Origin of the sequence: Citrobacter sp. CK202, from assembly GCF_030333225.1 — a bacterium.
Classification (GTDB): Bacteria; Pseudomonadota; Gammaproteobacteria; order Enterobacterales; family Enterobacteriaceae; genus Citrobacter_B; species Citrobacter_B koseri.
Genome location: NZ_JAOWGI010000019.1, coordinates 1 through 56,709, shown reverse-complemented (window position 1 = coordinate 56,709; position 56,709 = coordinate 1). Strand labels below are relative to the sequence as shown.

Genomic DNA, 56,709 nt, shown 5'->3' with positions numbered 1-56,709 from the left:
GGCGGAAATGATCGCGCAACGTCTGATACTGAATATGCGATGAGCTTGCACGCTCGTGAATATCCTGCGCGACAAAATAGTAGTGCAGCGTGCGGCGGGTTCCTCGTTGCCCCCGGTCGCCGCGTAAGCGGGTAAGAAGAGAGACTTTCGTCTGATTCAGCGTCGCCATCAGTTGTCCGTTGGCCAGCGCTAAATCATACAGCGGCGCCTGGCTTTCATCCTCGATATCCGGGTCAAACAAGCGCGACTTTAACTCCAGGTAGCGTGCCAGCTGTTCGTAGCTGCGCGCCAGATTATCCTGCAAGGGGCGAATCGGGAAGAGCAGATGCCCGGTCAGCGTCAGCAGGTTGTACCATACGGCGCCAGCAAGGAGCAGAATGGGCTGTTGATACCACTGGTCGTAAAGCGAGGTGCCCAGCATCGTGTAAATAGCGATAAGCAGCGCCCCGAAAGCAATGGTGGCGTAACGCTGCCCTAAACCGCCGAGCAGAATAAATCCGCTGGTAGAGAGCGTTAATCCAATTGCAAACAGCCACGGCCAGGGAAAGAGCAGTTCCACGGAAGCGGAGGCGATAAAAAAACAGATTAATGTGATGATTAAATTGCGCAGACGCCCGGTGAGACGGTCATCCAGATCGGTCAGGGCGGCGGCGACCATACCGAGCGTTAACGGTATGGTGAGTTTGACATCGCCCAACCACCAGGGCAGGGCCGTTGTGCCGCATAGCGCGATAAAAATGCGAACGTAATACAGCCAGGTGCTGTTCCAGGTATAGCGTTTGAGCAAGGGACTTAACATAAAGGCCATCAGTCCTGATTACTCAAAGCGGCGACGCGCACTGGCTTCACGCGCCGCGCGAGCTGTCTCTACGGAAACCACGCGACGCCCTACCGGCCAGAGCGCAATGGCGGCGATTTTAAAATTCGCGATGCCGACGGGAATGCCGATGATCGTAATGCATTGCGCAATGCCGGAGGCAATGTGCATCAGGCAGAGCCACCAGCCAAAGACGATCAGCCAGAAAACATTGAGTACCGTACCGCCGGTATTCAACAGCGTGCTTTTCCCTGCCGGGTTCAGCTCGTCAACATGAACGGCCTCATTGCCGTAGGGAAGCAGCGAAAGTTTTGTAATCTCCCAGCATGAGCGGGTTAACGGTAATGTGAAAATGAGCACGATGCTGACGAGCGTCGCCAGCAGCCAGGCCAGAGTGGTGGCAAAACCACCCAATACAAAATTTAAAATATTCAGAACAGTACGCATAAACCCTCGGCTAACTCTGGTTTTCTGTGATTGCAGGCAATTGTAACGTTTTTTTGGGCTGGAGCACGTTTTCTCTGGCGGTTACACTGACAAGAAATACTCTTCGTCTGGATTCGCTGAGTCATGGAACTGAAAGCAACTTCTCTTGGAAAACGTCTGGCGCAACACCCGTACGATCGGGCCGTTATTCTCAATGCCGGTATTAAAGTCTCGGGCGATCGCCACGAGTATCTTATTCCATTCAATCAGTTACTGGCTATTCATTGTAAACGGGGGCTGGTGTGGGGGGAGCTTGAGTTTGTCCTCCCGGATGACAAAGTGGTGCGTCTGCACGGTACTGAATGGGCAGAGACGCAGCGTTTTCATCACTACCTGGATGCGCACTGGCAGCGCTGGAGCCAGGAGATGAGCGAGGTGGCGGCCCGGGTTTTACAGGAACAACGGGATCTTATTGCCGAGCGAACCGGAGAAAAACGGTGGTTAACTCGCGAGCAAACGTCAGGATTACAGCAACACATTCGCCGCGCTTTTGCTGCGTTACCGCTGCCGGTTAATCGCCTGGAGGAGTTCGAGAACTGCCGCGATGCCTGGCGTAGCTGTCTGGCATGGTTGAACGATATCGAGGGATGCCGCCAGCAGCATAACCAGGCCTATACCGAGGTGATGCTGACGGAATATGCTGACTTCTTCCAGAACATTGAGTCCTCGCCGCTGAATCCGGCGCAGGCCAGAGCAGTGGTCAATGGTGAACATGCTTTGCTGGTGCTTGCGGGAGCCGGGAGCGGTAAGACGTCTGTGCTGGTCGCGCGCGCAGGCTGGCTGTTAGCCAGGGGGGAAGCGGCGGCTGAGCAAATTCTGCTGCTGGCCTTTGGCCGCAAGGCCGCAGAAGAGATGGACGAACGCATTCGTGAAAGATTGCATACGGACGCGATCACCGCCCGTACGTTCCACGCCCTGGCGCTGCATATCATTCAGCAGGGGAGTAAGAAAGTCCCGACCATCAGCAAACTGGAAAACGACGCTGCCGCGCGACATAAACTGTTCATCAAAACCTGGCGTCAGCAGTGCAGCGAGAAAAAAGCGCAGGCGAAAGGGTGGCGGCAGTGGCTGGAAGAGGAAATGCAATGGCCGCTGCCTGAGGGCAATTTCTGGGATGATGAAAAGCTACAGCGCCGTCTGGCCTCCCGGCTGGACCGTTGGGTGAGCCTGATGCGAATGCATGGCGGCGCTCAGGCTGAGATGATCGCCAGTGCGCCTGAGGAGATTCGCGATCTGTTCAGTAAGCGCATCAAATTGATGGCGCCGTTGCTGAAAGCGTGGAAAGGCGCGCTGAAAGAGGAAAACGCCGTCGATTTCTCCGGGCTTATCCACCAGGCGATCGTTATCCTGGAAAAGGGGCGTTTTATCAGTCCCTGGAAACATATTCTGGTGGACGAATTTCAGGATATCTCCCCGCAGCGTGCGGCGTTGCTGGCGGCGCTGCGCAAACAAAATTCGCATACCACGCTGTTTGCCGTTGGCGATGACTGGCAGGCGATTTACCGTTTCAGCGGGGCGCAGCTCTCTTTAACGACCGCGTTTCATCACTCTTTTGGCGAGGGCGATCGCTGTGACCTCGATACAACCTACCGTTTTAACGGGCGCATTGGCGAAATCGCCAATCGTTTTATCCAACAAAATCCGCATCAGCTCAAAAAGCCGCTTAACAGTCTGACGGCGGGCGATAAGAAAGCGGTAACGTTACTGGATGAAAACCAGCTGGATGCCTTGCTGGATAAGCTTTCAGGATATGCGAAAGAGGATGAGCGCATTCTGGTGCTGGCGCGCTACCACCATCTGAAGCCAGCCAGTCTTGAAAAAGCGGCGACCCGTTGGCCTAAGCTGCAACTGGATTTTATGACCATCCATGCCAGTAAGGGCCAGCAGGCTGACTATGTGATTATTGTCGGGCTACAGGAAGGCAGTGATGGTTTCCCGGCGCCTGCGCGCGAGTCGATTATGGAAGAAGCATTATTGCCGCAGGTGGAGGATTTCCCGGATGCGGAAGAGCGGCGACTGTTGTATGTGGCGCTGACGCGCGCCCGGCATCGGGTCTGGCTGTTATTTAACAAAGAGAATCCGTCGCGCTTTGTGGACGATCTTAAGCATCTGGACGTGCCGGTGGCGAGGAAGCCTTAAGAGCAGGCGGCTTGTGCCGCCTGTGGGAGCGTTATTTCAGGCGTTCAGCCAGGTAACGTTGATAATCCGGGATCAGGATATCCACGGCATCGTTAAAATGGGGAGACTGGACAATAAAGTCAGCCGTAGACGCGTTGGTGGCGACCGGAATGTTCCACACCGTAGCCAGACGCAGGAGCGCCTTCACATCTGGATCGTGCGGAACGGCATTGAGCGGGTCCCAGAAGAAAATCAGCACATCAATCTTCCCTTCAGAGATCAGGGCGCCGACCTGCTGATCGCCGCCCATCGGGCCGCTCAGCATCGCGTTAACGTTCATACCCGTGGCGCGTTGAATTAAGTTTCCGGTTGTGCCTGTGGCATAAAGCTCGTGCTTTTCCAGCAGCGGCTGGTGGCGTTCCACCCAGCTCATTAACATCTGTTTGCAGTGGTCGTGCGCCACCAGAGCAATGTGTTTGCGCGCAGGCAAGGTGCGAGTCGTCAGTTCCATAGTTCAATTCCGTAGTTAACCTTGCTACAGAGTACTGGAAGCGCTTGACGCTGCAAGAGAAAGACGAAAAAAATGCGCGCCGACTCGTCATACTCGCCAGCGTCGACATAAAATGTCAGGAGGGCGGTTGTTTTTCCGCCCATTGCAGGAAGTTATTACGCGTTTGCGGATCGGCTTGTTTGAACCAGTATTTGAGTCGTTGCTCCGTGAGTGCCTGAGACTGCGGCGGAACGGCGTCCAGCTCAGAGATCCCGGAAAGCAGCGTGCTGTCATCGGCCATCATCGTGGCGAACTGCGGCAAGGAGGCGCGTTTATCGGCTTTGTTGTAGCGCTCGGTTTCGGTTTCGTAATCAATGATTTTGGCGGTCGAGGTGATTGCCAGAATATCCAGTTTGACCGGAATCGGCATCGCGTCGCCGTCCAGCAGTTCCAGACGCGGCGTGGTGGAAAAATGCGCGGCTTCTCGTTCGGTTTCCAGATGCGGAAGATGAAAATTGACCTGGCTGATGAGTTGCGTGTTAAAGCTGATCACCAGCGGGGGAGAAATGTAGAGTCGTTCCTCGTGGCTGGACAGGCGAATGGTTTTCTCAACGCGAAACACAAGCTGATGCGGGCCGTTGTCCAGTTCGATGCTGTCCGCGCCGCGCAGCAATGAACTGGAGACTTTTTTGCCGTCTAACACTAAAAGGTCAATGTCATTTGAAAGACGAAGGGTCGTGGCAAAGGCGGTTACCGGCAAATACAGAACGAATAACATGGTTATAATGCCGGTTTTCATAGGGTTCTCCTGTCCAAAAACCGCCCGGTTAATAATGTATCAAAATTTTTCGCTAATCATGTTTACTAACATATAGACATATTTTTAGCTTTTGCTCTCATACGTCCGTATGGGATGAATGGTTGCAATGTCAGGTTTGTCGTACACTTTGCAAAACAGCCTGGAGAAAGATGATGAAAGAGACCGATATCGCTGGCATTTTGACGTCCACACGTACCATCGCGCTGGTGGGGGCAAGTGATAAGCCCGAGCGCCCAAGTTACCGTGTGATGAAATATTTACTCGACCAGGGCTACCACGTTATTCCTGTCTCGCCGAAGGTGGCCGGAACCACGTTGTTGGGGCAGAAAGGCTATGCGAAGCTGACGGACATACCGGAAAGGGTCGATATGGTTGATGTCTTCCGTAATTCAGAAGCCGCATGGGGCGTCGCGCAGGAAGCTATCGCCATTGGCGCGAGGACCTTATGGATGCAACTGGGCGTAATTAATGAGCAGGCCGCCGTGCTGGCGCGAAATGCGGGATTGAAAGTCGTGATGGATCGCTGTCCGGCAATAGAGATTCCGCGTTTAGGGCTGGCGAAATAAGGGCTCAGACATAGCGTGTAAGCCCGATAAGCGTCGCGCTATCGGGCATTTTACGTTGAATCAGTTGCGCAGACGCGGCGCTTGCAGCTGTTTGCGAATAGTGCGCGCCAGTTCATCCATCGAGGGTTGCTCGGGATGCTCATCTTGCGTTTCACTGCTTAACTGGGCTTCAGCCAGATAGGTATGTACAGGCTGGCCTTCATCATCTTCCATCACCACGTGATACCAGGGAGCGGCGCGAAGTTCGTCGTTAACCGCCAGCTCATCAGGTGACGGTTCATCAAGCGAATATTCCGGGTCGATATCCACGACCACTCCGAGGTAACCTAACAGGGAATGGCGGACCTGCTGGCCGATACCGAATTTGCTGGCAATCATAGTCACCTCCCGGGAAATAGATACTCTCAATATGAGGGTAACATTCCACTTTTCAAGTTACATGACGCGACAGGCAAACCCTTTCAGATACAGCCCTTCCGGGTAGGTAGCGATCACCGGATGATCGGCAGCCTGACGGAACTGCTCTATAAATTGTACATCACGACCGGCATCTATTGCGGCATCTGCAATGATTTTCTGAAATAAATCTGTGGTCATCAGGCCGGAACAGGAGAACGTCAACAGCACGCCGCCCGGATTCAACAACTGGATAGCCAGCATGTTGATATCTTTATAGCCGCGACAGGCCCCCATCAGCTGGCTTTTATTTTCGACGAACTTCGGTGGGTCCATCACGATGACGTCGAATTTCTCTCCACGATCGCGACAGGTGCGCAGCAGTTTGAACACATCGTCACGCACAAACTCGGCTTTGCTCAGATCCAGTTTGTTCAGCTCAACGTTTTGCTTCGCGATATCCAGCGCTTCCTGCGATGTATCAACGCTCACCACCTGACGGCAACCGCCCATCAGTGCCGACACGGCAAAACCGCCGGTATAGGAGAAGCAGTTCAGCACGCGCTGGTTTTCCACATAGCGACGCGTCGCCAGGCGGCTGTCACGCTGATCGAGGTAATAGCCTGTCTTATGACCCCCCTGAATATCTACCAGCAGCTTCATGCCATGCTCTTCAATGGGCAGCAGGGCCGGCGGCAGTTCGCCAGTGACAGGCCCTTGGGTGAGTTCCATTCCCTCTTTTTTACGCACGGCGACGTCGCTGCGGTCGTAGATCGCACATTCGGGATACTGCGTTTGCAATGCGCTGATCAGCGCGGCGCGTTGATATTCCGCACCTGCGCTCAATAGTTGCAGAACCAGGAAGTTACCGAAGCGGTCGATAGTGATGCCCGGCAAACCATCGGATTCACCGGCGATCAGACGGTAGCTGTCCAGCCCGTCTTTTTTCGCCAGCCAGTCGCGCCACTGTTGCGCCTGGTGCAGACGACGAGTGAAGAACGCAATGTCGATGGATTCCGCCTGATCGAATGTCCAGACGCGTGCACGAATTTGCGAGGCGGGAGAATAGGCGCCGCGCGCTAACCATTTACCCTGATGGTCAACAATATCGATGGTTTCACCGAGGCTGGCTTTACCTTCCATTCGGGCTACGGCACCGGAAAAGACCCACGGATGGCGACGAAGTAAAGATTTTTCGCGCCCTTTGGCTAACACTAAACGTACACTCATAATTTGCTATTCTGTCGAATCAAAGAAATGGGCGCCATTGTCCTGAGTTTTGCGAGGATTTGCAACGCGCCCCGCGATGATAAGGAGCACAACAATGTCGAAAGTTTGCATAATCGCCTGGGTACACGGTCGGGTTCAGGGCGTTGGTTTTCGCTATACCACGCAGCATGAAGCGCAGCGCCTGGGGCTGACGGGCTATGCGCGCAATCTGGATGATGGAAGCGTGGAGGTGGTGGCCTGTGGCGAAAGTGAACAGGTGGATAAACTGATGAAGTGGCTGAAGGATGGCGGGCCGCGTAGCGCCAGGGTAGACAGGGTTCTGAGTGAGCCACATCGCCCTGGCGAGGAGTTAACAGGTTTCAGTATCCGCTATTAAATACATTTCACCGGTTTAGGCAGGCCAGCAATCTTCGTTGCCTGCTTTGCCGGGCCTTTCGGAAACAGGCGATACAGGTAGCGGCTGTTGCCTTTTTCTTCGCCAAACTTATTCGCCATTGCTTTCACCAGCATGCGGATGGCCGGAGACGTATTAAACTCCAGGTAGAAATCACGCACAAAACGCACCACTTCCCAGTGTTCAGGAGAGAGGGTAATACCTTCCTTTTCAGCAATAGTGACTGCCAGAGGCTCGCTCCATTCCGCCGTCTCTTTTAAATAGCCTTCGCTATCCGTACTGATTTCTTTGCCTTCAAAGATCAACATAAATTCTTCACAGCGTTAGTCAAACTGGCGCCAGTTTACCAAAAAAACAAAGCCCCGCATAAGCGGGGCCTGGTTAATGCGTTCTTATATCTTAATCGCGGCTGGCGAAGCCCAGAATGCTCAGCAGGCTGACGAAGATATTGTACAGCGAGACATACAGGCTGACCGTTGCGCGAATGTAGTTCGTCTCACCGCCACGGATGATGTTGCTGGTCTCGAACAGGATTGCCCCGGAAGAGATCAGGATAAACACCGCGCTGATGGCCAGATGCAGCGCAGGCAGTTGCAGGAAGATATTCGCAACCATGCCAATCAGCACCACAACGATACCCGCCATCAGCATACCGCCCAGGAAGGACATATCTTTACGCGTTGTCAGGACATAAGCGGAGCAGCAGAAGAAGACCAGTGCCGTACCGCCCAGCGCCATGCCGATAACATCGCCCATACCCGCTGAGAGGTAGGCGTTGAGAATCGGGCCAAGAATGTAGCCCAGGAAGCCGGTAAAGGCGAACGCCGACAGGATACCGGTGGGTTTATTCGCCGTTTTATAGGTCAGGAACATCAGACCGTACATGCCTACCAGCGTCAGAATGAGACCCGGAGACGGCAGCATCAGTACCGTACTGGCGGTGGCGGTGATCGCAGAGAACGCCAGCGTCAGGCTCAGCAGGAAATAGGTATTGCGCAGCACTTTATGGGTGCTGAGTAGCGATGTGCGGTCGCGTGAAGAAGTAATAATACGATCCATGAGTCACTCTCTTATGACAGATGTAGTTAGCGAAAGAGGATAATAAAACCGCTGATAATCACACAGCGGTTTTACCCATCTTTACGCATTTGATCTCTAACAGGTTAAGCATGTTATTTCAGGCGTTGTCGCGAAACTCACCCGACATAAAACGTGACGGGAGAGAAGAGGCGGCAGTAAAGGTTGATGATGAGCGCATAATAAAAGAGGCGCAACGGAACATTTGCCGCCGGGCCTCTTTTTATGCTGAATAAATGGTCAATTTGTTGTTATTTCAGGCTATTAACAGCTTTTTGCCTGTTTTTCAGGCAAACGAACACATTCGGGCTTTACACGGCGCATTGGGATGTTTATAGTGCGCCTCATTCAGGAAGTGTGGCCGAGCGGTTGAAGGCACCGGTCTTGAAAACCGGCGACCCGAAAGGGTTCCAGAGTTCGAATCTCTGCGCTTCCGCCAGATTAAACAAGGGGTTACCGAAAGGTAGCCCCTTTGTTTTTGTGTCAAAGAATATCGTATCCCGCTTCTTTCAGATCATGCCGAACCCCGGATAACAAAAGCTATCCGGGGTTTTCTTTTCCCTGGTGTGGGCGATTATTGTGCGTCGGCCAGTGTTAAAGAGGCGTCTTCCTGCTGAGTGTTCTTACGCTGTTGCTCAAGTTCCAGCGCGCCGCGATGAGAGAGATAGCAGAACAGAATGCAGCAGACGATCCCGCCCATCAGCAGATAGAAACCGCCGTGCCAGCCCATTTTATCCACCATCACGCCAAACAGGCTGGTGCCTAACGAGGCGCCAAAGATGTAGCTCATAAATCCGCGTAAGCCAACGGCTGAACCTACGGCAAAGCTGGGAACAATTTCCATCGTCTGGACGGAGGCCAGAAACTGCGGGACGTAAATCAGGCAGCCAACAATCGCCGCGAAAACCGTCACCATCAGCAGAGATTCACTTTTCCAGTAACCGATCAGGCAGACGAAGATCAGCGCCATACAGATCATGGCTAACGGCATCCGACGTCCTTTGAACAGTTTGTCGGAGAGCCAGCCGGCCAGCAGGGTAGAAGGAATGGCCGCCCATTCAAAAAACAGGAAGGCGACGCTCATCTGTTCCTTGGAAAAGTGTTTCACCGTCAGCAGGTAGATAGGCAACCAGCTGATCATGCCGAAGCGCACCATATAGACGAACACGTCCACAAGGGAGACATACCAGGCGTTTTTGTTACGCAGCACGTACGTGCAGAAGATCTGGAATGCGCTCATGTTCTCCGGCGCTTTTACGGCGTGTCTGGTCTTTAGCACCACTTTCTCTTCCGGCATCATCTCTTCCAGCGCAGGCAGGCCCTCCTCACGCGGCGAGCCTTTACCAAGCAGCAGTACAATCAGGGCGAAAACCACCGCCACGCAGGCCGGAACAATGTAGCTGGCGCTCTGCCAGTGTTCACTGCCGAGGATTGCAAACGCGGCACCTACGATCGGGGCGACAATCCCGCCGCCAACGTTATGCGAAATGTTCCAGAACGCCCCCACTCGTCCACGCTCCCGACGCGGGAACCAGTTAGCGATAGTGATAAAAGAGGGGCCGACGCCCATCCCCTGAAACAGGCCGTTCAGGACAACCAGCGCAGCGAAGATCCAGAATGCGGTACTGAACCCCAATCCGACGTTTACGATAGCGCACAGCACCAGGCCGCAGGCCATAAAGACTTTCGGGCTGGCTTTATCTGCGAGGCTGCTCATGACGCCTTTGCTGATTCCGTACGCAATGAGCATACAGCTACTGAGCAAACCGATCTGCGTGGCGCTCAGGTCTAACTGTTCTTTCAGGTAAGGCGTGGATAATGTGAAGTTATTGCGCACAATATAGTACGCCAGATAGCCCAGAAATACGCTAAGCAGCGCCTGCATACGGTATCGACCATAAGTTGCCTGAATTTTCTCAGCAGGAACTTTATTCGCCGATGGCCCTGTTTTAAATATTGATAACATGTCGTCACCTGTATTTTATATTGGTATGAACATCAGGAGTATTCGGCATGAAGAGTGAAATAAGCGGCCATGAAACTCAAGTCGATGAAATGTGTCAAAATTGACTCAAAATGATGAATTGAAAGGTTATTTTTGACACGTTTTGAATGAGTGAAATGCGGCGTAATTAATCAGACGCTGGTTTTATGTCTGGCTTGTGCGGATATTAACAAATTCCACATTCATTATCTGGTAATCTTTGCTGGTATTTTCGGATGCCAGCACGAATATTTTTACGATAGTGGTTATTCATCCGCTAATTGTCACAAACGGGTAAGTTTTGTCTCAACGCTATTTTTTCGATATCTCAATATTTATGAACGGGATCACAAACATGTTTCTTCGTCGGGGCGGGATGGTTAGCAAAACGTTCGCGTTGCTGCTGCTGACCGCGTTGTTCAGACCCTGTGCGGCGCAAAGCAATGAACTGGTGATGGCGACAACATTTTCCCCCAGCGCCACCGCGTGGATTATCCAGCGCTGGCAGACGGAGCCGGGGTCGGTGATGATCCGCACGCTCAATCGCACCAGCGCCTCGCTGGAACAGTTGCTTGATACGGCAAATGCGGAAAACGTTGATCTGATTCTGACCTCGTCGCCGATGTTGCTTCAGCATCTTCAGGAACATCAAAAACTGGCGCCGTTCAACGGTGCGCCGTCAGTCAGTCAACATCTGGTGCCGGAATCCATCCGTTCAACCTCCGTTGCCGTGGCTATCTCGGGATTCGGTTTGCTGATTAATCGCTCGGCGCTGACTGCACGGCATCTGCCTTCGCCAACGGACTGGGACGACCTGACCGATCCCAGATATCAGGGGGCGCTGCTGATGAGCAGCCCATCGCGCTCGGATACCAACCACCTGATGGTGGAGGCGCTGTTGCAACAAAAAGGCTGGGCGCAGGGATGGGAAACGTTGTTGGCGAGTGCGGGAAACCTCGTGACGATTTCATCACGCAGCTTTGGCGTGGCGGATAAAATAAAAAGCGGGCTGGGCGTGGCCGGCCCGGTGATTGATAACTATGCCAATCTGTTGCTGAACGATCCTCATCTGGCCTTTACCTACTTTCCGCAGTCGGCCGTTTCGCCTACCTATGTTGCGGTACTCAAAAACAGCCAGCATGCCAGCGAAGCGCGGCGTTTTATTCGCTATCTGTTAAGCCCGGAAGGGCAGCGGATCCTCGCTGACGCCAATACGGGGAAATATCCGGTTACGCCGCTGGCGGCAGGAAACCCACGGGCAGCGCAACAGGCGGTACTGATGAATCAACCGCCGTTAAATTATCGGCTGATCCTGAAACGTCAGCGTCTGGTTCAGCGTATGTTTGATACGGCAATCAGCTTTCGTCTCGCCCAGTTGAAAGATGCCTGGCGAGCGCTGCACAGCGCGGAAGCCCGTCTTAAGCGTCCGTTGCCTGAAATACGCGCGCTGTTAACCCGTGTGCCGGTCGATCCGGCAAGCAGCGAAGATGAAGCCTGGCTGGCGCAGTTCGACAATAAGAGCTTTGCGGAGCAGCAAATGATGGAGTGGCAGATCTGGTTTCTCAACAACCAGCGTCAGGCGATCAATAAACTGGAAGAACTGAAATGAAGGGCGGGTCAATGCTGCAACGTCTGCGGCAAATCAGCATCAGCAGCAGTTTACGGGGTGCTTTCCTGATGGGGGCGCTGCTGACGCTGATAGTCAGCAGCGTCAGCCTCTATTCATGGCATGAGCAAAGCTCGCAAATACGCTATTCGCTGGATGAGTATTTTCCCCGCATCCATTCTGCTTTTCTGATTGAAGGGAATCTCAATCTGGTGGTGGATCAGTTGAATGAGTTTTTGCTGGCGCCGAACACTACGGTGCGCCTGCAACTGCGCAACCAGATTATTCAACATCTGGATAGAATCGAGCGGCTGAGCCAGGGGCTGTCACCCGCAGAACGCCAGCAGCTGGCGGTGATTTTGCAGGACAGCCGCGCGCTGCTGTCGGAACTGGATCGCGTGCTCTACAACATGTTTCTGGTACGTGAAAAGGTGGGTGAGCTGTCTGCGCGTATTGACTGGCTTCACGACGATTTCACCACCGAACTGAATTCTCTGGTGCAGGATTTCACCTGGCAACAGGGAACGCTGCTGGATCAGATTGAAGCCCGGCAAGGCGATGCGGCGCAGTATCTGAAACGCTCCCGTGAAGTACAGAACGAGCAGCAGCAGGTCTATACGCTGGCGCGCATCGAGAATCAAATTGTTGACGACCTGCGCGACAGGCTCAATGAACTGAAGTCTGGAAATGATGATGGCATGCTGGTTGAGACGCATATCCGCTATCTCGAAAACCTGAAAAAAACGGCGGATGAAAATATTCGTGCGCTGAATGACTGGCCGAGCACGATTACCCTGCGACAAACCATTGATGAGCTGCTGGAAATTGGCATGGTGAAAAATAAAATGCCGGACACCATGCGCGACTATGTCGCCGCGCAAAAAGCGTTAGTGGATGCCAGCCGCGCCAGAGAAGCGACGCTGGGGCGCTTCAGGACGCTGCTTGAGGCCCAACTGGGCAGCAGTCACCAGCAAATGCAGATGTTTAATCAGCGTATGGAGCAGATTGTCCGCGTTAGCGGCGGGTTGATTCTGGTGGCGACGCTGCTGGCGCTGCTGCTGGCGTGGGTGTTGAACCATTATTTTATCCGTTCGCGGCTGGTGAAACGCTTTACCGCGCTGAATCAGGCGGTGGTGCAGATTGGTTTAGGGCGGACGGATGCCACGATTCCGGTGTATGGGCGGGATGAGCTGGGGCGTATTGCGGGTTTGCTTCGCCACACGCTAGGTCAGCTTAACGCGCAAAAACAGCAACTTGAGCAGGAGATCGCCGAGCGAAAAGCGATTGAGGCCGATCTGCGCGCCACCCAGGACGAGCTGATCCAGACGGCAAAACTGGCGGTGGTCGGGCAGACGATGACCACGCTGGCGCATGAGATCAACCAGCCGCTGAATGCGCTGTCGATGTATCTGTTTACGGCGGGGCGGGCGATTGAACAGGGGCAGACGGAACAGGCGCGAACGACGTTAAGCAAAGCGGAAGGGCTGATTAACCGCATTGACGCGATTATCCGCTCGCTGCGCCAGTTTACCCGTCGTGCTGAACTGGAAACGCCGCTGCATCCGGTTGATTTGCGCCAGACGTTTACGGCGGCGTGGGAACTGCTGGCGATGCGCCATAAGCCTCAGCAGGGGGCGCTCGCGATACCGGATGAAACCGTTTGGGTCAGCGGTGATGAAGTACGCATCCAGCAGGTGCTGGTGAACGTGCTGGCGAATGCGCTCGACGCCTGCCCGAACGCGGCGGCAATTACGGTGAGCTGGCAAATTCAGGGCGACACGCTGTGCGTGTTGATTGCCGACAATGGCCCCGGCTGGCCTGCGGCCTTGCTACCCTCATTACTGAAGCCGTTTACGACCAGTAAAGATGTGGGGCTGGGCATTGGGCTTTCGATTTGTGTTTCGCTGATGACGCAAATGGAAGGCGCGTTGCGCCTGGCGTCCACGTTGACGCGAAATGCCTGCGTGGTGCTGCAATTCAATGTGACGGATGTAAAAGATGTTGAGTAATGAATGTTCGATTCTGCTGATTGATGATGACGCCGATGTGCTTGATGCCTATACACAGCTGCTTGAGCAGGCGGGTTATCACGTCTGTGTCTGCAATAATCCCTTTGATGCGCGGGAGTGGGTGCAGAAGGACTGGCCCGGTATCGTGTTGAGCGATGTCTGCATGCCTGGCTGCTCCGGCATCGATTTGATGACGTTGTTTCATCAGGATGACGAGCAACTGCCGATTCTGCTTATCACCGGGCATGGCGATGTGCCTATGGCGGTGGATGCGGTGAAAAAAGGGGCCTGGGACTTCCTGCAAAAGCCGGTAGACCCGGGCAAGTTACTCTCGCTGGTTGAGGCGGCGTTACGCCATAGGCAATCGGTGATAGCGCGTCGCCAGTACTGCCAGCAGAAGTTGCAGGTTGAGCTAATTGGGCGCAGCCAATGGACGCATCAGTATCGTCAGCGCTTACAGCAACTGGCAGAAACGGATATTGCGGTCTGGCTTTACGGCGAACCGGGAACCGGCCGCATGACCGGCGCGCGCTATTTGCACCAACTGGGGCGTAACGCCGGGGGCCCTTTTATTTACTGCGAACTGACCCCTGACAGTGCCCAAAAACTTAATGAGCTTATCGCGCAGGTTCAGGGCGGGACGCTGGTATTAAGTCACCCGGAGAATCTGACCCGCGAACAGCAGCATCAACTGGTGCAGTTGCAGAGTCTGGAGCGGCGGCCTTTTCGCCTGATCGGTATCGGCAACGCTTCGCTGGTGGAACTGGCGGCCAGCAACCAGATTGTGGCGGAGCTTTATTACTGTTTCGCCATGACGCAAATCGCCTGTCAGCCCCTGTCACAGCGACCTGATGATATCGGGCCGTTGTTCCATCACTATTTGCAGAAAGCCTGTCAGCGGCTGAATCATCCGGTGCCGGAGGTGGATAACGACCTGCTGAAGGGGATGATGCGCCGGGTGTGGCCGAACAACGTCCGTGAACTGGCGAACGCCGCCGAACTGTTTGCCGTGGGGGTATTGCCGCTCGCGGAAACGGCGAATCCACAGATGCACGTCGGTGAGCCGACGCCGCTTGACCAGCGGGTTGAAGACGTTGAACGGCAGATCATCACCGAAGCGCTGAATATCCATCAGGGGCGCATTAACGAAGTGGCAGAGTACCTGCAAATTCCCCGTAAAAAGCTCTATCTCAGAATGAAGAAATATGGCCTGAGTAAAGAGCACTATAAGTTTTAGCGCAGGTCAGGGGAGCGAGATGTGATGTGTGGGGCTATGAATCACCTGTTCCCCTGTAATTAGTTGTGATATTGCGAATGTAAATCAGTTACAATCTGACAAACACCTCAACTCCGGGTAACGTTTTGCACGGGCGAACGCGAATCAACCGAATAACAGCATGGCTGGCATTATTTGCCGTCGCCATGTTGTTTATTGCGCCCGTTATTTCAAAATCAATTGCCCGCCAGGCCGACTGTGAGCACTCGTCGCACTCAATGGTGATGATGTCGTCAGGCTCGCACCATGACATGGCGGCTTCTGTGCCGTGTGAGCCTTCTCTTTCGGTCGCTCACCAGATGATGTCCGGCAAAGCGATGTCGCCCGTGGAAGAGATCGTCTGCGGGTACTGCCAGTTGCTGGTACATCTGCCGTTTGTCCAGTTTGCGCTGGTGTTTTTGCTCTGGCTGTTGCTGCTGTTTGTTATCTGTTGTTCGGTACGGCCATTACACCTTTCCGTTATCTTCCGCCCGTGGGCGCCTCAGCGCGCTCGCGCGCCGCCTGCTGTATTTCCGTTTTCGTTTTAAACAATAAAAAAACAGACATTGCGTAGCGTTTTGCCCTTTTGACGGGCAATGCGTCGTTGCGCCTGAAAAACAGTAAGGAATGTTATGAAACGGCAATACTTCGGGCTTACTCCTCTGGCTTCTCTGGTCCTGATCGCGCTGACCGCAAAGGCGGCGTGGGCAAGCGAACAGCACGATCATGCAAAAATGGCGGATGATTCGGTAATGATTGTGACCGCGCCGGTCGCTTCTCCTCTGGAAATCGTCACGTCGCCAAAAACGCCTCGTCAGCCCGTTCCCGCCAGCGATGGCTCTGATTATCTGAAAACGATCCCTGGGTTCTCGCAAATTCGCAATGGCGGGACAAACGGCGATCCGGTCTTTCGCGGGATGTTTGGCTCTCGTCTGCGAATTTTGACCGATAACGGCGAAATGCCGGGAGCCTGCCCGGCACGTATGGATGCGCCGAGTTCTTATATCTCCCCGGAAAGTTTTGATGTGCTGACCCTGATAAAGGGGCCGGAAACCGTGCTCTGGGGGCCGGGTAACTCTGCGGGAACCCTCCGCTTTGACCGGGAACAGCTGCGTTTTGATAAACCCGGTATTCAGGGGACGGCCAGCGTCCTTGCCGCCTCGAATAACCGCTGGGATGAAAATGCGGACATCAGTCTGGGAAGTGAGGACGGCTATTTGCGGCTTATCGGCAACAAATCCCGGGCGGGTGACTACAAAGATGGCAATGGCGACCGCGTGCCGTCGAAATGGGATAAATGGAACGGCGATATGGCGCTGGGCTGGACGCCAGACAAAGACACGCTGCTGGAAATGACGGCGGGTAAGGGCGACGGTGAAGCCCGCTATGCCGGGCGCAGTATGGACGGTTCCCGGTTCAGGCGTGAAAGCCTGGGGATGCGGTTTGAGAAATCCGGCATCGGCGAGGTATTTGATAAGTTAGAAGCGAATATCTACTACAACTATGCGAATCACGTTATGGATAACTACTCGCTGCGCGCTCCCGGCATGAATATGTCAGGAAGCATGGGTTCGGCGATGGAACACAGTTCTGGCATGCATTCGATGAGTATGCCAATGGCAATGCAGCTGGATCGCCGTACCGTTGGTGGGCGGATGATGGGAACGTGGTTGTGGTCAGACTATGAGTTACGCAGCGGCGTTGATACGCAACTGAGCACGCATCGCAGTAAAGACGATGACCGCTGGGACAAAGACGCCCGTTTTCACGACTATGGTTTATTCAGTGAATTGACCTGGCTTGCGACGGAGCAAAGCAAAGTGACAGGCGGCGCGCGTCTTGATCGCGTACTGGTGGACAATTTCACTGACACCGGCTCCTCGCAGCGCACTGATCTACTACCGGCCGGGTTTGTGCGCGTTGAGCATAATCTGGCGGAGATGCCCGTGATGTTTTACGCGGGGATCGGCTATACCGAGCGTTTCCCCGACTACTGGGAGCTTTTTTCTCCCACCTATGGTCCTGACGGGTCGGCAGATGTTTTCGATAACGTCAAAACGGAAAAGACGACTCAGCTTGATATTGGCGCGCAGTATACCGGTAAGCGTCTTAACGGCTGGGTTTCTGCCTATATTGGCCGGGTTAATGATTTTATTCTGTTCCGTTACGACCCTCATCATCCTCGTATAAGTCAGGTTGATAACGTCAATGCGACCATCATGGGGGGAGAAGCGGGCATCGGCTATCAATTGACCGAAACATGGAAAACCGATGCCAGCCTTGCTTATTCCTGGGGGCGAAATACCGACGACCATCAGCCATTGCCGCAGATTCCACCGCTTGAAGCGCGCCTGGGTCTGACATGGGAACGCGGCGACTGGAGCAGTACCGGTCTGCTGCGTCTGGTCAGCAGCCAGCATCGCGTCGCGATTAACGAAGGGAACGTCGTGGGTAAAGATTTTGATAGCAGCGCGGGGTTCGCCATATTCTCCGCGAATGCGGCCTACCGGCTGAACAAGTCTGTGAAACTCAGCGCGGGCGTTGATAACCTGTTTGATAAAGCCTACAGCGAACATCTGAACCTTGCCGGTAATAGCAGCTTTGGTTACTCCGCGAATACGTCGGTGAATGAACCGGGAAGAACATTCTGGGGAAAAGTGAACGTGACGTTTTGATAGCCTTCCGGCGGACGTGAACCGTCCGCCGACTTCATGACTCATTGACCTGCCGTTTAGGTTATTAACATTAAACTGTCTCGGCTGTAACCAGGACATGACGTAACGCCATCTCTTCGTTTGCATGGGCCAGTCTGTTTTTTTCTTTTATGAGTCAACACTGTATGAAAAAGCTTACCTTGACCGAAAATGATTTACTGGCCAGAGGGAACGATCGTTACGTCTTTCAGCATCCGCACAATCATCAACTACTGATCAAAGTCGTCATCCCGACCATTCCCAAATATAAGAGTAAGCTTCGTGAAGTCTATCGGGACGTCAAAGAGTGCAAGCCGCGCGACGAAACTGACTCGCTCTTCATCCAGAAAATTGAAGGGCTAGTGGAGACAGATAAAGGGATTGGGCAGGTTATCGTCAAAGAGCATGACCAGCAGGGCAACATTGCCAGAACATTGTATGACCTTGCAAAGCACAACGAACTGGACGCAGAGAAATTCAGTAAGCTCAACGCTTTTTTAGCGTGGTTTATTCATACAGACGTCATTATCAACTCGCTGCATTGCAAAAATATTGTTTATGCCTGGGACGATGCTCGTCAGGAGTACCGCTTCAAAGTTATTGACGGCTTTGGGGATAAGACGCTCTTTCAACTGAGCAAGTTCTGGAGCGTTATACGGGATAAAAACAAACTTAAGTGCCTCAGAAGGATGCTGAGGGATCTGCAAAGTATCACGCAAGCGTAATCTACACGTTATCCTTGAACAGGCCTGGTCATTTTTCCAGTATGCAACCGGACCTTTGTCATGTTGTCTGCTGGCTTGTTAACAAGAAAGAGTATGCAAACAACACGTAATTATTTTTTTGATATTCTCCGCATTCTGGCTGTACTGCTGGTTGTTACTTCGCATTACAGCTACATGTTCGATACCAGTACCGTGTTGACGTTCCCGCGCGAATACCTGACCGGAGGAATAGGGCGGCTGGGCGTCTCTTTCTTCTTCATGATATCCGGCGCGCTGGCTTACCTGTCGCTGCGTAAATACTCTGTGCAGGAGTATTACCTGAAACGCGTCTATTCGATCCTGCTTCCCTACAACATCGCTTATTTCTCAATGGCGATCCTGTTCCTCATCCTGAGCGTGTTTTTCCTCTATCCAGGCAATCCGCTGGCTGACGTGCTCGCCGGGAAGCGTGCATTTCACTCGCTGCTGCCTTCCGTTCTCGGGTTTGACCATTATCTGCACGGTGTCTACGACATCAATACCGCGTACTTCACCGGAGAGTGGTTTATTGGCTGTATTATCCTGCTGTACGCCGTTTCTCCGGTGATTTACTGGGCCATTGTCCGTTTTCCTGTCTGTACGATGCTGGCGGCGGTCGTCGTTACGCTACTGGCATATGATAAAAGCATCGTGAACCCTTACTGGTCAGCACAGGTTCGGGTGAGTGATTTTACCTTCGGGATGCTGTTCATACACTTTCAGCCGTGGTTCACGCGCTACCGTCTTCAGGCGGCGTCAGTCAGTCTGCTGCTGGTGGTGACCGGGGTGATTGTGGCGCATATCGATCAGCTACCGGTTCGGGAAGTGCTGTTTCCTCTGAAACCCTCAAGCCTGCTGTTTGCTGCGGCCTTCCTCTTCATTCTGCTGGCGGGATACCCGCTGATTCATCCTCTGTTTAATCTGGATCGCTTCCGGCAGGGGTTATCCAGCCTGGCGTCGCGGGCCTACATTATTATGCTGTTGCAGCATGTGGTGGTGATATTTGTCAGCGCCAATATCGATATGTCGGTACTGAATGCGACCCAGGCGGTGATGCTGTATTTTGGGATTCTGATTTGCATCGAAAGGCTGTCGTCTTTCATGAAACCGCTATCGGTAAAGTGTGAGCAGGTCTTGATCGCCAGAACGCCGTGGCTACGTGAAAAGCAAAAAGGGAACTAAGACCATTTCGCGCTAAGCCGGACAACGTCCGGCTGCAAAGAACGCGGGGAGGGGTTAACGCTGCATCCCCCAGCGTTTCACCGTGATCTTTTCCAGACTGGCGAATACCACGCCTTCCACCAGCAGGCCAATCGCGATTACCGTTAACAGTCCTGCAAATACCCGGTCGGTGAACAGCTCATTGCGATTCTGGAAGATATACCAGCCCAGGCCTCCTTCGCCGCTGGACGCGCCAAATACCAGTTCGGCGGCAATCAACGTGCGCCAGGCGAACGCCCAGCCGATCTTGAGCCCGGACAGGATAGCGGGCAACGATGCCGGAATAAGAATCGTGATCACATAGCGTGGCCCGCTGAGGCCGTAGTTGCGCCCCGCCATGCGTAGCGTTTCCGGTACGCTGCTAAAGCCGGACCAGGTATTCAGCGCGATTGGCCACATCACTGAATGTATCAGCACAAATATCAGGCTGGCATTCCCCAGACCAAACCACAGCAAAGCCAGCGGCAGCAGCGCAATTGCCGGCAGCGGATTTAGCATCGCGGTTAATGTGCTGAGCAGATCGCGGCCAAACTGGGTGGTCACGGCCAGCGCGCTGGCAATCAGCGCCAGCGCACTGCCTGCCAGATACCCTTTCAGCAGGGTACTGAGTGAGTTGACGATTTTTTCCGGCAGTTCGCCATTGCGCATGTCTTCGCTAAACGCCTGCAACGTCTGAAGTACTCCGGGCAACATCAGATCGTTTTGCTGGATTCGCGCGGCGATCTCCCATAGCGCCAGCACCAGGGCGACAATCAGACACTTGCGCAGCCACGTCTGATTCCACAGGCGCTGGCTTAAAGGTAGCGGCGTTTCCACCGGCAGATTGCGCAGCGGCGGTAATTCGCGTTCGAATTCAGGACGAATGTACGGTGGCTGGGACATACTCTGGCTCCTCGCCGGATGAGTGAGACGGACTGTTCCCGATTGTCGGGAATAACAGATGGTGAATATGACGCGCAGCGTGCTGAAACGCCTCGCTGCCGAAATCATTAAGCGTGAACTGATGACAGTTAAGCTCCGCCCTGACGCGCCCTGGATGCGGCGAAAGCACCAGGATACGGCTGCCCACCACCAGCGCCTCTTCAATCGAATGGGTGACGAACAGCAGGGTAAAGCGCTCTTCTTCCCAGAGCGCAAGCAGTTCCTCCTGCATTGTGCGTCGGGTCAGCGCATCCAGCGCGGCAAAGGGCTCGTCCATCAGCAGGATGCGTGGTTTCATCGCCAGCGCCCGCGCAATGGCGACGCGCTGCTTCATCCCGCCGGAGAGCATATGGGGCATAGCGTCGGCAAATTCTGCCAATCCGACTTTGTGGAGAAAATGCAGCGCCGTCTCTTTTGCTTGTGAACGACTGGCTTTCCGGCTGGCCAGCAGAGGAAACATGACGTTTTCCAGCACGGTTTTCCACGGCGGCAGTTGGTCGAACTCCTGGAATACCATCATGCGTTCCGGGCCGGGAGCGCTAACCGGCGTTCCCGCAAGCGAAATGTGGCCGCTGCGCGGGGCGAGAAAACCGCCAGTGGCTTTCAACAGACTTGATTTCCCGCAGCCTGACGGCCCAAGCAAAATAAAGCGGTCGCCAGGCCAGACATCAAAACTGACATCATGCGTCGCGCGCACTTGCCGTTCACGGGTACGGTATTCAATATCAACATTACTGACCTGTAGCAGCGGGCCGTCGATTTGCTGAGTGACCATCAGAGCCTCCGGTGTTGCGGTTTAACTGCCTGGGTTTTCCCATGCTTCGTTAAAGAAATAGTCTTTCCAGGAATCGGCCTTATTTTTCAGTACGCCAAGCTCATGGAGTTTTTCGGCATATACGCCAGTACGCTCAGGGAAAACCGTAAAGCTGATTTCTGGATCGTTAACAATTTTTTGTACCAGCGGTAAGGGCAGCCGTGATTTCTCGACGCGAATATACGTTTCGGCAGCCGCATTTTTGTCACGGTTAATGATATTTGCGGCTTCACTGAGGGCGCGATAAAACGCTTTATAGGTTTTTGGATTTTCATCATGGAATTTCTGGGTGGTATAGAGAACATTAAATGTCGCCTGCCCACCCAGCACATCATAGGAACTGAGCACTTTATGCACGTTGCTGTGCTCCAGCGCCTGATACTGAAACGGCGGGCTGGAAAAATGCGTGGTAATTTCCGATCCACCGGCAATTAAGGCTGCGCTGGCGTCCGGGTGCGGTAAACTGACGCTAATCTTATCGAAGCGTTTGAAGTCCTGGTCGCCATATAATTTCGCCGTCTCGATTTGTAATGTACGAGACTGAAAACCGACCCCAGCCGCCGGAACGGCAATACGGTCTTTTTCGGTCAGGTCTTTAATGCTTTTTACCGCCGGGTTATTACTCAATAAATAATTGGGCATCGATCCCAGCGAGGCTATCGCTTTCACATTTTGCTTACCTTTGGTGCGATCCCATAGGGTGAGTACCGGGGGAACGCCTGCTGACGCAACGTCCAGAGCGCCAGAGAGCAACGCTTCATTCATCCCGGTTGCGCCTGAAATCGTGCGCCACTCTACCTTGATATCCAGCCCCTCTTTTTGCCCCTCTTTTTCGATAAGCTGCTGGTCTCGCACCACATCAAGAATTAAATAACCGATGCCAAATTGCTGCGCGATACTAATGTTCCCTTCCGCAAATGCCGACTGGCTGATTCCGCCAAGGGCGGAAAACGCCAGCGTCCAGGCAAATACCCTGTTTCTTTTATTCATATCTGTTCCCCAGAAAGGTGTTTCTCAGCAAAAAATCATGGGCAGAGGCGAGAGGGAAAGGAAATGATTTAAATGGCAATGAATATCAGGAAAATGAATAACGATATTCATGGCGTGTTAGTTAATAAGCGGAAAAGCTTAGTTATTATTCATGGTTATGTAACAAATACATCCTCGCTATAGTCGGACTCACCTCTTTAATAGCCCTTGCCATTGCAGGGGCAATGTCCGTGAGTAGAATCATGCCATTATTTTCACATCATCACTTACGTTCGCTTTTACAACGCCATCTGGTACGGGCGGGTACGGGATCTGATATCGCGCAAAAAGTAGCGGATAACCTGGTCGAATCCTCATTAAAAGGCCACGACTCGCATGGCGTGACCCTGTTGCCTCGCTATATACGGGCCATTCTGGCGGGAGATTTGAACCCTGGCGCCACGCTGACCACCTTGTCTGATGCCGGGCCGATTGTCTCTTTTGATGGGGGACATGGCTTCGGCCAGGCGTTGGGTGAACAGGCCATGAGCGTGGGTATTGAGCGTGTGCGCCAGTTTGGGGTGGCAATAATTGGCTTGTCTAATACCCACCATCTCGGGCGGATCGGCGCATGGGCAGAGCAGGTGGCGAGCGCCGGGCTGGTCTCGATCCATTTTGCTAACGTGGCGGCGCCGTCGGCCGTGTTGCCGTTCGATGGGCTGCGCGCCAGGCTTGGTACAAACCCCTTTTGCGTGGGCGTACCGTTACAGAACCGCCCTCCGGTTATCCTTGATTTCGCGACCAGCGCCATTGCGGGCAATAAAGCGCGCATCGCCTGGAATGAAGGGCGCGCCATCCCGGCAGGATGCGCGGTAGATGCGAACGGGCAACCCACAACCGACCCTGCCGCATTAATGACTGAGCCGCTCGGCGCTTTGCTGCCTTTTGGCGGCCATAAAGGCGCGGGATTGTCGCTAATATGTAGCTTACTCGGTGCTGCGCTGACCGGCGGCGAGACCGAAAGCCAGCAGATTCCGCCGCGTGCCGGAATCATCAACAATATGCTGTCGATTCTATTTGACCCCGCGCGGCTGGGCGCGGAGGAACGTTACTCACAGGCGCTGTTAGCGCAGGTTGACTGGGTTTGTAACGGGCAGGAAGGGCACGATGTGCAGATCCCCGGAGAACCGGAATTGCGCGCGTATGCCCGGCGCCAGGAAGAGGGCGTCTGGATTGATGACGTCAGCTGGCAGGCGTTTGTCGCCCTGGAAGCATTAAATACCTGAGCGTGCCTGCGCACCAAAAGACATATTTGGTTATTTGTTTAAACGGATCGGCATGATGGTCAGTTAATGAATGCTGGCGAATAAATAAAGCGATCGTTTTTTGTTTTATCTTTTTTCCTCATATCCATAGCTGAAAAACTTGGTAAGCCGCGAGTGAGAAAATCAATATAGTCATTCTTATATTCCACGAACCTTTCTTACTCTCGCTGCCGAATTTTAATGTGCGGCGTCGTTATTCTTTACAGGAGTTATTATGCATCTGGCGCGTTTTCCCCGGCTTCATTTTGGCCATTTCCCGACTCCACTGGAGCCCCTCACTCAACTTTCACGCTTGCTGGGGGGGCCAAATATCTGGATAAAACGAGACGATTGCACCGGCCTTGCCACTGGCGGCAATAAAACCCGCAAACTTGAGTTTTTGCTCGGCGACGCCCAGGCGAAACAGGCGGATATTATCATTACCCAGGGCGCCACGCAGTCTAACCATGTGCGTCAGACCGTCGCGGCGGCGGCCAGACTGGGTCTGGAAGCGCATATTTTTCTCGAACAACGCGTCACGACGCTGGGTGATGAGTATCAGCAATCCGGCAATGTGCTGCTGGACGGTTTGCTCGGCGGCAAAATTATTGCCCATTTGCCCGGCGGTACGGATATGCAGCAGGCAATGGAGCATCATGCGGAAAGCCTGCGTGCGCAGGGCCATACCCCTTATGTCATCCCCGGAGGCGGTTCGAACGCAATCGGGGCACTGGGTTACGTATCCTGCGCGGAAGAGTTGCTTTGGCAGTCCAGCCAGTTACGGCTGCGTATCGATCATATCGTCCATGCCACCGGCAGCGCAGGCACGCAGGCTGGCCTGATTGCGGGTTTAACCGCCACGCACAGCGGCATTCCTCTCCTCGGGATTAGCGTACGCGCCCCGCGTGATAAACAGGAACACAACGTCTGGCGTCTGGCGCAGCAGACCCGGGAACTGCTCGGCGTGCCGGGTGAATTGCCGCGTGAGGCGGTGGTCGCCAACAGTGATTATGTGGGCGAAGGCTATGGTCTGCCCACCGAGGGGATGCTTGAAGCGCTGCAACTGCTGGCGCAGCACGAGGGGATTCTGCTCGACCCTGTCTATTCCGGTAAAGGTATGGCCGGATTGATTGATCTGATCCGTCAAGGCCATTTCCGCAAGGATGAGAATGTGGTGTTTATCCATACGGGAGGAAGCGCAGGTCTGTTTGGCTATCGTCAGGTCATCGCAGATTCTTTGTCATCATGAGCACACCTTTTCTGCTGGGGATTCTTGGCGGCATGGGGCCGCTGGCGACGCTTGATTTGATGCATAAATTGCTGCGCGCAACGCCCGCCAGCAGCGATCAACAGCAAATTCCCCATGTGGTGTGGAATGTGCCGCAAATTGCGGATCGCCAACAGGCGCTGGCGGGAACAGGGCCTTCGCCGTTGCCGCAGCTCTTGCTCGGTGTGGAACAACTGAACCGCGCGGGCGCCAGCCACATTGTGATCGCCTGTAATACGGCGCACCACTGGTATGAGGCGCTGGCGCAGCACAGCAACGCGCCGTTGCTGCATATTGTGGACGCCACGCTGGCGGTATTTGAAGGGAAAGAGAAGCCCCGCCGGGTCGGGCTTATCGCCACGCAGGGCACGCTGGATGCCGGTTGGTTCCAGCACGGTTTCGCCTCTATGGGGATTGAAAGCGTGCAGCCGACGCCAGAGGAGCTGCGGCAGTGGTTTGTGCCGGGGTGCTATGCGGTAAAACGTGGCGAACTGCGTACCGGCGGTGAGCTGCTGAGTTTACAGGCTCAGGCATTGCGCGATCGCGGCGCAGAGAGGCTGGTGCTGGCCTGCACGGAAGTGCCGGTTGCGCTGGCGGAGGTGACATCCCCGCATTTAGCCGTGTCGATTGATCCCGCAGAAGCGCTGGCGCAACAGTGTGCCCGGTTATGGCTAACGCAGCGCGAAGCATGGCATTAATAACGTTATTATTTAAAGGATAAATTAAATGAAAAAAAGTCTCTGCGTATTACTTGCAGCGGGTGGCCTGTGGGTCAATACCAGCTTTGCCGAAACACCCGCAGAAGTCCGCGTGGCATACAGCGGCGGTTCTCAGGTGCTGATGCTGGCAAAAGCCGATGGTTCTCTGGATAACGCTTTACACAGCAAGGTCAAATGGGTGCAATTTGCGTCTGGTGCGGACGCGTTAAATTATTTTGCCAGTAACGCGATTGATATTGCTAATTTCGGCTCCAGCCCGGCAACGGCAGGCATTGTCAGAAAACTGCCGGTGGAGATTGTCGGCGTTTCTGGGGTGATTGCCAGCTACGAGCGTTTAATTGGTAAAGATGGCATTACCCGTATTAACGATATTGAAGGCAAACGCGTAGCCTATCCGCCAAACTCGACGGCGCAATATGCGCTTGAAGCCGCCATCAGCGTTAACCATCTCGATCGCAGCAAAATAACCTTATTGCCGCTGCGTCCGGCGGAAATGGTCGCAGCCTGGAAACGCGGCGATATCGACGCGGGCTATGTCTGGGCGCCGTTTGCTCAGGAACTTGAAGCCTCCGGCGGGCATCAGGTATTCGCGACCAAAGATCTGCAAAAGGACGGCTACCTGATTTACAACAACTACGTCGTGCGTAAAGCCTTTGCCGAGCAGTATCCGCAAACCGTCAGCGCGTTCCTGCGCGTTCATCAGGAAAAAGTTGATGAGTTTAAGAAAGACCCGGAACGCGCGGCGGCGATTGTGGCGAAAGAGGTGGGCGCGCCGGTGACGACTGCCGTGAATACGTTGGGTGGGCTGGAATACCCAACTCTGACGCAGCAGGGTACGGCGGACTGGCTTGGCAATGGAACCCAGACGACTGACAGCGGTATTGGTAAAGCGCTGACCAAGACCTCTGACTTCCTGGCGGGGATTGGCGAGATCCGCAAACGTGATATCCCGGCGAACTGGGACAGCGCCATTAACTCCCGCTACATCCGTGACGCGGCGGTAGCAGCGCAATGAGATTGAGTTATCACATCGCCATCAGCGTCGTTTCGGTGGCTATTTTCTTTATCGTCTGGCAAGTGGCGACGATGCGGCAATGGGTGGACCCGCTGCTGCTGCCGTCGCTACAGGATATCGGTCTGACAACCGAAGAGCTGTTGGCTGATGGTTATCGTCAGGTGCCGTTGTGGGAGCATGTCGCAGTCAGCCTGGCCCGGGCCCTAAGCGCTTTTTCTGTGGCAATTCTCATCGGCATCCCCCTGGGGTTGCTGATGGGGTTGTCGGAAGGTCTGGCGGCGGTACTGAATCCGTTCGTGCAGTTTTTGCGCCCGCTACCCAAGATTGCGCTTATTCCGCTGGCGGTCGTCTGGCTGGGGATCGGTGAGGCGTCGAAGTTCTTTCTGATCTTCATCGCCACCTTCCTGAGCGTGGTCGTGGGGGCATCTGCTGCGGTCGATCGTATTGGTCGCTCGCGTATTCGTGTGGCGCAAACGCTCGGCGCGTCGCGCAAACAGATTTTTCTGCGCGTGGTGTTGCCGGATGCGCTGCCGGAACTGTTTACCACCGTCAGGCTGTCGATAGGGATCGGCTGGACATCGCTCATCGCGGCGGAAATGGTGGCGGCCAGTTCGGGTCTCGGCTGGATGGTGATTAACGCCAGCTCGTATCTGCGAACCGATATCGTGATGCTGGGGATTCTGCTGCTCGGCGGTATCGGCTATTTACTGGATTTATTGCTGCTGGGGCTGCAACGCTTTTTTGTGCCCTGGGCGGGGAAAGAGTAATGAGTGCCATCACACTGGAAAACGTATCGCTCTCTTTTGCGGCAAAACCGCAGCCGTTCACGGTGCTGGACGATATCAGCCTGTCTCTGGAGAAAGGGGAATTTGTTGTTCTGCTGGGGCCGTCCGGCTGCGGGAAGTCCACGATCCTGAATCTGGTCGCCGGATTCAACAAGCCGGATCGCGGGCGCGTGGCGGCAGGCGGAAAGACAGTGAAGCTGCCAGGGCCAGACCGGGGAATGATCTTCCAGCAGCCAAACTTGTTTCCCTGGCTGTCGGTACTGGAAAACGTCACCTTTGGCCCACGGCTGGGGAAATACCACAAAAATGAGGTCAACGCCCAGGCGCTGGACTGGCTGACGCGGGTAGGGCTGAAAGGCTTTGAACATCATGCGCCCTGGCAACTCTCCGGCGGGATGAAACAACGCGTGGCGCTGGCCCGCGCATGGCTGCCGGAGCCGGAAGTGTTGCTACTCGATGAACCGTTCGGCGCGCTGGATGCGCAAACGCGTCTGATGATGCAGGAACTCCTGCGCGATGCCTGGCTTGCCACCGGCACCACGCTGCTGTTTGTGACTCACGACGTAGAAGAGGCGCTGTTTCTGGCCGATCGTATTCTGATTATGTCGGCGAAGCCTGGAAAAATCGTTGAGGAGGTTATCCTGCCTTTTGGCCGCGAACGCGATATCGAAACCCTGGCTGAACACCCGGCTTACAGTGGGATCAAACATCACGTACTGCACCGGGTGCGCCAGGAGGCGAAGCGCCATTTAGGATGAAAACACCGCCAGCGTGGGCGCGTTATTTCTTAACTAATGCCCAATCATCCTCGCCTGGGGAATTAAGCGGAAGTAAAGATGCTCCGGCACTGGGCTATCCCAGGCGCCGGCATACATCGCAATCGCGATAGCGGCAAAAAGTATCCCGAGTATCAATATTGTCATGGCGACGCCCGAGAGCGCGGCCTGTCGCCATAACGGTTTTATCGCCTCGCGTTTTCCTTCCGGCGCGCCAGAAGGCGTGCGTAGTGAAAAGTTGAGCGTTGAGGCAACCGGGCAGGACTCCACGCAGGTCATGCAGCCTGTGCATTCAACGGTTCTGACCTGAATCAGCTTGTCTACCGGGATACGGGAGGGACAATTTTGAGCGCACTTTCCACAATCAATACAGCTGTCGGCATTGCGGCGGATTTTAAAGGGAGAAAAAAACGAAAACAGACCAAGCAGAGCGCCGTAAGGGCACAGATAACGACACCAGAAATGACGAATAAATAAGCTGGCGACGGCGAAAAATATGACGCAGATAAGCGTGGTTGTTCCAATATTGCGGAAAAAATCGAGCATTTTAACGTCGATAATAATGCCATAAGCTGACATCAGGAACATCTGAATACCCTGTGCAGGCATGGATAACGCGATATAAAGAAAAAAGCTCAATAACAGATATTTCAGACCGCGCAGGGGAATATCCAGCCAGCGGGGCAGGGTAATCGACGGCCCAAAGAGCGTTTCTCCGAGTTTGCCGATCAGCTCTGACAACGCGCCAACAGGGCACAGCCATGAGCAAAAAGATTTTTTTAGCAGCAGGCTGATGACGATAAATGCAACCAGAAGCAGCATGGAGGCGGCGTGAACAGGAGGGAGCAGACCGGTTTCCCAGGTGTATCGGATGTTCATCAAACCGGCGACAGGAAGCCAGCCTTCAATACCACCGGGTCTGGGGACGTAAACGCTGGCGGCGGCAGTTTCGTAATACCGGACCCAAAAATAGAATGTGATGCCAATATAAATATTGATCAACAGGAGCAGAAATTGTGTCGCCCTGCGCCAGGTCGATGCATTTCGCCAGTCATTCCACGGCAATTTACCGCCGATGGTGCCTGGTCGACGCTGCCAGCGCGTTCTTTTCATCCCACCCATGATCTTTATTTCCCTGTGAACATGTATTCAGAATGCCACTATGCTACGGCGGTTCCCGGGGGCAGGATTTGATTTATATCGGATTAACGGCTTTTGCCACGGAATAATGGCGATGGGGCAGTTTTGCGAGCGTCTGCTTTTGGAGTTGAGTTAAAATGGATGCACTTGTGCACTTGTGCACTTGTGCACAGTGCATATGTGCGTTACAATGTTCCTGTCCTGAGGAAACGGAAGGCAAGCTGGAATGCCAAAGAAACTTGTCAGTATTGAAGACTTCCGTGACCAGTGGCTGGATGATTTTTTTATGTACTCTGCACCACATAAGAAAATTCCCCCGGATATACATTCAGCATTGGCCCGTAAGCTCGATATCATAAACGCGGCAGTGAGCTACAAGGATTTGAAGTCACCGCCGGGTAACAGATACGAAGAACTGGAAGGTAAATTGCAGGAATATTCTTCGATAAGAGTTAACAAGCAATATCGTTTGATATTCAAATGGGTGAACGGCAAGGCACAAGACCTCTACCTTGATCCACATGAGTATTAAACAAGCGTGAAACTATCGGCTTAGCCATTTGTATAAAGTTAAGCCGAGTCAGCGGCTTAATTACCCTCAAAATGGATGGACTAACTCATGAACCAGGCAACCAGAAAACCCACGACAGTTGGTGATATCCTTCTGTATGAATACCTGGAACCGCTTGATCTCAAAATTAATGATCTCGCGGAAATGTTGCAGGTGCATCGTAATACCGCCAGCGCATTGGTTAACAACAATCGTAAACTCACGACTGACATGGCTTTTCGCCTGTCTAAAGTTTTCGATACCTCTGTAGAGTTCTGGATGAACCTGCAAACTGCTGTAGATGTATGGGAAACTGAAAACAATGCCCGCCTTCAGGTAGAGATGAGCAGGGTGATTACGGCGAGCGATTTTCTTGCGGAACGTCAGAAACAAGAAAAGAAAGTCGCGTGACCAGCCGAAAGAATGGAAAAGGCTGCAAGGTTTAACCGTTGCGGCCAGCAGCTTCCCTGTGACGTTAATGTGAGTTTTTTACCGTATCGCGGTGATAAAAATAAGGGGGCGGGCAGTGTGCCAACCCCCGTTTATTATTTTATGGGTGTTTGATAAAGCGGGAAAGACGCTGTATCAGCAAGCGGTTTTCCTGGCGTAGCCGGTCATTTTCTTCCAGCAAGGTCAGCGTCATTGCGATGCCCGGCCAGTCCAGCGCCAGCTCCTGGCGCAAACGTAAAGCACGCTGCACGACGATCGCCGCATGATCGTCAAATAACCAGGATGTGGTTTCGTTCTCGCAGGGCTCGATCACCCCAAGCCCGACAATTTCGTTAAGCTCTTCCTCCGAAACCCCGGTATGCAGGCAAAATTCGGTAATTGTAAAGGTGACGGTTACGTTAGCCATTATGCTTTCCCCCACTCTTTGCGTGGATCAAAGGAGGACTGCGCGTCCGCCAGTTGCTGCCACAGGGCTGTGGCACTGTCGTCGGGTTTCGGCGGCATCACGATTTTGATCACAGCGTACAGATCGCCCGTGTGTTTTTTGCTGACCAGGCCTTTGCCTCTGATGCGCAGGCGCTGCCCGGCCTGACTGCCTGGCGGGATGGTCAGCAGAATCTTCTCTTTTAGCGTTGGTACGGCGACCTTCGCGCCCAGCGCGGCCTCCCACGGGGCGAGAGGAACCACAATCTCCAGATCCTGATTGACGATATCAAACAGAGGATGCGGCGCGATATGAATCACTAACCACAGATCGCCATTCGGCCCGCCGTTTTCCCCCGGCGTTCCCTGGCCTTTCAGACGAATGCGCTGGCCGTTGCCAACGCCTGCGGGAATTTTCACATTCAGCGTTTTAGGGATCTCACGCTCCACAAGACCGAACGCGTTATACACCGGCAAGTTATAGCTGATTGTACGGCTGTGCTCGGCAAGGGTTTCCTCCAGGAACACCGCCACTTCAATCTCAATATCGTGGCCGCGCGTCGCCTGACGCTGGCGGGATTGTCGGCCGTGTTGCCCAAAGATGGACGAGAAAATGTCGTCAAAATCTTCGGCGTTATAACTCTGGCCTTCGCCCTGCTGGAACTGTCGGTTGAACTGCGGATCGTTGCGGTGTTGCCACAACTGGTCGTATTCGGCGCGGCGCTGTTCATCACTCAGCACTTCCCATGCTTCCGCCACCTCTTTAAAGCGGGCTTCGGCATCAGGCTCTTTGCTGACATCAGGATGGTATTTGCGGGCCAGTCGGCGGTAGGCGGTCTTGATAGTCTTGAGATCGTCCGTCGGTTTCACGCCCATAATGGCGTAATAATCCTTTAATTCCATAGCGTTATCTCGCGTAAATCAATACATACGGCAGGGAATCCCCGGAAAAGTCATCGTTGTTAAGTGTAGGGTAAACCCGAAAGATGCGTATGAAAACAGCAAAATCATTATTAAAACTAATGCGTTTCGCCTGTAATGAGCGGGGCGACGCCGACATAACTTTACAGCGCAAAGGTTGCTAAAACCTTGTCAGTGGCTAAGATAACTCGCGTCAATCAATGAGGATGTCATGGCGAAACGTCAACAACTGGGATGGTGGTTCCTCTGCCTGGCATGTGTTGTGGTGATAGTGTGCACCGCGCAGCGCATGGCGGGTCTGCACGCCTTGCAGATGGCGCCAGCCGCGACGGCGGTCGTCACTCAGGCGGATAGCTCGTCTGCTGATGATGCCTCGCCCGTGACGCCATGCGAACTCAGCGCGAAATCATTGCTTGCCGCGCCGCCCGTGTTGTTTGAAGGGGCGATTCTCGCGCTGTGTCTGTTGTTGTCCCTGCTGGCGCCCGTACGCGCCGTACGCCTGCCATTCTTTCCACCGCGAGCAATCTCGCCTCCCACACTCAGAGTCCATCTACGCTTCTGCGTATTCCGTGAATGACAGTCAGGCCGTTGCTGACTGTTAATTACCTGTTCACGGAGAAAAAATATGATCACTGTTTTCAGGCAGACTTTGTGCTGTCTGTTATTGCTATGGCTGCCCGTCTCGTGGGCGGCAGAAAGCGGCTGGCTGCGCTCGCCGGATAACGACCATGCCAGCGTCCGCCTGCGCGCGGACACGTCCCCGGAAGGCGAAACCCGGCTACTGTTGGATGTAAAACTGGAAAACGGCTGGAAAACCTACTGGCGTTCGCCGGGGGAAGGGGGCGTGGCGCCCGCCATTGCCTGGAAAGAAAATATGCCTGCGGTTGACTGGTTCTGGCCGACGCCGTCGCGCTTTGACGTCGCCGGTATGACCACCCAGGGTTATCACCACCGCGTGACCTTCCCGATGACGGTTCGCGGTCCGTCACCCGCGATGCTCAGCGGCGTGCTGACCTTGTCCACTTGCAGCAATGTCTGCCTGTTGACCGATTACCCCTTTACCCTCAAACCTTCGGCGCATGACCCGGCGTTCGCGCATGACTATGCCCAGGCGATGGGGCAGATCCCGCTCTCCCGGGGGCTGACGCAGACGCTCAGCGTGGGCGCTCGTCCTGGTAAGCTGGTGGTTGAAGCCACGCGTGCCGGAGGCTGGTCATCGCCAGCATTGTTTCTCGACGCCGTTGATAACGCTGATTTTGGCAAGCCGCAACTGCGTGTTGAGGGCGAAAAACTGCTGGCGACGGTTCCTGTCAGCGATGGCTGGGGAGAAGGGGCGCCCGATTTGCGTGGTCAAACGGTCACGCTGGTACTGGCGAATGACGGCGTGGCTCAGGAAAGTACCCTGGCGATCGGCAGTACGACGGCAAAAATGGCCGATAGCGCCGAACTGCCGCTCTGGCAGGTGATGTTGATGGCGCTGGCGGGTGGGTTAATTCTCAACCTGATGCCCTGCGTGCTGCCCGTGCTGGGGATGAAGCTCGGCTCGATTCTGCTCGTCGAAGAGAAAAGTCGTCAGCGGATACGGCGGCAGTTTCTGGCGTCGGTTGCCGGGATTATTGCCTCTTTTATGGCGCTGGCGGTGCTAATGACCGTTCTGCGGCTGACCCATCAGGCGCTCGGGTGGGGCATTCAGTTCCAGAGCTCGTGGTTTATCGGGTTTATGGTGCTGGTGATGTTGATCTTCAGCGCCAGCCTGTTCGGGCTGTTTGAATTCCGTCTGCCTTCCGCGATGACAACCCGACTTGCCACCCACGGCGGCAACGGGATGGCCGGTCATTTCTGGCAGGGCGCGTTTGCCACGCTGCTGGCGACGCCGTGCAGCGCGCCGTTTCTCGGGACGGCCGTTGCGGTGGCGTTGACGGCCTCCTTCCCGGTGTTATGGGGGCTGTTTCTGGCGCTCGGGGTGGGAATGAGTCTGCCGTGGCTGTTTGTCGCGCTACGCCCTGGTCTGGCGCTGCGCCTGCCGCGTCCCGGACGCTGGATGAACGGATTGCGGCGCGTACTGGGCGTTATGATGCTCGGTTCGGCAATCTGGCTGGCGACGCTCCTGCTGCCGCATCTGGGATACGCGACAGGCAGCCCGGCGAAAGAGCGCGTCGTCTGGCAGCCGTTGAGCGAACAGGCGATCCAGGACGCGCTTGCGCAGCACAAACGCGTATTCATTGACGTTACCGCTGAGTGGTGCATTACCTGCAAGGTCAATAAGTACAACGTGTTACAGCGAGAAGAGATACAGGATGCGCTGCAACAGCCGGATGTTGTCGCATTGCGCGGCGACTGGACGCTGCCTGCGGATGACATCACCGACTTTTTGAAAAAACGCGGTCAGGTGGCTGTGCCGTTTAACCAGATTTATGGCCCCGGTTTACCGCAGGGTCAGTCATTGCCCACGCTGCTGACGCGCGATGCGGTGCTGCAAACGTTGCGCGATGCGAAAGGAGTTACGCCATGAAATATCTGATGATTATGCTGTTAGCGCTGTTTACCGGTCTGAGCGCGGCGAAAGAACCCGCGCCGTTTACGCCGGAGCAGGAAAAGCAAATTGAAGCGCTGATCCAGGAAGCGCTGTTTAACGATCCTGCCAGCCCACGGATAGGCGCGGAGAAGGCGACGCTGACGCTCGTCAACTTTACGGACTACAACTGCCCGTACTGCAAGCAGCTCGATCCGTTGCTGGAGAAGATCGTGCAAAAGTATCCGCAGGTCGCGGTAGTGATTAAGCCGCTGCCGTTTAAGGGCGAAAGCTCGGTACTGTCGGCGCGTACCGCGTTAACCACCTGGCGTGAGCACCCGCAGCAGTTTTTAGCGCTGCATGAGAAACTGATGCAGAAAAAGGGCTACCACACCGTCGCCAGTATTAAACAGGCGCAGGAAAAGTCCGCCGCCACGCCGGTTACGCTGGATGAGAAAAGCATGGAGACGTTGAGCACCAATCTGCAACTTGCCCGGCTGGTTGGCGTTCAGGGGACGCCGGCAACCATCATTGGCGACGAGATGATCCCCGGCGCGGTATCGTGGGAGACCCTTGAGGCGGTGGTGAAAGAAAAACTGGCGGTGGCCCATGCTCAGTAAACTGCGCCGCTGGCTGCGTGAAGGCGCGATCTTACTGGTTCTGCTGGCTGGCGTGATAATCCTGCTGGATGTCTGGCGTTCTCCGCAGATGCCGGCCATGTTTGACAGCACGCCGCTGCATACGCTGGACGGGGAAACTGTAACGCTGGCGTCGATCAGTGAAGAACGCCCGGTGCTGCTCTACTTCTGGGCGAGCTGGTGCGGTATCTGCCGTTTCACTACGCCGGATGTCGCCCGTTTGCAGTCGGAAGGGGAGAACGTCATGACCATCGCGCTGCGTTCCGGTAATGACGGGGAGGTTTCCCGCTGGTTATCGCGTAAAGGGGTGACGTTCCCCGTCGTGAATGATAGCGGCGGTGAGATATCACGAAACTGGGAAATCAGCGTCACGCCAACGCTGGTGGTGGTGTCGAAGGGGCAGGTGGTAACCACGACCAGCGGCTGGACCAGCTACTGGGGCATGAAGTTACGTCTGTGGCGGGCAGCCATGTTTTGATAGTGTGCCGGGGAAACCCGGCATTTTTTAACCCATTGTCAGGATGTGTAAAACGAGCGGAGAGCGTGTTTTCTGTTATTTTTGCTGCTTTTTTACCGACGCCAGTTATTATTTTTTACCGCAGCCTGACGTTGCAAACCTGAATTGATAATGGCATATCTGTTTTAATTGAATGAAAGTCTGTGATACGTTCAGGCGATTTTTTCGATTTCCATTTTGACAGGGATAACAATTCAATGCGCAAGGGTAAAATTATTGTTGCATCAATGATGGTGCTTTGTGTCCTTATTTTTGTTGCGGCGGCGGCATGGTTTATGCTGTTCCAGGGAGAAATGACGGAGCCGACAGGGGAGGAAAAACAGGCGGCGATTTTACACGCTGCGGGCCTGATGAAATCAGGGGACCAGGATAAAAAATCAGTCGAAACGCTCTATCATCGTTATATTATTCAACGCCATGTCAATTTAGATTCCGGCGAACTGGTGGCTGACAGCAGCGCGGACACCGCGCGCCAGAAATGTGAAAAACTCGCCCCTGAACGCGACCCAGCGCAGGTTCGTCAGCGCTGTACGATGGCGGATGTGTTCTTTGTGAAAGATAAAAATAATGAAATTCAGCAGGTTATCATTCCGGTTACCGGTAAGGGCGCGAAATCCATGATGCATGCGTTTCTTGCTCTGGGGCTGGACGGTCGTACGGTGAGAAATCTGTATTATTATCAGCAACGGGAAACGCCGTTTCTGGGGGCCCGGGTGGAAGACGCCAGCTGGCGCAAACAGTGGCCAGGGAAACGATTATTAGATAACAGCGGACATCCTGCATTGAAAATAGTACAGGATAAACCTGAACATGCCGATGAATATACCGTTGACGGTATTTCCGGCGCGACGTTGACATCAACCGGCGTTGAGAAAAGTATTAACTACTGGATGGGGCCGCAGGGATATGGTCAATTCTTACAGCGTCTTGCCAGCGATCGAAATAACCTTAATCTTTGAATATTGCTGTACGCAATAACGCGTTTTATTTCTGCCTGCCGACAATGAATAACATTACTGTCGGCAGGGGAATTTATTCCTCTGTTACCGCGCCTGCCTTGCCGCTAATTCCATGAGAAAAACAGGGATATAACGTCCCTTTTATCAACGCATAATGTGTGTGTTCATCACGATTTGATGAAATAAGTTTACATAACTTGTCGTCTGCTGACATTTTTATGATCCAGGTCATGTACAACGCGACAAAAAGATATAATGATAATAATTATCATTTGTATTCTTTGGCGGTGTGCACGTGCGTAACTTCCGTAACTCTTTGTTGGTTACTCTCTTTGGCTTGTTTATAAGCATGAGTGTCTGGGCGTCGACGAATTATGCGCCTTTGATTGAAGATATCGAACAACGTCTTGATAAAACAGCGGAACTTTATCAGCAACAGCATACCGACGAGGCGCGCCGCACGGTACAAATGGCCTATTTCGAGGTATTCGAGAACCTGGAAGGGCCGATCCGCATCAACATTTCCGCGCGCAAAAGTTACGAGATGGAGAGCGCATTCGGCGAGATCCGTCGAATGATTGGCGAGAAAAAACCGCTCGCTGACGTTCAGGCGCGCATTGACTGGCTGAAAGCCGCACTGCGCGAAGTGGAACCGGTGCTGGATGGCGGACATCGTCTGGTGGCCGAAGAGCAGCACAACGCGCTGTCCAGAGACGACATTGCCGTTCACTGGCAGGAGAGTTTCAGGACGATCGACGATCTGCTGGCGCAGGCGGTCACTGAATATCAGGCCGGGAACTACAGCGTTGCCAGTCAGCACGTTCAACAGGCGCACTATCAGGGCTTTAAGAACTCTGAGATGGAGATGTCCCTCAGACAAAACCGTTCTGCAAAAGATGCCGCCGCCATTAACCAACAATTCTCATCCCTGATTGCGCTGACCGCGCAACCTGACCATCTCAACGATGTCTCTTATCAGGTCACTACGCTGCTACAGGATATCGAGGATATCTTACCCGGCTTGCCAACTACCCGTGACGATCAGCAGGTTGCCACAGCGCAAAGCGCAGACAACATTCCGGCGGCGGACGAGGGAAATAACCGTACCGACTGGGCTGAGGTGACGACGGGAATTAACCAGAGCATTCAGGACGCGATAGCGCGCTATCAGGGCGGCGATGCGAAGAATGCGATTCTGGATATCCAGGATACCTACTTCGACCGCTTCGAAGCCAGCGGCATGGAAAACAAAATCGGCTCTCGCGATTCGGCATTTAAAACCACGCTGGAGGCGTATTTTACCCGCCTGGTCAGTCTGATGAAGGCCGGTCAGCCGGTTGAGCGCCTGAATGCGGAGGCCAGCGCGCTGGCGCAGGATCTGCAAAAAGCCGTGACGATGCTGGGCGAAGGCGAAGAAACCCAGTGGAGTCTGCTGCTCTATAGTCTGATGATCATCGTGCGCGAGGGGCTGGAAGCGCTGCTGATTGTGGCGGCAATCGTGGCTTACATGGTGAAAAACAACCATCAGGATAAGCTGCCGCTTATTCGTCAGTCGGTAATTGTGGCGCTGATCGCCAGCGTTATTACCGCCGCTATCTTCCAGATGCTGTTTACTAACTCCGGCGCCAGCCGTGAACTGCTGGAAGGCATAACGATGCTGATTGCCGTCGTGATGCTGTTCTTTATGAGTTACTGGCTGCTGTCCAAAGTGGAAGCGCGCCACTGGAAAGCCTGGCTGGAAGGTAAACTGTCTCATTCCCTGTCGCGAGGCTCCCTGGTCGGACTATGGCTGACCAGCTTCCTGGCGGTGTACCGCGAAGGGGCGGAAACGGTGCTGTTCTATTACGCTCTGATTGGCGATGCAAACACCGTGTCCGGCCATATGGCGATTGGCGCCGGTTTTGTGATTGGCTGCGTGGTGCTGCTGCTCGCCTGGCTGGTGATGCGTTACTCAGTGGTGCGCCTGCCGCTGAAACCCTTCTTTATGTTTACCGGCAGTTTCATGTATCTGATGGCCTTCGTCTTTGCGGGCAAAGGCGTTCTGGAACTGGTGGAAGGCAAACTGTTCCAGCCTACGTTGATTAACGGCTTCCCTGAAATCAGCTGGCTGGGGATTTATCCCTACGTGGAAACGTTGTTACCGCAGGTCGTATTGCTGCTCGCGGCGCTGGTGGCGCTGTGGGTGATGCGGCGCAAAAGCGCGGTTCCCGGGGAGACGATAAAAAATAACCCATAATCGTTGTATAGCCGTTGTTTTAGACGAGAGGATACGTTTGATGACCATGAAGAAAACCCTGATTGCCAGCGCAGTGATGGCCAGCATTTTCACTGCGCCAGCCGCGTTTGCTTTTAAAGAGTACCCGGCAGGCGAGCCTGTCACCATGAATGAAATGGAGCTGGCGGCCGTTTACCTGCAACCGATTGATATGGAACCGCGCGGCATGGGCTTACCGGCAGCAAAAGCCGATGTTCACCTTGAAGCGGATATCCACGCTGTAGAAGGCAATAAAAACGGCTTTGGCGCAGGGGAATGGATCCCGTACCTGACCATCAGCTACACCCTGGTCAACAACGACACGGGCGAAAAACAGGAAGGCACCTTCATGCCGATGGTTGCCAGCGATGGCCCGCACTATGGCGCGAACATCAAAATGATGGGCGTGGGCAACTATAAAGTGACCTACCACATTGAACCGCCGTCAAAAGCCGGGATGCATCGCCATACTGACAGCGAAACAGGCGTAGGCCGCTGGTGGAAACCGTTTGATGTGAGCTACGAGTTTAAATATGTCGGTCTGAACTAAAACCGACTAACCAACGCGCCTGGAGGATTCCCCCTTCTGGCGCGTTGGTCAGACCGATCATATGCCCGTCGCCTAATTCAACCCGCCGTACAGAGTCGAAGTTATGAGTTACTTTTTCGTCACGACGCTACAGGTCTTTTTCTGCATTGCGCTTCTTTCCGGTGTTCTCTGGAGTCGAAACGATCCTCCCTCTTTACGTCCACTGACCTGGACGCTGCTGACCGGGCTGATTGCCGGCGTGCTGGCGGGACTGTTTATTCACGGCAGCCAACCGGTACAACTGCTGCTGGTTGGGGCGGAGGTCATGGTATCGCTGCTGTTTGTCCTCAGTTTCTGGTGGGCTTCAACGCGTATTCGCTATCTGTGGCAGGGGATTCTGATTTTCGGCGCTGCCCGCCATTGGGCGCTGGACCCTAATCTGGGCGGGCTGACCAGTACGCATGTGCTGAATACTGACCTGTTGTTAAACCTGACGGCCGTCGTTCTCGCTTTTGCGATCCTCTGTCTGGCGGGCGTACTCTGCGCGATGCTGCTGCGGCGTATTCGTGGCCTGTACTGGCCGTTAACGCTGATTTTACTGGTGATGATCTGGCTGCCGCTGAGCGGCAACCTGCTGTTGTTGCTGATGAAATTACAGGTTGTTCCGCTGGGAAAATCACTGCTGAGCTTCGTGGCGAAAGTCACAAATAACACGGCGCTGTATAACTGGGCGGGAGCCGCGCTGCTGCTGGCCCTGGCGCTGTGCTGGCTTCCGGCGCTGTTGCGGGCTTTTCGACAGACGCGGGAAACCGAAGAACCGATCGCTCACCGTCTGGCGCTGGCGCAGCGTCGCAACGCTTTGCGGCTGTGGCTGGTCACAATCGGTTGCGCGGTGGTCGTTATCGCAGGCCAGCTGTGGTGGGATAAAGTGGCCTCGCAGCCGCCGCAACTCTCTGAAGCCGTGCCCGTAACGCTGGGGAGCGATGGCATGGTGCGCCTGCCGGTCGAACAGCTTCGTGACGGTAAACTGCATCGTTTCGTCTGGGTGGCGGACGATGGCAAAGCGGTGCGCTTCTTCGTGATTAACCGCTATCCCGACAAGCTGCGTTTTGGCGTGGTGTTCGACGCCTGCCTGCTGTGCGGCGATCAGGGTTATGTCATGGAGGGCAATCAGGTTATCTGCGTCGCCTGCGGAGTGCATATTTTTATTCCATCTATCGGCAAGGCCGGTGGCTGTAACCCGGTGCCGATTGAAAACTGGCACAATGATGAAAAAGAGCTGGTGATCCCCGGTAAAGAACTGGCGACAGGGGTGAACTACTTCTCGACGGTCATGACCATTAAAGTGACCGATCCGGTCGATGGTTCAACGTTGACCAATACCTCAGCCGATTACAAATACAGCTATGGCGGCAAGACCTGGTTCTTCTCGTCAGAGGCTAACTATGAACGCTTCCGTGAAACGCCGGAGCAGTTTGTTCCTGCCGACATGAGGGAGGAATAATCATGCTGTGGCGGATGTTACGACAATCCTGGGGGCGCAATTTACGCCGCAAAGTGCTGGCGATAATCACCGTTTTTCTGGCCTCCAGCCTGATCTCGGCGCTGCTGGCGGTGTCCATTGATATCGGCGACAAAATGTCCAGAGAGCTGAAGTCTTATGGTGCGAACATTTTGATTGAACCCGCCGGACAGGCTGCGCTGCCCGCGCTGTTTAGTGAGAGCAGTAATCCGCTTTCCGGTCAGGATTTTCTTGATGAAGCCGAGCTGCCGAACATCAAAGATATCTTCTGGCGAAACAACATTGTCGGGTTTGCGCCGATGCTCGGCGGCGAAGCCAGCGTGGAGGGAGAACCGGTGCGGATTCTGGGCACCTTCTTCAGTCAGCCAGTGGATATTCCTGATGAAGAGGGATATGAGACGGGGCAGAAAACGGTCAGCCCTTACTGGCAGGTGACCGGCGACTGGCCGCAGGAACCGGTAGGCACAGAGCCGCAGACCTTAGTCGGGCACGCGCTGGCGCGGCAAATGGGCTGGAAACCCGGTGATAAGCTGACATTACGTACCGAAGGCGAAGCGGCGCAGGTCACCGTCAGCGGTATCCTCTCCAGCGGCGGCGATGAAGATAACCAACTGGTGATGCCGCTAAGCACGGTACAGCACCTGCTGGGGCTACCCGGAAAAGTGCAGGCGATTCGCGTCTCGGCGCTGACGGTGCCGGAAAACGAACTGTCCCGCCGCGCGCGGGAAAACCTGGACGCGCTCAATGCCGAAGAGTACGACCTCTGGTATTGCACGGCCTATGTGTCGTCGATCGCGCATCAGCTGGAAGAGGCGATTTCCGGCGCGGAAGTGCGCCCGGTATGGCAGGTCGCGGCGTCTGAAGGGGTGGTGATTGATAAAATTCAGCTGCTGATGGCGGTCGTTACCGTCGCGGCGCTGGCGGCTTCCGCAATGGGGATCGCCTCGCTGATGACCAGCACCATTATGGAACGCGCCAAAGAGATCGGTTTGATGAAGGCGCTGGGTGCGCGACAGTGGCAAATCATGCTGCTGTTCTACCTGGAAGCGGCGTCCAGCGGGCTGGCGGGCGGCGCGCTGGGATGTATTGCCGGGTGGGGGCTGGCGAAAGCGATTGGCGTCATGCTCTTCGACGCGCCGCTTAATTTTGCCTGGATTGTGGTGCCGTGCGTACTGGTGATTGCGGTACTGATTGCGTTGATCGGCACCTGGTTCCCGGCCCGGCGGATCGCCCGACTGTATCCTGTGGAGGTGCTGTATGGCCGCTAAACGTACCATGCTCTGGCTGCTGGTGTGGCGGGCGCTGCGTCTGCGTTTTCAGCGGGTCAGCGTGGTGTTTGCCGCGCTGATGGTGGGGGCGACCATCGTGACGGCGCTTTCTGCCGTCTGGTTCGACATTAACACCAAAATGAGCGAAGAACTGCGCACCTTCGGCGCGAATTTTTACATCGGGCCGGGGCACGGTTCCAGTATGCCGCAGCAGGAGTTGCAGAGCATTCTCGATCAGGCGCCGCAGGGGCTGGTGCATGGCGCCAGTCCGTGGTTGTACGGCATGGCGCGCACCGAGCTGGAAAAAGTGGTGATGGTTGGCGTGTGGTTCGAGTCGCTGCAAAAACTGGTGCCGTACTGGCAGGTCACCGGTAGCTGGATTGGCGTCAGTTTTGACGACCGTAACGCGATGATCGGCGTCAAACTGGCGGAACGCCTCAACGTGCAGCCGGGCGACAGCATCACGCTGGTGGATCACAATCAGCGTAAGAATTTGCAGATTAAAGGCATTGTGGAGTCTGGCGATGCGACGGACAACATGCTGATCGTCAGCCTCGATGTGGCGCAGGCCTGGCTGCATCAGCCGGGCAAAATCAGCCACGGCTTGCTGAGCGTCAGTAACGATGTCGGCCAGGTGGAGAACTATGCCAGCCGGTTGCAGGCGCAGTATCCTGACCTGGAGATTCGTCCGGTGCGTAAGGTCTCTGCTTCCGAAGGGCAGGTGCTGGATAAAATTAAAGGTTTGATGGGGCTGGTCTCGATCGTGATTCTGGCGCTCTCTTCGCTGTGCGTGAATACCACGCTGATGGCGATTGTCGGCGAGCGGGCGCGCGAGTTTGCGCTGCAAAAAGCGCTTGGTTCCAGCAACGGCGATATTGTGCGGCAAATTCTGCTGGAAACCAGCATCATCGCGCTGGCGGCGGTGGCGTGCGGCTGGGTACTGGGATATTTGCTGGCGCAACTGTTGGGATTAACGGTGTTTAATGCCGCCATTTCGCTGCGTCTGCCGGTGTTGCCCATTACTCTGGTGTTGTCTTTACTGGTCGCCATTCTGGCGGCGATTGTTCCGGTGCGACGCGCGGTAAGCGTCGAGCCTGCTAAAGTGCTGAAAGGAGAGTAGCGCCATGTCCGTTACGCATATCCCTCAGGTGGCGATCGAAACCCGCCACTTATACAAACGGTTCGGTGACGTTACCGCCCTGGATGACATTAATCTGCGCATTGCGCAGGGTGAATTTGTCGCCATTATGGGCGCTTCTGGTTCTGGTAAAACCACGCTGATGAATATTCTGACGTGCCTTGATACGGCGACGGAAGGGCAGGTGTTTCTTGACGGCACCGATGCCGCCGCGCTGGATGAAGAGGGGCGTCGTCGCTTTCGCGCCGAGAAAATCGGCCTGGTATTTCAGCAGTTCCATTTGATCCCGTTCTTAACTGCGCTGGAAAACATCATGCTCGCCCAGCATTACCACAGCGTGGTGGATGAAGCGGCGGCGAGGAAAGTGCTGGAGCAGGTAGGGCTTGGGCATCGTGTGACGCACCTGCCGAGCCAGCTTTCCGGTGGTGAGCAGCAGCGTGTGTGTATCGCCCGGGCGCTGGTCAACGAACCGCCGGTTATTTTCGCGGATGAACCGACGGGCAACCTGGATGAAGAGAATGAGCAGCGGGTGCTGGATCTGCTCACCGATCTGCATCGTCAGGGGCGCACGATTGTGATGGTGACGCACAACCCTGCGCTTGGGCAGTTTGCCGACCGTATTCTGCGGCTGCAACACGGTAAATATCTGGGGGAGGAGGCCAATCAACATGCGCTGGCATAATGTGCTGTTACTCGCGGCGGCGATCCTGATAAGCGGGTGTAAAGAAGAAAAGCTGGCGGTCGGGGCACCGGCCCCGGCGCTGGCGGCGTTTGATCTGCAAGGCCAGGAGTCAGGCCTTGAACGCTGGCAAGGAAAGGCGGTGTACCTGAATTTTTGGTCTGCGGGATGCGGGGGGTGTCTGGCGGAAATGGACACGCTGGAAGCGCTGAGCAAAAAATGGGGCGATAAAGTGGTGGTTGTGGCGGTCAATACCGATCCTGAAACGGTCAGGATTAACGATCTGCTGGCAAAGCATCAGATAACCTATCCGGTGGTGCGCGATCAGCTCAACATTACCCAGGAACGTTATCAGGTGATCGGCACGCCGACCTCCGTACTGATTGACCCCGAAGGACGCGTCCTGGAGCTACACCAGGGTATGCGTAAGCCGCCTGAGTTAGAGGCCACGTTTGCGCGCCTAGCGGCGCGATGAACGACGCGTACGGAGAGATACCCAATGGCATTTATCTGGAACGACGAAAGCCTTGCGATTCTGCGGGAAAACGCGGGCATCCTCACGACAGAGCAGATAGCGCAACTGCTTCACACTAATATTACCGCCGTGCGGAATATGGCCTATCGGCTGAAACTGAGCCTTCGGGTGACGGCGTATAATCACCGACGCATAGCGCAGGTTCAGGCGCTTTATGCCTCTGAGACGTTGAGTCTCAAAGAGATCGCGGCGAAAACGGGGCTGACGGCCAGTACCGTGCAATATATCGTATACGTGAAATCAAAAAATAAGCCCTACGCCACCACGGAATATGTCTCTTTTGAAACGGAGAACGCCGTTCATTACCGCGTGCAAAAAGAATTTGTCGATACGGAGCGTTCCCTGCTGGACAACATCTCTGATAACACGCGATTTCGTGAACTGTATCTGACGGACGGCACTTTTTATTGCGCCCGCAATATTAAGTATGAGGTTTTTATCTCGGAATAACCGGAACATGCTGACCTGCCGGTTATCTTCTGGAATCTCCCGTTTTGCGAAACCGTTCCCGGAAAAATGTCATATTTCTGTCACACTCTATGAGGATTGATAACAACGAGAGGTTGTAGGGATGAAAAAATCGATACTCGTCGCCGCTGTGGCAGGGGCTGTTTTATTGTCGTCCGCCGCGCAAGCGCAGACAACGCCGGAAGGTTATCAACTGCAACAAGTGTTGATGATGAGCCGACACAACTTGCGCGCGCCGTTGGCCAATAATGGCAGCGTGCTGGAGCAGTCCACGCCGAATCAGTGGCCGGAGTGGGATGTGCCCGGCGGGCAGCTCACCACGAAAGGTGGTGTGCTGGAAATTTATATGGGCCACTACATGCGAGAATGGCTGGCGGAGCAGGGGATGGTCACGTCAGGCGAATGCCCGACGCCGGACACGGTATATACCTATGCCAACAGTCTGCAACGTACCGTCGCGACGGCACAATTCTTTATCACCGGCGCTTTCCCTGGGTGCGACATTCCGGTACATCATCAGGAAAAAATGGGCACGATGGACCCAACGTTTAATCCGGTGATCACCGATGACTCTGCGGCGTTTAGCCAGAAAGCGGTGCAGGCGATGGAAAAAGAGCGCAGCCAGATGCAGCTTGACGACAGCTATCAACTGCTGGCGCAGATGACGGACTACAAAGATTCACCGTCCTGCAAAGAAAAACAGCAGTGTTCGCTGACCGAAGCCAAAGACGCCTTTAGCGCGAAGTATCAGGAGGAGCCTGGCGTTTCGGGGCCGCTGAAAGTCGGCAACTCGCTGGTGGATGCGTTTACGCTGCAATACTACGAAGGCTTCCCGATGGATCAGGTCGCCTGGGGCGAGATTAAATCCGATCAGCAGTGGAAAGTCCTGTCAAAGCTGAAGAACGGGTATCAGGACAGCCTGTTTACCTCGGGTGAAGTGGCGCGCAACGTCGCCAAACCGCTGGTCAAATATATTGATAAAGCGCTGGTGACTGACCGTAGCAGCGCGCCGAAAATTACCGTTCTGGTGGGGCATGACTCGAATATTGCTTCGCTGCTGACGGCGCTGGATTTCAAACCTTACCAGTTGCACGATCAGTACGAACGCACCCCGATTGGCGGCAAGATTGTGTTCCAGCGCTGGCATGACAGCAAAGGCAATCGCGACCTGATGAAAATCGAATATGTGTATCAGAGCTCGCAGCAGTTGCGTAACGCGGACGTCCTGACGCTGAAATCACCGGCGCAGCGCGTCACGCTGGAACTGGCAGGATGCCCGATAGACGCAAACGGCTTCTGTCCTCTTGATAAGTTCGATAACGTGTTGAACAGCGCGGCAAAATAGCAGAGGTTCTCCCCCGCGCAGGCGGGGGAGAAAAGGTCAGACATTTTTACGTTCGATGGTTTGTTCGCCCCAAAATAGCGAATCTTTATCCGTCTTCTCAAAGGCTTTAAGCAACACTTCGTCGCTGCCTTCCTCCCAAATTTTTTCAGCCAGTTTCTCGTCATACTTCGCGACTTCAAAAATGGCTTCGGCTATTTCTGGTGATGTATTACGCAGACTTGCCCATTCGCCGACGTGATGAGCCTTCGCTTCTTGAGTTGGCATTCGAATCCTCCTGTTGAAGATTAGCCGTTGAGTTTTACTGCCAGACCTGCAACATATTCACCCTGATAGCGAGCGATAGAAAGTTCTTCCTGGCTTGGCTGGCGTGAACCATCGCCCCCGGCAATTGTGGTGGCGCCGTATGGCGTACCGCCGCGAACCTGCGAGACGTCAAACAGTTCCTGCGCGGCGTAACCGATAGGGACAATCACCATGCCGTGGTGAGCCAGCGTGGTCCAGGTTGAGGTAATGGTTTGTTCCTGACCGCCGCCGGTGCCTGTCGAGCTGAATACGCTGGCGAGTTTTCCATACAACGCGCCGGATGCCCACAAACCGCCCGTCTGGTCCAGGAAGGTGCGCATCTGGCCTGACATATTGCCAAAGCGCGTCGGCGTACCAAAAATGATGGCGTCGTAATCAGGCAGTTCCTGCGGGGTTGCGACTGGTGCGTTTTGTGTTTTACCTCCGGCCTTTGCGAAGATTTCAGGCTGCATCGTTTCCGGTACGCGTTTGATAATGACTTCTGCGCCGTCCACTTTGTTTGCCCCTTCCGCCACCGCATGCGCCATAGTTTCGATGTGTCCGTACATGGAATAATAAAGCACCAGAATTTTTGCCATTTTGCACTACTCCTCGAGTTAACCGTGTCCGTAGCGATTCGCTACCTCTATTTAAAGATATGACGTCCTGGAGAGAGTGCAAATATCACAACCATTTCTTTGATTTATAACAAAATTTATCAACGTCGTTTTTGTTGCAAAATGATACATTTTTCGCCGTTCGGATTTCTTTAACCATAAGAGAGGCTTATTGATTTCCTGGGGGGATTATTCCTGTCCCCCTGACGAACCTGTTGCAGAATATTACGATTTACTGGTCAGCCGGGGTAACTTCGCTAAGCTTAGTTCCGCGTGGCAATAATTGTGGCGTCTGCCATATGCCGCGTGAGGAGATCTTCCTCAACACCGATGCAATATGATGTCTAATCTATGACGGAGGTCAGTAATGGCAAACCATCGGGGCGGTTCCGGTAATTTTGCGGAAGACCGCGAAAGAGCATCAGAAGCAGGTCGTAAAGGTGGCCAGCACAGCGGGGGCAACTTTAAGAATGACCCGCAGCGTGCATCAGAAGCAGGCAAAAAAGGGGGCAAAAGCAGTCACGGTAACCGTAACAGCTAGCCTGTAAGTTAACGCCATAATGTTTAGCGCATGCCGCTGGTAAACGTTATGATGCCACCGCCGCCGGTTCCTCCGGCGGTTTTTTTGTCCGTAAGATTGAAGTGTCGCCGCAGGCGACGCAAACTAAGCGTCCTGACGTTCAAAAAGAAAAAAGCGCCGTTGCCACGGTATCCTGGCGGCAATAAAACAAGGAGAGGGCGCATGGTTCAACGCGCAGAGAAAAAAACAGGTAAACGTTCACAGGCCGTCAGCGCCAAGCGCCAGGCGATTTTAACCGCTGCATTAAACACGTTTTCCCAGTACGGTATTCATGGTTCACGTCTGGAGCAGGTGGCTGAACTGGCGGGAGTGTCCAAAACCAACTTGCTCTATTATTACCCGTCGAAAGAGGCGCTTTATGTCGCCGTACTGCGACAAATCCTTGATATCTGGCTGGCGCCGTTAAAGGCCTTTCGTGAAGATTTCGCGCCGCTGGTGGCGATCAAAGAGTACATCCGTCTTAAACTGGAGGTCTCCCGTGATTATCCGCAGGCTTCCCGGCTTTTTTGCATGGAGATGCTGGCGGGCGCGCCGTTGCTGATGGAAGAACTGACCGGGGATTTGAAGGCGCTGATTGACGAAAAATCGGCATTGATTGCCGGATGGGTAAACAGTGGAAAACTGGCGCCCGTCGATCCGCATCACCTGATCTTTATGATTTGGGCTTCAACGCAGCATTACGCCGATTTTGCGCCTCAGGTCGAAGCGGTAACGGGCGCAACGCTGCGTGATGAAGCCTTTTTCAATCAAACGGTCGAAAGCGTACAGCGGATGATTATTGAAGGCATTCGCGTACGTTAACCGGCTGGCGGCAACGGACAGCTCAAATCGCCTTCCTCACATTGCAGCAGCGAAGCTAAAAACGCTTCGCGTTCGTCCGTTTTGTCCGTCATGCACTGGCTGGCGATCATCGGCTGTATACTGCCGCCTTCCGTGCCGGAACTGACCAGCGCGCAGTCGGCGTCCCGCAGGGCAATCCAGGCGATTTGCGCTTTTTTCAGCAAGTCACGCTGCGGCGGTTCGGCGCGTTTTAGCGCATTCTGGTACGTTTCATTGAGTTTTTTATCGGCAGTTTGAAATTGCGCGGCGGCGCAGGTGTTCATCTCCATTTGCGTGCTGGCGTTGGCGCAGTCATCGGCCAGTGCCGGAGCGCTGAGTAGCAGCGCAGCGCATGTGAATATAATTCGCTTCATACTTCCCTCTGGCTCTAAAACATTGCCGGATGGCGGCTTTGCCTGATCCGGCCTACAAATGTGTTTTGTAGGCCCGGTGAGCCGTAGCGCCACCGGGCATTTTCCAAAGCCTTAATTAACCACAGCCTTAACCAATTGTCATCAGGCTGGCGTTACCACCTGCCGCAGCGGTGTTAACGCTGAGCGAGCGCTCGATATACAGACGCTCCAGCAGGATATTGGTTTCACCACGGGCAAAGCCCTGTACCGACACGATCGCGCCGTCACGGGCGGCTACCGCCTCGCACAGCGCCCGTAGCTGATCGGAATCGCCGTGGAAGATCACCGCATCGAACGGCTGCGAAGTCAGCGTGTCCGCTTTCGCAAACTGAATACGTTCACAAACCGCAGCGGGCAGGCGCTTCGCCAGTTCGCGATGGAAGGCATCGTCCGGCCACAAAATCAGACTCCCGACCGCTGTCACGGCGGCGACCTGCACCAGAGCGTCCTGCTCGTCATCAGCCAGACACAATACGCGTTCACGCGGCAGTAACGTCCAGGTATTGCGCTCACCGGTAGGGCCGGGCAGCAAACGCTGGGTTCCGGCCTGCGCCAGCTCGCTAAACTGCTGACAAAGCGTATGCAAAGCCGGGCGATCCGCCGCCCACCCGGTCAGCGCGTCAAGCGGCTGAGTCAGCGCGGCTTTAAGCTGGGCATCTACCGGGTAGTCCGCATCCTGACGGGCAAGCGTAATGCCCAGCGCGTTTTCCGGGCGATTTGCCAACAGACGGTAGAGATAGAGCGGACCGCCCGCTTTCGGCCCGGTGCCGGACAAGCCTTCGCCGCCGAATGGCTGGACGCCCACGACCGCGCCGACCATATTACGGTTGACGTACAGGTTGCCTGCGTGTGCTGAACCGGTGACCTGCGCAATGGTCTCGTCAATTCGGGTATGTACGCCCAGCGTCAGACCGTAGCCGGAGGCGTTGATCTGCGCAATCAGTTCGGGAAGGTGGTTGCGCGTGTAACGCACCACATGCAGCACCGGCCCGAAGATCTCTTTTTGCAGCTCATCAAAACTTTCCAGCTCAATCAGCGTTGGCGGAACAAAGGTGCCGCTTTGCCATTCGCGCGCATCGTCGCTGTTTTCACGTACGGCCTGGAATACCGGACGACCTTTCGTACGCATCGCCTGAATATGGCGCTCGATATTGGTTTTGGCTTCGTTATCGATAACCGGGCCAATGTCGGTGGTCAGACGGCCCGGATTGCCCATGCGGCATTCCGCCATTGCCCCGCGCAGCATTTTCAGGGTGTGGTCGGCGATATCATCCTGCAAGCACAGTATGCGCAGCGCCGAGCAGCGTTGCCCGGCACTGTCAAACGCAGATGCCAGCACATCCACAACCACCTGTTCGGTAAGGGCGGAGGAGTCCACGATCATGGCGTTCATCCCGCCGGTTTCCGCAATCAGCGGAATCGGGCGACCCTGCGCATCCAGACGGGTGGCGATGTTACGCTGCAATAAGCTGGCGACTTCGGTCGAGCCGGTAAACATCACGCCGCGTACGCGCTCATCGGAGGTTAACTGCGCCCCAACGGTTTCCCCCTGGCCGGGCAGCAACTGCACTACGCCCGGCGGAACACCGGCTTCCAGTAAGATGGCGATGCCCTGGGCGGCAATCAGCGGCGTTTGTTCCGCCGGTTTCGCCAGGACGCTGTTGCCCGCCGCCAGCGCAGCGGCAATTTGTCCGGTGAAGATGGCCAGCGGGAAGTTCCACGGGCTGATACAGACGACCGGGCCTAAAGGACGATGCGTTTCGTTATCAAAGTCATCGCGTACCTGCCCGGCGTAGTAGTGGAGGAAATCCACCGCTTCGCGTACTTCTGCAATGGCATTACTGAAGGTTTTCCCGGCTTCGCGTACCAGAATGCCAATCAGCTGCTGCATTTGGCCTTCCATTAATACCGCCGCGCGTTGCAGGATGGCGGCGCGTTCCTGCGGTGGCGTGGCAAACCAGATAGGGGCGTTGTTAACCGCGTTTTGCAGCGCTTGTTCAACGTCCGCAGCGCTGGCTTCGCGCACGTAGCCGACGATGTCTTTCGGCTCTGCCGGGTTGATCACCGGCGTCATCTCTCCGTCAGCGACCGGCTGTTCCAGCATCGGTTTGGCCTGCCATTTTTGCAGCGCATTATTCAACAGGGCGGAGGAGAGGGAAGCCAGACGGTGTTCGTTAGCCAGATCCAACCCGCCGGAGTTTTCCCGGCCTTGTCCGTAGAGGTCGCGAGGCAGCGGGATTTTCGGATGCGGCAAGCCGGTTTGCCCTTCTTGCTGCGCCAGTTTTTCCACGGCCTCCACCGGGTCGGCGACCAGTTCATCCAGCGGCAGCGTGGCGTCGGCAATACGGTTAACGAAGGAGGTGTTAGCGCCGTTTTCCAGCAGGCGGCGCACCAGATACGCCAGCAGCGTTTCATGCGTGCCGACTGGGGCATAAATACGACACGGACGGTTGAGTTTGCCATCCGCCACTTTACCGGTTACCTGCTCGTACAGCGGTTCGCCCATGCCGTGCAGACACTGGAATTCATACTGGCCCGGATAGTAGTTCTGCCCCGCCAGTTGATAAATCGCCGCCAGAGTATGGGCGTTATGGGTCGCAAACTGCGGGTAAATCAGATTCGGTACGGCGAGCAGTTTTTTCGCGCAGGCCAGATAAGAAACGTCGGTATAGACCTTGCGGGTGTAAACCGGGTATCCCTCCAGTCCGTCCATTTGGGCGCGTTTGATTTCACTGTCCCAGTACGCGCCTTTCACCAGGCGGATCATCAGGCGACGACGGCTGCGCGTGGCGAGATCAATCAGATAATCAATCACAAACGGGCAGCGTTTCTGATAGGCCTGAATCACGAAACCGATGCCGTTCCAGCCAGCCAGTTCCGGCTCAAAACAAAGTTTTTCCAGCAGGTCGAGGGAGATTTCCAGACGGTCAGCTTCTTCGGCGTCGATGTTGATGCCGATATCATACTGACGCGCCAGCAGCGTCAGGGATTTCAGGCGCGGATACAGCTCCTCCATCACGCGGTCATACTGCGCGCGGCTGTAGCGCGGGTGCAGGGCGGAAAGCTTGATGGAGATCCCCGGCCCTTCATAAATTCCGCGTCCGTTAGACGCTTTGCCAATGGCGTGAATAGCCTGCTGATACGAAACCATATAAGCCTGCGCATCGGCGGCGGTCAGCGCCGCTTCGCCTAACATATCGTAGGAGTAGCGAAAGCCCTTGTCTTCCAGCTTACGCGCATTTGCCAGCGCTTCGGCGATGGTTTCGCCGGTGACGAACTGCTCGCCCATCAGGCGCATTGCCATGTCCACGCCTTTGCGGATCAGCGGCTCGCCGCTCTTACCGATAATCCGGTTCAGCGAGCGAGAGAGACTGGCTTCGTTATGGGTAGAGACCAGCTTGCCGGTAAACAACAGACCCCAGGTGGCGGCATTAACAAACAGCGACGGGCTGCGGCCAATATGCGACTGCCAGTTGCCGTTGCTGATTTTGTCGCGGATGAGCGCGTCACGCGTCGCTTTATCCGGGATACGCAGCAGCGCTTCTGCAAGGCACATCAGCGCGACGCCTTCCTGTGAGGAGAGGGAGAACTCCTGCAACAGCCCCTGCACCATCCCGGCGCGGCCGCTGGCCGTTTTCTGGTTACGCAGTTTCTCCGCCAGTTGATAGGCCAGCTTGTGGGCCTGCTCAGCCACCGGCTGCGGTAGACGCGCCTGCTCCATTAACATCGGCACCGCATCGGTTTCGGCGCGACGGTAAGCTGCGGTAATCGCGGCGCGGGAGACCGACTGAGGCAAGATCTGCTCGGCAAACTCAAGGAAAGGCTGGTGGTTTTCTTCCTGCTGTGCGGTTGACTCATCGCCTTCATTGGCGGCGCCAGCCAGCAGGGCGGGCAACTCCGGTAACGCCTCGTCGCTTTCCAGTTTTTCCAGATAATTAAAGATTGCCTGTTTGATCAGCCAGTGTGGGGTGCGATCAATTCGTGTTGCTGCTGTTTTAATACGTTCGCGCGTCGCGTCGTCCAGCTTAACCCCCATCGTGGTGGTTCCCATGCCGTCTACTCCTGTTGTTCTGATATGTGCTGCTGATAGTTATCGAGAAATATCCACCATGTTGCAACTTTGTGCAACCTCGTTAAATGTGACCTGCCTTGCAAGCTTAAAAATGAATGAAATGTTAAAAGAAGAGACGCTTCTGGATGGGATAAAAACAATAACCAAATCTTTTTCTCTGCGGCAGTTAACACTTTTGAAAGGTGCAACCTTAAAAAATGTGAGAGAGTGCAACCTGGAGAAAAATAGTATCCCACCCGAATAAAATTTGATGTAAATGATGTGTTAAATCGATTGTGAATGACCACCGCTTCCGGCAGGATACGGTCGCCCTGGTAAACATAAACACCATTGCCACGTTCCGGCAGGGTATAAAACGGCAGCTCTTATTATTGCCGGCACATAAAATCTGGAGACTTTTGATGGCTATTAGCACACCGATGTTGGTGACGTTTTGTGTCTATATCTTTGGCATGATATTGATAGGGTTTATTGCATGGCGTTCGACCAAAAACTTTGATGACTATATTCTCGGCGGCCGCAGCCTTGGGCCGTTTGTGACGGCATTATCCGCTGGCGCATCTGATATGAGCGGCTGGCTGCTGATGGGTCTGCCGGGGGCGATTTTCCTGTCGGGGATTTCTGAAAGCTGGATCGCGATTGGTCTGACGTTAGGGGCATGGATTAACTGGAAACTGGTGGCTGGACGTTTACGCGTCCACACTGAATTCAATGATAACGCCCTGACTCTGCCGGATTATTTTACCGGGCGTTTTGAAGATAAAAGTCGCGTTCTGCGCATTATCTCTGCCCTGGTTATCCTGCTGTTTTTCACCATTTATTGCGCATCGGGGATTGTGGCAGGGGCGCGTCTGTTTGAAAGCACCTTTGGCATGAGCTATGAAACTGCGCTGTGGGCGGGGGCGGCAGCCACCATTATCTATACCTTTATTGGCGGCTTCCTGGCCGTGAGCTGGACAGACACCGTCCAGGCCAGCCTGATGATTTTCGCCCTGATTCTGACGCCTGTTATGGTAATCATCAGCGTCGGCGGTTTTGGTGACTCCCTGGAAGTGATTAAACAAAAGAGCATTGAGAATGTGGATATGCTCAAGGGGCTGAACTTTGTCGCCATTATCTCCCTGATGGGCTGGGGGCTGGGCTACTTTGGTCAACCGCATATTCTGGCGCGCTTTATGGCGGCGGATTCTCACCACAGCATCGTGCACGCGCGTCGCATCAGTATGAGCTGGATGATCCTGTGTCTGGCGGGGGCGGTGGCTGTCGGCTTCTTCGGTATTGCTTACTTTAACAATAACCCGGCACTGGCCGGAGCGGTGAACCAGAACTCGGAGCGCGTGTTCATTGAACTGGCGCAAATCCTGTTCAACCCGTGGATTGCCGGTATTCTGCTGTCCGCTATTCTTGCGGCGGTGATGTCGACGTTGAGCTGCCAGCTGCTGGTGTGCTCCAGCGCGATTACCGAAGATTTGTACAAAGCCTTCTTGCGTAAAGGCGCGAGCCAGAAAGAGCTGGTATGGGTAGGGCGCATTATGGTGCTGGTGGTTGCGCTGGTGTCTATCGCGCTGGCTGCTAACCCTGAAAACCGCGTGCTCGGTCTGGTGAGCTATGCGTGGGCGGGCTTCGGCGCGGCGTTTGGCCCGGTCGTGCTGTTCTCGGTGATGTGGTCGCGTATGACCCGTAATGGCGCGCTGGCCGGAATGGTTATCGGGGCGCTGACGGTTATTGTCTGGAAGCAGTTTGGCTGGCTGGATCTGTACGAAATCATCCCTGGCTTCATCTTCGGCAGCATCGGGATTGTGGTCTTTAGCCTGCTGGGTAAAGCGCCGTCGTCGGCTATGCAAGAACGTTTTGCGAAAGCGGATGCGTATTACCACTCCGCACCGCCGTCGCGTTTACAGGCAGAGTAATCTGACCGCTCCGTTTACTTTCATAGCCCGCCATGCGCGGGCTTTTTATTCAGAATTGTGGCGTGTTTCTCTGTATGTCGATGAATGAAAGTATTAATTTTTACTATGAGCGTTCAGGTGAAATAATTTTGTAATATCTCTGTAAGAGACTATTGCCAGTGCAAAGGGGAATTTTGGTTAATGCATGGTAAATATGTTGTTGCATTAATGATAAATTATGTTGTACTAATACGTAATAGCGGTAGTTCCCGGCAGTGATGACACTTTTCACTATGGAGATCGCGAATGGTAAGGTCCTGTACTGGACACGTTTTTCGCAGTAACAGCAATAACTTATGCGGATGCCTCTCCTCCGGTAGCCCTGTCGTCACCGCTAAATTCCTCTCACTTCCTCTTTTTATCCCTGTTACTGACGCCGTATTCGGTGCGCGTAGCCGTGTAGGGCGTCTTTTCAAAAAGCAAGCTATGGCTTACAAGGAAGCCAACCCTCAGATGTTCGTGCGCATAATCGTGCCGCCAACGGCGCGTGTGATGTATACCAACAACTCAAGGTGCTATCCATGGGAAGACAAAAAGCAGTGATCAAAGCTCGTCGTGAAGCAAAACGTGTGCTGAGACGGGATTCGCGTAGCCACAAACAACGTGAAGAAGAATCGGTCACCTCGCTTGTGCAGATGAGCGGCGTAGAAGCGATAGGTATGGCGCGTGATAGCCGTGACGCCACACCAATCGTAGCGCGAAATGAGGCTCAGGAGCACTACCTGAATGCTATCGAGAGTAAACAACTGATCTTCGCCACTGGCGAAGCCGGGTGTGGAAAAACCTGGATCAGTGCGGCAAAAGCAGCAGAGGCCCTGATACATAAAGATGTAGACAGGATTATTGTTACCCGTCCGGTTTTGCAGGCCGATGAAGATCTCGGCTTCTTACCAGGCGATATATCCGAGAAGTTCGCGCCTTATTTCCGGCCCGTCTATGACGTGCTGGTGAAACGCCTGGGCGCATCTTTTATGCAATACTGCCTGCGGCCTGAGATTGGTAAGGTGGAAATCGCGCCGTTCGCCTATATGCGCGGACGTACATTTGAAAATGCAGTCGTCATTCTTGACGAGGCTCAGAATGTGACTGCTGCGCAAATGAAGATGTTCTTAACGCGCCTCGGGGAGAACGTGACGGTTATCGTAAATGGCGACATTACCCAGTGCGATTTACCGGCTCATGTTCAATCAGGGTTAAGTGATGCGTTAGCTCGCTTTGAAGAAGATGAGATGATAGGTATTGTCCGTTTCCATAAAGACGACTGCGTGCGTTCGGCATTGTGCCAACGAACCCTTCATGCCTACAACTGAAGCGTCGTCAGATCTCATAGCCCGGGAAACCGGGCTTTGTTTTTTGTAGGCCGGGTAAGGCGCTTGCGCTGCCATCCGGCGATGTGCGGGAGCCCGGTGGCGCTAACGCTTACCGGTCCAGGGATGTTTTTGTAGGCCGGATAAGGCGCTTGCGCTGCCATCCGGCGATGTGCGGGAGCCCGGTGGCGCTAACGCTTACCGGTCCTGGGGTGTTCTTGTCAGCCGGATAGCATGTGCAATAGGCAAAAAAAAGCCCGTACTTTCGTACGAGCTCTTTTTCCGAATATGGCGGTGAGGGGGGGATTGACTCGCTTCGCTCGCCCTGCGGGCAGCCCGCTCTCTGC

Annotated in this window: 56 protein-coding genes and 1 tRNA gene (1 of these 57 only partly in view); 38 read left to right on the top strand and 19 right to left on the bottom strand. The window is 54.6% G+C overall.

Annotation, left to right across the window (positions count from 1 at the left end; all coding sequences use genetic code 11):
- Both yccS and OGX84_RS03330 read right to left on the bottom strand, forming a co-directional pair.
- Positions 1-799 carry the 5' end (the start) of a YccS family putative transporter gene (gene yccS / locus OGX84_RS03335; protein ID WP_112002332.1) on the bottom strand. It extends 1,349 nt beyond the left edge of the window, so 799 of the gene's 2,148 nt are visible here — the first part of the coding sequence; the start codon lies at positions 797-799; the stop codon falls past the left edge of the window.
- A gap of 18 nt (positions 800-817) precedes the next feature.
- The gene (locus OGX84_RS03330; RefSeq protein WP_012132963.1) at positions 818-1,264 is read right to left on the bottom strand and encodes a YccF domain-containing protein; all 447 of its coding nucleotides are present in this window, start codon (positions 1,262-1,264) and stop codon (positions 818-820) included.
- Positions 1,265-1,387: 123 nt separating this feature from the next.
- Between OGX84_RS03330 and helD the strand changes: the two genes are divergently transcribed.
- Positions 1,388-3,442, top strand: coding sequence for a DNA helicase IV (gene helD / locus OGX84_RS03325; RefSeq protein ID WP_112002295.1), 2,055 nt, complete (start codon positions 1,388-1,390; stop codon positions 3,440-3,442).
- 31 nt (positions 3,443-3,473) lie between these two features.
- Here helD and mgsA read toward each other — a convergent pair whose 3' ends face one another.
- Together mgsA and OGX84_RS03315 are read right to left on the bottom strand one after the other, a co-directional pair.
- Positions 3,474-3,932, bottom strand: a complete 459-nt coding sequence (mgsA, locus tag OGX84_RS03320) for a methylglyoxal synthase (RefSeq protein WP_012132960.1) — start codon at positions 3,930-3,932, stop codon at positions 3,474-3,476.
- A gap of 115 nt (positions 3,933-4,047) precedes the next feature.
- On the bottom strand, positions 4,048-4,710 hold the full coding sequence (locus OGX84_RS03315) for a DUF2057 family protein (RefSeq protein WP_012132958.1): 663 nt from the start codon (positions 4,708-4,710) through the stop codon (positions 4,048-4,050).
- Positions 4,711-4,883: 173 nt separating this feature from the next.
- On the opposite strand from OGX84_RS03315, the gene OGX84_RS03310 reads away from it, so the two are divergent.
- On the top strand, positions 4,884-5,297 hold the full coding sequence (locus tag OGX84_RS03310) for a CoA-binding protein (RefSeq protein WP_049008447.1): 414 nt from the start codon (positions 4,884-4,886) through the stop codon (positions 5,295-5,297).
- 60 nt (positions 5,298-5,357) lie between these two features.
- On the opposite strand, the gene hspQ is transcribed toward OGX84_RS03310, so the two are convergent.
- Positions 5,358-5,675, bottom strand: a complete 318-nt coding sequence (gene hspQ, locus OGX84_RS03305; RefSeq protein ID WP_012132956.1) for a heat shock protein HspQ — start codon at positions 5,673-5,675, stop codon at positions 5,358-5,360.
- A 57-nt stretch (positions 5,676-5,732) separates the two neighbouring features.
- Entirely contained in the window at positions 5,733-6,923 is a 1,191-nt protein-coding gene (gene rlmI / locus OGX84_RS03300) for a 23S rRNA (cytosine(1962)-C(5))-methyltransferase RlmI (RefSeq protein ID WP_112002294.1), read from the bottom strand.
- Positions 6,924-7,017: 94 nt separating this feature from the next.
- Between rlmI and yccX the strand changes: the two genes are divergently transcribed.
- Complete coding sequence (yccX, locus tag OGX84_RS03295; RefSeq protein WP_112002293.1) at positions 7,018-7,299, top strand: acylphosphatase; 282 nt, start codon at positions 7,018-7,020, stop codon at positions 7,297-7,299.
- Here the strand turns inward: yccX and tusE are convergent.
- Together tusE and yccA are read right to left on the bottom strand one after the other, a co-directional pair.
- Positions 7,296-7,625 (bottom strand): sulfurtransferase TusE, encoded by a 330-nt coding sequence (tusE, locus tag OGX84_RS03290; protein WP_071258270.1) that lies wholly within the window; start codon positions 7,623-7,625, stop codon positions 7,296-7,298. The two genes, yccX and tusE, sit on opposite strands and share 4 nt — an antisense overlap.
- Positions 7,626-7,716: 91 nt before the next feature.
- Positions 7,717-8,376, bottom strand: a complete 660-nt coding sequence (gene yccA / locus OGX84_RS03285) for an FtsH protease modulator YccA (RefSeq protein WP_012132952.1) — start codon at positions 8,374-8,376, stop codon at positions 7,717-7,719.
- Between the two features lie 369 nt (positions 8,377-8,745).
- Here yccA and OGX84_RS03280 point away from each other — a divergent pair.
- Positions 8,746-8,833 (top strand) — tRNA-Ser (locus tag OGX84_RS03280).
- 135 nt (positions 8,834-8,968) lie between these two features.
- Here OGX84_RS03280 and pgtP read toward each other — a convergent pair.
- Entirely contained in the window at positions 8,969-10,360 is a 1,392-nt protein-coding gene (gene pgtP, locus OGX84_RS03275; RefSeq protein ID WP_024130464.1) for a phosphoglycerate transporter PgtP, read from the bottom strand.
- Positions 10,361-10,754: 394 nt separating this feature from the next.
- Here pgtP and pgtC point away from each other — a divergent pair, with 394 nt between their 5' ends.
- The 7 genes from pgtC to OGX84_RS03240 all read left to right on the top strand — a co-directional run bounded on the left by pgtC (position 10,755) and on the right by OGX84_RS03240 (position 19,866).
- Positions 10,755-11,987: a phosphoglycerate transport regulator PgtC gene (pgtC, locus tag OGX84_RS03270; RefSeq protein WP_172962719.1), complete on the top strand. Its 1,233-nt coding sequence runs from the start codon at positions 10,755-10,757 to the stop codon at positions 11,985-11,987.
- A gap of 11 nt (positions 11,988-11,998) precedes the next feature.
- A complete protein-coding gene (pgtB, locus tag OGX84_RS03265) occupies positions 11,999-13,993 on the top strand; it encodes a two-component system sensor histidine kinase PgtB (RefSeq protein ID WP_370906227.1) in 1,995 nt (664 codons plus the stop codon).
- On the top strand, positions 13,983-15,230 hold the full coding sequence (pgtA, locus tag OGX84_RS03260; protein WP_071258267.1) for a two-component system response regulator PgtA: 1,248 nt from the start codon (positions 13,983-13,985) through the stop codon (positions 15,228-15,230). The genes pgtB and pgtA overlap by 11 nt, the downstream gene beginning before the upstream one ends.
- Positions 15,231-15,355: 125 nt before the next feature.
- Positions 15,356-15,796 (top strand): DUF2946 domain-containing protein, encoded by a 441-nt coding sequence (locus OGX84_RS03255; RefSeq protein ID WP_075203725.1) that lies wholly within the window; start codon positions 15,356-15,358, stop codon positions 15,794-15,796.
- 84 nt (positions 15,797-15,880) lie between these two features.
- Positions 15,881-17,923, top strand: a complete 2,043-nt coding sequence (locus OGX84_RS03250; RefSeq protein WP_112002291.1) for a TonB-dependent copper receptor — start codon at positions 15,881-15,883, stop codon at positions 17,921-17,923.
- 164 nt (positions 17,924-18,087) lie between these two features.
- Positions 18,088-18,666, top strand: coding sequence for a PhoP regulatory network YrbL family protein (locus OGX84_RS03245; protein WP_101744363.1), 579 nt, complete (start codon positions 18,088-18,090; stop codon positions 18,664-18,666).
- A gap of 93 nt (positions 18,667-18,759) precedes the next feature.
- Positions 18,760-19,866 (top strand): acyltransferase family protein, encoded by a 1,107-nt coding sequence (locus OGX84_RS03240; protein ID WP_012132941.1) that lies wholly within the window; start codon positions 18,760-18,762, stop codon positions 19,864-19,866.
- A 54-nt stretch (positions 19,867-19,920) separates the two neighbouring features.
- Here OGX84_RS03240 and OGX84_RS03235 read toward each other — a convergent pair whose 3' ends face one another.
- The 3 genes from OGX84_RS03235 to OGX84_RS03225 are packed head-to-tail and all read right to left on the bottom strand — an operon-like array spanning position 19,921 to position 22,630.
- A complete protein-coding gene (locus OGX84_RS03235; protein ID WP_047457694.1) occupies positions 19,921-20,787 on the bottom strand; it encodes an ABC transporter permease in 867 nt (288 codons plus the stop codon).
- Entirely contained in the window at positions 20,759-21,601 is an 843-nt protein-coding gene (locus tag OGX84_RS03230) for an ABC transporter ATP-binding protein (RefSeq protein WP_101744364.1), read from the bottom strand. The genes OGX84_RS03235 and OGX84_RS03230 overlap by 29 nt, the downstream gene beginning before the upstream one ends.
- A gap of 21 nt (positions 21,602-21,622) precedes the next feature.
- A complete protein-coding gene (locus tag OGX84_RS03225; protein WP_286457370.1) occupies positions 21,623-22,630 on the bottom strand; it encodes an ABC transporter substrate-binding protein in 1,008 nt (335 codons plus the stop codon).
- A gap of 242 nt (positions 22,631-22,872) precedes the next feature.
- On the opposite strand from OGX84_RS03225, the gene OGX84_RS03220 reads away from it, so the two are divergent.
- From OGX84_RS03220 to OGX84_RS03195, 6 genes are all read left to right on the top strand, one after another.
- On the top strand, positions 22,873-23,895 hold the full coding sequence (locus OGX84_RS03220) for a malate/lactate/ureidoglycolate dehydrogenase (RefSeq protein ID WP_112002288.1): 1,023 nt from the start codon (positions 22,873-22,875) through the stop codon (positions 23,893-23,895).
- Positions 23,896-24,148: 253 nt separating this feature from the next.
- Positions 24,149-25,162 carry a D-cysteate sulfo-lyase gene (cuyA, locus tag OGX84_RS03215; protein ID WP_012132934.1) on the top strand — a complete coding sequence of 338 codons (1,014 nt, stop codon included), beginning with the start codon at positions 24,149-24,151 and terminating at the stop codon, positions 25,160-25,162.
- Positions 25,159-25,878, top strand: coding sequence for a cysteate racemase (gene cuyB / locus OGX84_RS03210; RefSeq protein WP_112002287.1), 720 nt, complete (start codon positions 25,159-25,161; stop codon positions 25,876-25,878). Before cuyA ends, cuyB begins: the two co-directional genes overlap by 4 nt.
- 28 nt (positions 25,879-25,906) lie before the next feature.
- Complete coding sequence (locus OGX84_RS03205) at positions 25,907-26,914, top strand: taurine ABC transporter substrate-binding protein (RefSeq protein WP_049009338.1); 1,008 nt, start codon at positions 25,907-25,909, stop codon at positions 26,912-26,914.
- The gene (locus OGX84_RS03200; protein ID WP_058668982.1) at positions 26,911-27,681 is read left to right on the top strand and encodes an ABC transporter permease; all 771 of its coding nucleotides are present in this window, start codon (positions 26,911-26,913) and stop codon (positions 27,679-27,681) included. Before OGX84_RS03205 ends, OGX84_RS03200 begins: the two co-directional genes overlap by 4 nt.
- On the top strand, positions 27,681-28,457 hold the full coding sequence (locus OGX84_RS03195; protein WP_047457671.1) for an ABC transporter ATP-binding protein: 777 nt from the start codon (positions 27,681-27,683) through the stop codon (positions 28,455-28,457). Before OGX84_RS03200 ends, OGX84_RS03195 begins: the two co-directional genes overlap by 1 nt.
- Before the next feature lie 33 nt (positions 28,458-28,490).
- Here OGX84_RS03195 and OGX84_RS03190 read toward each other — a convergent pair whose 3' ends face one another.
- On the bottom strand, positions 28,491-29,597 hold the full coding sequence (locus OGX84_RS03190; RefSeq protein WP_112002286.1) for a 4Fe-4S binding protein: 1,107 nt from the start codon (positions 29,595-29,597) through the stop codon (positions 28,491-28,493).
- A 244-nt stretch (positions 29,598-29,841) separates the two neighbouring features.
- Here OGX84_RS03190 and OGX84_RS03185 point away from each other — a divergent pair, with 244 nt between their 5' ends.
- Positions 29,842-30,147: a type II toxin-antitoxin system RelE/ParE family toxin gene (locus OGX84_RS03185; RefSeq protein ID WP_012132927.1), complete on the top strand. Its 306-nt coding sequence runs from the start codon at positions 29,842-29,844 to the stop codon at positions 30,145-30,147.
- An 87-nt stretch (positions 30,148-30,234) separates the two neighbouring features.
- Positions 30,235-30,576, top strand: coding sequence for a HigA family addiction module antitoxin (locus OGX84_RS03180; RefSeq protein ID WP_012132926.1), 342 nt, complete (start codon positions 30,235-30,237; stop codon positions 30,574-30,576).
- A gap of 139 nt (positions 30,577-30,715) precedes the next feature.
- On the opposite strand, the gene cbpM is transcribed toward OGX84_RS03180, so the two are convergent.
- Together cbpM and cbpA are read right to left on the bottom strand one after the other, a co-directional pair.
- Positions 30,716-31,021 carry a chaperone modulator CbpM gene (cbpM, locus tag OGX84_RS03175; RefSeq protein ID WP_112002284.1) on the bottom strand — a complete coding sequence of 102 codons (306 nt, stop codon included), beginning with the start codon at positions 31,019-31,021 and terminating at the stop codon, positions 30,716-30,718.
- Positions 31,021-31,941 (bottom strand): curved DNA-binding protein, encoded by a 921-nt coding sequence (gene cbpA, locus OGX84_RS03170; RefSeq protein ID WP_047457661.1) that lies wholly within the window; start codon positions 31,939-31,941, stop codon positions 31,021-31,023. Before cbpA ends, cbpM begins: the two co-directional genes overlap by 1 nt.
- A 229-nt stretch (positions 31,942-32,170) precedes the next feature.
- Here cbpA and OGX84_RS03165 point away from each other — a divergent pair, with 229 nt between their 5' ends.
- The 14 genes from OGX84_RS03165 to agp all read left to right on the top strand — a co-directional run bounded on the left by OGX84_RS03165 (position 32,171) and on the right by agp (position 46,323).
- A complete protein-coding gene (locus OGX84_RS03165; protein WP_047457658.1) occupies positions 32,171-32,536 on the top strand; it encodes a hypothetical protein in 366 nt (121 codons plus the stop codon).
- 48 nt (positions 32,537-32,584) lie between these two features.
- On the top strand, positions 32,585-34,471 hold the full coding sequence (locus tag OGX84_RS03160; protein WP_112002283.1) for a protein-disulfide reductase DsbD family protein: 1,887 nt from the start codon (positions 32,585-32,587) through the stop codon (positions 34,469-34,471).
- A complete protein-coding gene (locus tag OGX84_RS03155) occupies positions 34,468-35,091 on the top strand; it encodes a DsbA family protein (RefSeq protein ID WP_112002282.1) in 624 nt (207 codons plus the stop codon). Before OGX84_RS03160 ends, OGX84_RS03155 begins: the two co-directional genes overlap by 4 nt.
- A complete protein-coding gene (locus tag OGX84_RS03150) occupies positions 35,081-35,587 on the top strand; it encodes a protein disulfide oxidoreductase (RefSeq protein ID WP_012132917.1) in 507 nt (168 codons plus the stop codon). The genes OGX84_RS03155 and OGX84_RS03150 overlap by 11 nt, the downstream gene beginning before the upstream one ends.
- Before the next feature lie 182 nt (positions 35,588-35,769).
- Positions 35,770-36,585 carry a Na(+)-translocating NADH-quinone reductase subunit C gene (locus OGX84_RS03145; protein ID WP_112002281.1) on the top strand — a complete coding sequence of 272 codons (816 nt, stop codon included), beginning with the start codon at positions 35,770-35,772 and terminating at the stop codon, positions 36,583-36,585.
- 349 nt (positions 36,586-36,934) lie between these two features.
- Positions 36,935-38,821 (top strand): FTR1 family iron permease, encoded by a 1,887-nt coding sequence (locus tag OGX84_RS03140; protein WP_130028993.1) that lies wholly within the window; start codon positions 36,935-36,937, stop codon positions 38,819-38,821.
- 40 nt (positions 38,822-38,861) lie between these two features.
- Positions 38,862-39,389: an iron transporter gene (locus tag OGX84_RS03135; protein WP_012132914.1), complete on the top strand. Its 528-nt coding sequence runs from the start codon at positions 38,862-38,864 to the stop codon at positions 39,387-39,389.
- A 103-nt stretch (positions 39,390-39,492) separates the two neighbouring features.
- Entirely contained in the window at positions 39,493-40,872 is a 1,380-nt protein-coding gene (locus OGX84_RS03130) for a Fe-S-containing protein (RefSeq protein WP_000119836.1), read from the top strand.
- A gap of 2 nt (positions 40,873-40,874) precedes the next feature.
- Entirely contained in the window at positions 40,875-42,158 is a 1,284-nt protein-coding gene (locus tag OGX84_RS03125) for an ABC transporter permease (protein ID WP_101744369.1), read from the top strand.
- A complete protein-coding gene (locus OGX84_RS03120; protein ID WP_000729219.1) occupies positions 42,148-43,278 on the top strand; it encodes an ABC transporter permease in 1,131 nt (376 codons plus the stop codon). The genes OGX84_RS03125 and OGX84_RS03120 overlap by 11 nt, the downstream gene beginning before the upstream one ends.
- A 4-nt stretch (positions 43,279-43,282) precedes the next feature.
- On the top strand, positions 43,283-43,978 hold the full coding sequence (locus tag OGX84_RS03115) for an ABC transporter ATP-binding protein (protein WP_000117262.1): 696 nt from the start codon (positions 43,283-43,285) through the stop codon (positions 43,976-43,978).
- Positions 43,965-44,450, top strand: a complete 486-nt coding sequence (locus OGX84_RS03110) for a TlpA family protein disulfide reductase (RefSeq protein WP_012132911.1) — start codon at positions 43,965-43,967, stop codon at positions 44,448-44,450. The genes OGX84_RS03115 and OGX84_RS03110 overlap by 14 nt, the downstream gene beginning before the upstream one ends.
- Before the next feature lie 24 nt (positions 44,451-44,474).
- Positions 44,475-44,960: a hypothetical protein gene (locus OGX84_RS03105; protein WP_000874189.1), complete on the top strand. Its 486-nt coding sequence runs from the start codon at positions 44,475-44,477 to the stop codon at positions 44,958-44,960.
- Between the two features lie 121 nt (positions 44,961-45,081).
- Positions 45,082-46,323: a bifunctional glucose-1-phosphatase/inositol phosphatase gene (gene agp / locus OGX84_RS03100; RefSeq protein ID WP_047457637.1), complete on the top strand. Its 1,242-nt coding sequence runs from the start codon at positions 45,082-45,084 to the stop codon at positions 46,321-46,323.
- 36 nt (positions 46,324-46,359) lie between these two features.
- Here the strand turns inward: agp and OGX84_RS03095 are convergent, their stop codons facing one another.
- Complete coding sequence (locus OGX84_RS03095; RefSeq protein WP_047457633.1) at positions 46,360-46,587, bottom strand: YccJ family protein; 228 nt, start codon at positions 46,585-46,587, stop codon at positions 46,360-46,362.
- A 20-nt stretch (positions 46,588-46,607) separates the two neighbouring features.
- On the bottom strand, positions 46,608-47,204 hold the full coding sequence (gene wrbA, locus OGX84_RS03090; protein ID WP_047457630.1) for an NAD(P)H:quinone oxidoreductase: 597 nt from the start codon (positions 47,202-47,204) through the stop codon (positions 46,608-46,610).
- A gap of 385 nt (positions 47,205-47,589) precedes the next feature.
- On the opposite strand from wrbA, the gene OGX84_RS03085 reads away from it, so the two are divergent.
- On the top strand, positions 47,590-47,763 hold the full coding sequence (locus OGX84_RS03085; RefSeq protein ID WP_012132907.1) for a con-10 family general stress protein: 174 nt from the start codon (positions 47,590-47,592) through the stop codon (positions 47,761-47,763).
- A 201-nt stretch (positions 47,764-47,964) separates the two neighbouring features.
- The gene (gene rutR, locus OGX84_RS03080; protein ID WP_101744370.1) at positions 47,965-48,603 is read left to right on the top strand and encodes an HTH-type transcriptional regulator RutR; all 639 of its coding nucleotides are present in this window, start codon (positions 47,965-47,967) and stop codon (positions 48,601-48,603) included.
- Here the strand turns inward: rutR and OGX84_RS03075 are convergent.
- Positions 48,600-48,995, bottom strand: coding sequence for a lysozyme inhibitor LprI family protein (locus OGX84_RS03075; protein WP_071258246.1), 396 nt, complete (start codon positions 48,993-48,995; stop codon positions 48,600-48,602). The genes rutR and OGX84_RS03075 overlap by 4 nt on opposite strands.
- A gap of 127 nt (positions 48,996-49,122) precedes the next feature.
- A complete protein-coding gene (gene putA, locus OGX84_RS03070; protein WP_101744371.1) occupies positions 49,123-53,085 on the bottom strand; it encodes a trifunctional transcriptional regulator/proline dehydrogenase/L-glutamate gamma-semialdehyde dehydrogenase in 3,963 nt (1,320 codons plus the stop codon).
- On the opposite strand from putA, the gene OGX84_RS03065 reads away from it, so the two are divergent.
- The 3 genes from OGX84_RS03065 (at position 53,084) to phoH (ending at position 56,365) form a co-directional block, all read left to right on the top strand.
- Positions 53,084-53,350: a hypothetical protein gene (locus tag OGX84_RS03065; protein ID WP_123907508.1), complete on the top strand. Its 267-nt coding sequence runs from the start codon at positions 53,084-53,086 to the stop codon at positions 53,348-53,350. The genes putA and OGX84_RS03065 overlap by 2 nt on opposite strands.
- 157 nt (positions 53,351-53,507) lie before the next feature.
- Entirely contained in the window at positions 53,508-55,016 is a 1,509-nt protein-coding gene (gene putP, locus OGX84_RS03060; RefSeq protein ID WP_024130454.1) for a sodium/proline symporter PutP, read from the top strand.
- Between the two features lie 560 nt (positions 55,017-55,576).
- The gene (gene phoH / locus OGX84_RS03055; protein ID WP_012132901.1) at positions 55,577-56,365 is read left to right on the top strand and encodes a phosphate starvation-inducible protein PhoH; all 789 of its coding nucleotides are present in this window, start codon (positions 55,577-55,579) and stop codon (positions 56,363-56,365) included.
- Positions 56,366-56,709: the final 344 nt, after the last annotated feature.

Coding starts and splice junctions, on each gene's coding strand:
- OGX84_RS03185 (WP_012132927.1), top strand. CDS start 29,842: ATGCCAAAGAAACTTGTCAGTATTGAAGACTTCCGTGACCAGTGGCTG.
- OGX84_RS03110 (WP_012132911.1), top strand. CDS start 43,965: ATGCGCTGGCATAATGTGCTGTTACTCGCGGCGGCGATCCTGATAAGC.
- OGX84_RS03140 (WP_130028993.1), top strand. CDS start 36,935: ATGAGTGTCTGGGCGTCGACGAATTATGCGCCTTTGATTGAAGATATC.
- mgsA (WP_012132960.1), bottom strand. CDS start 3,932: ATGGAACTGACGACTCGCACCTTGCCTGCGCGCAAACACATTGCTCTG.
- OGX84_RS03180 (WP_012132926.1), top strand. CDS start 30,235: ATGAACCAGGCAACCAGAAAACCCACGACAGTTGGTGATATCCTTCTG.
- OGX84_RS03330 (WP_012132963.1), bottom strand. CDS start 1,264: ATGCGTACTGTTCTGAATATTTTAAATTTTGTATTGGGTGGTTTTGCC.
- phoH (WP_012132901.1), top strand. CDS start 55,577: ATGGGAAGACAAAAAGCAGTGATCAAAGCTCGTCGTGAAGCAAAACGT.
- yccA (WP_012132952.1), bottom strand. CDS start 8,376: ATGGATCGTATTATTACTTCTTCACGCGACCGCACATCGCTACTCAGC.
- tusE (WP_071258270.1), bottom strand. CDS start 7,625: ATGTTGATCTTTGAAGGCAAAGAAATCAGTACGGATAGCGAAGGCTAT.
- OGX84_RS03205 (WP_049009338.1), top strand. CDS start 25,907: ATGAAAAAAAGTCTCTGCGTATTACTTGCAGCGGGTGGCCTGTGGGTC.
- pgtP (WP_024130464.1), bottom strand. CDS start 10,360: ATGTTATCAATATTTAAAACAGGGCCATCGGCGAATAAAGTTCCTGCT.
- OGX84_RS03115 (WP_000117262.1), top strand. CDS start 43,283: ATGTCCGTTACGCATATCCCTCAGGTGGCGATCGAAACCCGCCACTTA.
- OGX84_RS03190 (WP_112002286.1), bottom strand. CDS start 29,597: ATGGGTGGGATGAAAAGAACGCGCTGGCAGCGTCGACCAGGCACCATC.
- cbpA (WP_047457661.1), bottom strand. CDS start 31,941: ATGGAATTAAAGGATTATTACGCCATTATGGGCGTGAAACCGACGGAC.
- OGX84_RS03075 (WP_071258246.1), bottom strand. CDS start 48,995: ATGAAGCGAATTATATTCACATGCGCTGCGCTGCTACTCAGCGCTCCG.
- OGX84_RS03155 (WP_112002282.1), top strand. CDS start 34,468: ATGAAATATCTGATGATTATGCTGTTAGCGCTGTTTACCGGTCTGAGC.
- cbpM (WP_112002284.1), bottom strand. CDS start 31,021: ATGGCTAACGTAACCGTCACCTTTACAATTACCGAATTTTGCCTGCAT.
- OGX84_RS03105 (WP_000874189.1), top strand. CDS start 44,475: ATGGCATTTATCTGGAACGACGAAAGCCTTGCGATTCTGCGGGAAAAC.
- OGX84_RS03310 (WP_049008447.1), top strand. CDS start 4,884: ATGAAAGAGACCGATATCGCTGGCATTTTGACGTCCACACGTACCATC.
- cuyA (WP_012132934.1), top strand. CDS start 24,149: ATGCATCTGGCGCGTTTTCCCCGGCTTCATTTTGGCCATTTCCCGACT.
- putP (WP_024130454.1), top strand. CDS start 53,508: ATGGCTATTAGCACACCGATGTTGGTGACGTTTTGTGTCTATATCTTT.
- OGX84_RS03235 (WP_047457694.1), bottom strand. CDS start 20,787: ATGTCCCAGCCACCGTACATTCGTCCTGAATTCGAACGCGAATTACCG.
- OGX84_RS03230 (WP_101744364.1), bottom strand. CDS start 21,601: ATGGTCACTCAGCAAATCGACGGCCCGCTGCTACAGGTCAGTAATGTT.
- hspQ (WP_012132956.1), bottom strand. CDS start 5,675: ATGATTGCCAGCAAATTCGGTATCGGCCAGCAGGTCCGCCATTCCCTG.
- cuyB (WP_112002287.1), top strand. CDS start 25,159: ATGAGCACACCTTTTCTGCTGGGGATTCTTGGCGGCATGGGGCCGCTG.
- OGX84_RS03200 (WP_058668982.1), top strand. CDS start 26,911: ATGAGATTGAGTTATCACATCGCCATCAGCGTCGTTTCGGTGGCTATT.
- OGX84_RS03120 (WP_000729219.1), top strand. CDS start 42,148: ATGGCCGCTAAACGTACCATGCTCTGGCTGCTGGTGTGGCGGGCGCTG.
- OGX84_RS03125 (WP_101744369.1), top strand. CDS start 40,875: ATGCTGTGGCGGATGTTACGACAATCCTGGGGGCGCAATTTACGCCGC.
- agp (WP_047457637.1), top strand. CDS start 45,082: ATGAAAAAATCGATACTCGTCGCCGCTGTGGCAGGGGCTGTTTTATTG.
- yccX (WP_112002293.1), top strand. CDS start 7,018: ATGTCGAAAGTTTGCATAATCGCCTGGGTACACGGTCGGGTTCAGGGC.
- OGX84_RS03240 (WP_012132941.1), top strand. CDS start 18,760: ATGCAAACAACACGTAATTATTTTTTTGATATTCTCCGCATTCTGGCT.
- OGX84_RS03195 (WP_047457671.1), top strand. CDS start 27,681: ATGAGTGCCATCACACTGGAAAACGTATCGCTCTCTTTTGCGGCAAAA.
- OGX84_RS03065 (WP_123907508.1), top strand. CDS start 53,084: ATGCCGTCTACTCCTGTTGTTCTGATATGTGCTGCTGATAGTTATCGA.
- OGX84_RS03150 (WP_012132917.1), top strand. CDS start 35,081: ATGCTCAGTAAACTGCGCCGCTGGCTGCGTGAAGGCGCGATCTTACTG.
- rutR (WP_101744370.1), top strand. CDS start 47,965: ATGGTTCAACGCGCAGAGAAAAAAACAGGTAAACGTTCACAGGCCGTC.
- OGX84_RS03165 (WP_047457658.1), top strand. CDS start 32,171: ATGGCGAAACGTCAACAACTGGGATGGTGGTTCCTCTGCCTGGCATGT.
- OGX84_RS03130 (WP_000119836.1), top strand. CDS start 39,493: ATGAGTTACTTTTTCGTCACGACGCTACAGGTCTTTTTCTGCATTGCG.
- OGX84_RS03085 (WP_012132907.1), top strand. CDS start 47,590: ATGGCAAACCATCGGGGCGGTTCCGGTAATTTTGCGGAAGACCGCGAA.
- OGX84_RS03250 (WP_112002291.1), top strand. CDS start 15,881: ATGAAACGGCAATACTTCGGGCTTACTCCTCTGGCTTCTCTGGTCCTG.
- OGX84_RS03135 (WP_012132914.1), top strand. CDS start 38,862: ATGACCATGAAGAAAACCCTGATTGCCAGCGCAGTGATGGCCAGCATT.
- pgtB (WP_370906227.1), top strand. CDS start 11,999: ATGCTGCAACGTCTGCGGCAAATCAGCATCAGCAGCAGTTTACGGGGT.
- OGX84_RS03095 (WP_047457633.1), bottom strand. CDS start 46,587: ATGCCAACTCAAGAAGCGAAGGCTCATCACGTCGGCGAATGGGCAAGT.
- pgtC (WP_172962719.1), top strand. CDS start 10,755: ATGGTTAGCAAAACGTTCGCGTTGCTGCTGCTGACCGCGTTGTTCAGA.
- OGX84_RS03225 (WP_286457370.1), bottom strand. CDS start 22,630: ATGAATAAAAGAAACAGGGTATTTGCCTGGACGCTGGCGTTTTCCGCC.
- putA (WP_101744371.1), bottom strand. CDS start 53,085: ATGGGAACCACCACGATGGGGGTTAAGCTGGACGACGCGACGCGCGAA.
- helD (WP_112002295.1), top strand. CDS start 1,388: ATGGAACTGAAAGCAACTTCTCTTGGAAAACGTCTGGCGCAACACCCG.
- pgtA (WP_071258267.1), top strand. CDS start 13,983: ATGTTGAGTAATGAATGTTCGATTCTGCTGATTGATGATGACGCCGAT.
- rlmI (WP_112002294.1), bottom strand. CDS start 6,923: ATGAGTGTACGTTTAGTGTTAGCCAAAGGGCGCGAAAAATCTTTACTT.
- OGX84_RS03220 (WP_112002288.1), top strand. CDS start 22,873: ATGCCATTATTTTCACATCATCACTTACGTTCGCTTTTACAACGCCAT.
- wrbA (WP_047457630.1), bottom strand. CDS start 47,204: ATGGCAAAAATTCTGGTGCTTTATTATTCCATGTACGGACACATCGAA.
- OGX84_RS03160 (WP_112002283.1), top strand. CDS start 32,585: ATGATCACTGTTTTCAGGCAGACTTTGTGCTGTCTGTTATTGCTATGG.
- OGX84_RS03245 (WP_101744363.1), top strand. CDS start 18,088: ATGAAAAAGCTTACCTTGACCGAAAATGATTTACTGGCCAGAGGGAAC.
- OGX84_RS03315 (WP_012132958.1), bottom strand. CDS start 4,710: ATGAAAACCGGCATTATAACCATGTTATTCGTTCTGTATTTGCCGGTA.